Here is a 56,800-nt window from a genome sequence, read left to right on the forward strand (position 1 = left end):
GGCTTCTCGGCCGTCTTCTCGACAGGTTTGGGTTCGAGACGCACTTCAGGCGTTGCTGCCGGCTTTTCCGTCGGCGTGAACCAACGGCTGGGATTGGGCACCACACCGAACAGCTTGCTGTCTTGCTCGGGCTCGGCGCTGGCTACCGTCGCAGTCGCCTGGACAACGCCTGTAGCAGGCGGGGCAGGTTCGGTGCCACGCGCGGCAAATACCGCTACCCCGGCCAATGCCGCCACACTGGCGCCTACCACCCATAAGGGAAAGCCACGCCGCCGATGCTGGCCCAACTGCAAGGGCGCCTCACTCAGCCCGGCACCCAGCGGTGCCAGCAGGCCAAGCACCTCAAGCCGCTCGATATCGCGCGCCACCCGGTCGGTATCGATCGTATGGCCGGCAGCCAGTCGTTCGGCCAGGGCCATCACCGGCAAGTCGCCGTCGGCCCATTGCAGCAATTTGCGCTGGTTGAGGCTCAGGCCGTGTTGAGCGGCCTTGAGTTCTTCGTCGCCGGCCGCGGTACGGGCGTATACGGCAAGCAGATTTGGCGTTCCCATCGATATCCCCCTATCAAGACGTCTAGGCAAGGTGAGAATACCTGTATAAGCAACTGCTGTCATCCCGAATTGCGCAAGAAAAAAATGCGCCGTTTCTCTGATACAACAATGGCTTAGCGATCACCGTCTGCTATCGCCAGGAGCAGCCACCAGGGCCAATCCGAGCAGGCTTTGCAGCAGGTAGATCAGGCTGGAAATCGTATGCCAGCTCTGGAAACCGCCACCGAAGACCCCTTCCGCCGCTGCGTGCATCTGCGGTTTCAGGGCGGCAATCACCGGGAACACCGCGAAATGGTTGACCAGGGTGAGCGTCAACATGGCCATCAACAGCCAGAATGTCCGGCTGCGGAACGCCGCCAGGCCCGCCTGCCATAACAGGTCGAGTACCAGATAGCCACCGGCGACGATCCCGATCCAGGCCATGGCCCGGAACAGGGCACCAGCCACCCGGCCGGCCTGGGCGTGGTCAAGCTGCTGGAACAGGATCGGGGCCACCACGACGCCGATCACCCACAGGCCGCCTACCCACAGTACCGTCAGAATCGCACGCAGCGCCTGCGGAAAGGGTTGCACAGCCGGGGCCTCAGATATATTTGACGTCGAGCACTTCGTATTCGCGGATGCCGCCCGGTGCCAGCACCTCGGCCACTTCGCCGCTCGACTTGCCGATCAGGGCGCGGGCGATCGGGCTCGAGACCGAAATCTTGCCCTGCTTGATATCCGCCTCGTCGTCGCCAACGATCTGATAGGTAACCTGATCGCCCGATTCCAGGTCTTCCAGATCGACCGTGGCACCGAACACGATGCGGCCATCGGACTCAATGGCAGCCGGGTCGATGATCTGGGCATTGGACAGCTTGGCTTCCAGTTCGAGAATGCGTCCTTCCACAAACCCCTGACGCTCTTTGGCGGCATCGTATTCGGCGTTCTCCGACAGATCGCCGTGCGAACGTGCTTCGGCAATGGCCGCGATCACGTTGGGCCGCTCGACGCTTTTGAGGCGTTGCAGTTCGTTCCTCAGCAGTTCGGCGCCGACAACGGTAAGGGGCACTTTGAACATCTTCTCTCTCTCCAATCGCACCGCCTGGGCGGTGGGCTAAAACAACAACCCCCGCAGCGAAATCTCTACGGGGGAAAGACAGCGCCGCCACACAAGGCGGCGGCGGAACGGGAATACGGCCGATCAGTCGGCCAGACGGCGGTGCAGGCCCTGCACCGGATAAACCTGCCATTCGGCGCGGTGGGCCATACCAATGGCTGCGGCCCGGGCGCCGGCCAGCGTGGTGTAGATCGGAACCCGGCCTTTGAGCGCCTCGTGGCGGATCGAGTACGAATCCTGAATCGACGCGCGGCGCTCGTCAACGGTATTGACCACCAGCGCCACATCGCCGTTCTTGATCATATCGACGATATGCGGCCGGCCTTCCTTGACCTTGTTGATCGCCGTGACCGCCACGCCGGCAGCCTGCAAGGCGGCTGCCGTGCCACGGCTGGCCACCAGATCGAAGCCCAGCTCGACCAGCATACGGCCCACTTCGACCGCACCGGGCTTATCGCTGTTCTTGACCGACAGGAAGACCCGTCCCGAAGTCGGCAAGCGCTCGCCCGCGGCCAACTGGCTCTTGACGAAGGCTTCGGCGAAAGTTTCGCCCACCCCCATCACTTCGCCGGTCGACTTCATTTCAGGACCGAGAATGGTATCGACGCCCGGGAACTTGATAAACGGGAATACTGCTTCCTTGACCGAGTAGTAAGGCGGCGTCACTTCGCCAGCCACGCCCTGATCAGCCAGGCTGCGACCCACCATGGCGCGGGCCGCGATCTTGGCCAGCGGCCGGCCGGTGGCCTTCGAGACGTAGGGCACGGTACGCGAAGCACGCGGGTTGACTTCAAGCACATACACCGTCTCGCCCTGGATGGCGAACTGCACGTTCATCAGGCCGACCACCTGCAGTGCGCGCGCCATCGCCACGGTCTGGCGCCGCAGTTCGTCTTGCAGCGCCTCGCTCAGGCTGTACGGCGGCAGAGAACAGGCCGAGTCGCCCGAATGGACGCCGGCTTGCTCGATATGCTCCATAATGCCGCCGATAATCACTTCCTCGCCATCAGACAGGGCATCGACATCGACTTCGATCGCATCGTTGAGGAAGCGGTCGAGCAGCACGGGCGAGTCGTTCGAGACCTTGACCGCCTCGCGCATATAGCGGCTCAGATCGTCTTCGCTGTGCACGATCTGCATCGCCCGGCCGCCGAGCACATAAGACGGGCGCACCACCAGCGGATAGCCGATCTCGGCCGCCAGCACCAGCGCATCGCGCTCGTTGCGGGCCGTGGCATTGGGCGGCTGCTTGAGGCCCAGATCGTGCAGCAGCTTCTGGAAGCGCTCACGGTCTTCGGCGGCGTCGATCATATCGGGACTGGTACCGACGATGGGCACGCCATTGGCCTCGAGCGCACGCGCCAGCTTAAGCGGAGTCTGGCCGCCATACTGGACGATCACGCCGATGGGCTTTTCCACATTGACGATTTCCAGCACGTCTTCCAGCGTCAGCGGTTCGAAATACAGCCGGTCCGAGGTGTCATAGTCGGTCGAGACGGTCTCGGGGTTGCAGTTGACCATAATGGTCTCGTAACCGTCTTCGCGCAGCGCCAGCGCGGCGTGGACGCAGCAGTAGTCGAATTCGATGCCCTGGCCGATCCGGTTCGGGCCACCGCCCAGCACCATCACCTTCTTGCGGTCGGTCGGCTGCGCCTCGCACTCTTCCTCGTAGGTGGAATACAGATAGGCGGTATCGGTGGCAAATTCGGCCGCGCAGGTATCGACCCGCTTATAGACCGGCTTGACGCCGAACTGATGGCGGCGGGCGCGCACGGCAGCCGCTTCGCTGCCCAGCAGCACGCCAAGCCGGCGGTCGGAGAAGCCCTTACGCTTGAGCCGGCGCAGCTCGGCGCCATCGAGTGCTTCAAGGCTGCGGCCGCGCAGCAATTGTTCCTCGCGCACCAGATCCTCGATCTGGGCCAGGAACCAAGGATCGATGCTGGTATGTTCGTGGACGGAGGCCAGGTCCATACCGATGCGGAAAGCATCGGCCACATACAGGATGCGCTCAGGTCCCGGCGCACCGAGCTCGGCGTCGAGTCGGTCGGGGTCGGTGGTACGCTCATCGAAACCGGCGAGGCCGGTTTCAAGGCCGCGCAGGGCTTTCTGCATCGATTCCTGCAAGGTGCGGCCGATGGCCATCACCTCGCCCACCGACTTCATCTGGGTAGTCAGACGGTCATCGGCCTGCGGAAATTTCTCGAAGGCAAAACGCGGAATCTTGGTGACCACGTAGTCGATGGCCGGCTCAAACGAAGCCGGAGTCTTGCCACCGGTGATCTCGTTCTTGAGTTCGTCGAGCGTATAGCCCACGGCCAGCTTGGCCGCCACCTTGGCGATCGGAAAACCCGTGGCCTTGGAAGCGAGCGCCGACGAGCGGCTGACGCGCGGGTTCATCTCGATCACGATCAGACGGCCGTCCTTCGGATTGACCGAGAACTGCACATTGGAGCCACCCGTATCGACGCCGATCTCACGCAGCACCGCCAGGCTGGCGTTGCGCATGATCTGGTATTCCTTGTCGGTCAGGGTCTGGGCCGGTGCCACGGTGATCGAGTCACCCGTATGCACGCCCATCGGGTCGAAGTTCTCGATGCTACAGACGATGATGCAGTTGTCGTGGCGGTCGCGCACCACCTCCATCTCGTACTCTTTCCAACCGAGCAGCGACTCTTCGATCAGCAACTCGCGGGTCGGCGACAGATCGAGGCCACGGGTGCAGATCTCGACGAACTCTTCGATGTTGTAGGCAATGCCGCCGCCCGTGCCGCCCAGGGTAAAGGACGGCCGGATCACTGCCGGGAAGCCGACCCGCTGCTGTACCGCCAGCGCGTCTTCAAGGCTGTGGGCGATGCCCGAGCGGGCGCTTTCCAGGCCGATCTTTTCCATGGCCAGCTTGAACTTCTGCCGGTCCTCGGCCTTGTCGATGGCCTCGGGCTTGGCGCCGATCATCTCCACGCCGAAGCGGTCGAGCACACCATGGCGCCACAGATCGAGCGCGCAGTTGAGCGCGGTCTGACCGCCCATGGTCGGCAGCAGCGCCTGCGGCCGCTCCTTCTCGATGATCTTGGCCACCACCTCCCAGGTGATCGGCTCGATATAGGTGACGTCGGCCGTTTCCGGGTCGGTCATGATGGTGGCCGGATTGGAATTGACCAGCACCACCTTATAGCCTTCCTCACGCAGCGCCTTGCAGGCCTGGGCACCGGAATAGTCGAATTCGCAGGCCTGGCCGATGATGATCGGGCCGGCGCCGATGATAAGGATGGTCTGGATGTCTGTACGCTTTGGCATCGCTTTACCCTGTGAAACGTGAAAGGTGACGGACGGAACGGACGCCCCGCTCGGGGCGACACGACTCAGCCCTCACGCTTCGCGGCCTCCATCGACTTGATGAAGCGGTCGAACAAATAGCCCACATCATGCGGGCCGGGACTGGCTTCCGGATGACCCTGGAAGCTGAAGGCCGGACGGTCGGTCAGGGCGATGCCCTGCACCGTGCCGTCGAACAGCGAACGGTGGGTGATGCGGACGTTGGCAGGCAAGCTGGTCTCGTCCACCTGGAAACCGTGGTTCTGGCTGGTGATCAGCACGCGCCGGTCGTCCAGGTCCTGCACCGGATGGTTGGCGCCATGGTGGCCGAACTTCATCTTGCTGGTGCGGCCGCCTACAGCGAGCCCGAGCAGCTGATGGCCCAGGCAGATACCGAACAGCGGCAGGCTGCGCTCCAGATAGGTACGAATGGCTGCCACGGCGTAGTCACACGGCTCCGGGTCGCCCGGGCCGTTGGACAGGAAGACGCCATCGGGCTTCATCGCCAGCACTTCCTCGGCCGGGGTCTCGGCCGGCACCACGGTCAGATGGCAGCCGCGCTCGGCCAGCATCCGCAGAATATTGCGCTTGACCCCGAAATCGTAGGCGACCACGTTGAAGCGGGTCTGGGTCTGGGTACTGCTGCCCAGGCCCAGGCGCCATTCGCGGGTGCGCCATAGATAGGGTTCCTGGCAGCTGACCACCCGGGCCAGATCCTGGCCGGCCATGCTGCCAAACGAGCGAGCCAGTTCGATCGCGCGCTCGGCATCGATCTCGCCGGCCATGATGCAGCCGGGCTGGGCGCCTTTTTCGCGCAACAGTCGGGTCAGGCGGCGGGTATCGATATCGGCGATGGCGACCGTGCCGTTACGGACCAGATAGGCATCGAGGCTTTCCTCGGCGCGGAAATTGGATACCCGCAGCGGCAGATCGCGGATGATCAGGCCGGCGGCAAACACGCCGCGCGATTCCATATCGTCCTTGTTGACGCCGACATTGCCGATATGCGGATAAGTCAGCGTGACAAGCTGTTTACAGTAGGAGGGATCAGTCAGGATTTCCTGATAACCGGTCATGGCGGTGTTGAACACCACCTCGCCGACCGTATGGCCGTCGGCGCCGATGGAGCTGCCATGGAACAGCGTACCGTCGGCGAGCGCGAGCAGGGCTTGGGAACGATTTGACACCAGCGGCTCCTTGGGTGGCGACCCCCGCAGCAGGCGCTAAGGCCCACAACGGGTCGTCTAGACGTAAGAAAACGGGATAGGTGGCGTACCTATCCCGTTTCCCTCGGTAATTGCATGTTTTCCAGGCGGATTTTAGCGCTTTTGCCCTCATGCGGCAATCGGCGCGGCCGGCGGTGCCTGCTCCGACCCAGTGTCCCTCTCGGCCATCCGCGACACGGGAAAACCCGCACAAAGAAAATAAAGCGCCAAATCTCTGCAATACCCATAGCCGCATTTAAGAAAAAATAATCTTTTCAGAAAAAAACACTAACGGCTACCCGGATAAGTCTGGAAACGATTACGGCCGCCTTGCTTGGCTAAATACATGGCGATATCGGCATTCGAGACCAGGGTTTCGGCATCGCGGCCATGGCTGGGGTAGACGCATAAGCCAATACTCGCCTCGACCCGCACTTCGCCGCTGACCAGCGTGACCGGGTCCGCCAGCGCGGTTTGCAGCTTCTGCGCGATCGGCTCGACATCGTCGGGCTGGGCGACTTCGGGCAGCAGAATCACGAATTCGTCGCCGCCCAGACGCGAGACGGTGTCCTGACGCCGCACGGTTTCCTGCAAGCGGGCCGCCACCACCCGCAGCAACTGGTCGCCGGCTTCGTGGCCAAAGCGATCGTTGACTTCCTTGAAGTGGTCGAGGTCGACAAACAGCACCGCCAGATGCCCGCCCGAGCGCTCGGCCGCCAGAATGGCCTGTTGCAGCCGCTCATACAGCAGCACCCGGTTGGGCAGGCCGGTCAGCGGGTCGTGCAGGCTGGCGAATTCGGCCAGCTCCTTCGCCAGCGTCAGTTCGCGCGTGCGGGCCGCGACCTCGTTTTCCAGCCGGGTGGCGTATTCGGCGAGCTTGGCTTCGGACGACTCGACCGAGTCGGCCAGGCGGTTGAATGCCCGCCCCAGCTCCGCCAGCTCGGCATCGATATGCCGACGCAGCCGCACCCGGGCACTGCGGTCGCCCCCGGCCCAGCGCCGCGCCGTGGCCGAGATCTCGGCCAGAGGCCGCGCCACCTGGCGCTTCAGTGCCACATAAAGCAGCAGCATCTCGAAAGCCAGCGACAGCAGCCCCAATAACAGCACCGTGCGGGCGGCCCGGTAGGCCGGGGCCTCCAGCATCGCCTTGGGATAGACGGTGACGAAATACCAGCCAGGGCCATCGATACGGCCGATGCCCAGGTATTCGTTCCATTCGCCGTTCTCGACCACCGTCTGGCCGCCGGCACGGGTAACGGCATGGTAGATGGCGCGCAGATGGGCGTCGTCGCTCTGTTCGATGTTATAGCGGCCGTTGCTGAGCCGGATGCGATCGGCCAGGCCCGGGTGGGCAATCAACTGGCCATCGGCGCGGAAGATCAGGTTATAGGTGCCGGTGAGCCGGGTCTCGAGCGTGCGGCGCAGGATGCTGTCCAGCGTGATCGAGGTGGCGACGTAGTAGACGAAACGGCCGTCGAGATCGATGGGACTGACGCAGGTGGTGAACCAACCGCCCGCCACCGTATCGTTCCAGATACCGGTCCAGACGGTTTTGCGTTGCGGATTGTTCTCGGGCAGCAGGATCGTGACCCAGGGCAGTGTGGTCAGTTGCAGATCGGCCGGGGTGTCGTGGGTCCAGTCGACGCCGGGCCAGTAAGTGGCGAAATAGCCGTCGACCGAGGCCAGATAGGTGGCGCTGAACTGGCGCTGCCAGGCGCGGCCGTATTCGCCGGCCAGCCGGTGCATCGAGAGCAGATCGCGCCGCAGCGCCGGATTGTGCTCGACATAGCGGGCAATAAAGCCGCCTGCTTCGATATGGCTGTTGAAAGTGCCCGGCCGGCGCCGGTAGGCCCCATCGGGCCAGCGGGTGAACAGGCGGTCGAATTCGGATTGCGGGTCGAAATCGCGCCCAGTGCGGGTCAGGGCGTCGAGGAACGCCTGCTTCAGGATATCGAGATTGCTTTCGGCCAGCAGGAAGGTCTGGCTCTCGCGCTCGGCCCGCTCGGTCACATAGCGCGCCAGCGTATCGCGCGCCGTGGACGTCAGGCTCTTTGCCACATGCCAGTAGCCCAACAAGGTGGTAACGACCAGCACCACCGCCACACGCGCCCCCAGCCGCCACAGGGTGCGCCGGGCCAGGGTCGCGCTGGCGCGATGGAACAGGCGGCGCGGCATGACACGCCTTTACAGCAGCGCCTCGATCTGGTTCGTCAGTTCTTCGGGCTTGGTGGTCGGGGCAAAACGATCGACCACCCGGCCGTCGCGATCGATCAGGAACTTGGTGAAGTTCCATTTAATGAATTCGGTGCCCAGCGCACCCGGCGCGGCCGACTTGAGGAAACGGAACAGCGGGTGGGCATCGTCGCCGTTGACCTCGACCTTGGCGAACATCGGGAATTCGACCCCGTAGTTCTTCTGGCAGAAGTCGGCGATCTGGGCCGAATCGCCCGGTTCCTGGCTGCCGAACTGATTGCACGGAAAACCGAGCACCGCCAGGCCACGCTCGGCATAACGGGTATGAAGCGACTGCAAACCCTGGTATTGCGGCGTAAAGCCGCATTCGCTGGCGGTATTGACGATCAGCAACACTTTGCCACGGTAGTCGCCCAGATTTTCGACACTGCCATCGAGGCGGGTGACATTGAATTCGTAGATCGACTCGGCCATCGGTTTCTCCTCGGGATGCTGTTCTGGAAAGACGCGCCGCACTAGGCGGCAAAGCTCATCGAGTATAGCCGCAAACCGGCCAGCGACCGCCCGCTGATCGAAACAGCAGGGGCCTCTCGCTGTCGCAAAAAAGAAACGGCACGCGCAGGGCGTGCCGTTGTCTGGCTTCCACTTGTCTAGCGTGGCCGCTTATTTGGAGGCATTCACGATATAGGTGACGGCTGCACGGAATTCCTCGTCGGAGCCGCTGTAGCCACCCTTGGGCGGCATCGCGCCCTTGCCCTTGGCAGCGCTCTCGACCAGGGCATCGAGGCCACCCTTGGTACGCGGCGCCCAGGCAGCCTTATCGCCGAGCTTCGGTGCACCGGCAGTGCCACTGGCATGGCAGGCCATGCAGACCGAGTCGTAGACTTCCTTGCCCTTGACTGCCGGATCGACGGCGGCGGTGCTGGCGCCAGCGCCTTGCACGGCCGGTTCGGTGAACTTGGCACCAGCGGCATTACCCATATAGGCCACGGCACGGGCGACTTCATCATCGGTCAGGTCAGCCGCACCGCCCTTGGCCGGCATGGCATTGAAACCTTTGACGGCATGTTCGACCAGGGTGGCAAAGCCCTTGCTGATACGCGGTCCCCAGGCGGCAGCATCGCCCTGCTTGGGCGCGCCGGCCAGGCCAGTGCCGTGGCAGGACATACAGACGCTTTCAAAGACCGCCTTGCCGTTGCGGCTGCCGGGCGGGCCGGATTCGTCGAGTTTGGCGTAGCCGATCGGCTGGATCCGCGACACGACGGCTTCGTTGGTCATGGTCGGGCTGCCCGGGTTGACCGGCAGTCCGCTGGTGAACAGCTTGACCAGCAGGAAGATCAATACGGGAATACCCACGATCGCGGCGAGGACCACCCCGATCAACTGTTTGGCCGTCATCGGGTTGTCGGCGTTCGCTTCGCTCATGCTACCCATCCTTTGCGCTTCGGTTAGTCGGTTTGCGGTCGGAAATAAACCCCGCGATTATAGCGGGATTGCGTCCCGGCACAAAACACGCCGCGCGCAGGTGTAGACACAGTGGGAAATCTTGGCTATTCTTGCGCCCTCTTTGCCGCAGCGCCCGTAGCTCAGTTGGATAGAGTGTCAGTTTCCGAAGCTGAAGGTCGCTGGTTCGATTCCAGCCGGGCGCGCCACCTTCCCAGTCGTTATGCAGTTCTCTCCCCCTTGATTTCGACGACATCGCCCTGTTGCGATCGATTATCACGTCGTATCCATTCTTTTTCTGCCGATCGCTCCCGAGCAATATCCCGGCTGCTGCGCTATAAGCACTTCTTGCCCTGTTGATCGGAATATTCCAGTCGGCCAGAGCATAAGAGGGTTTGCGGAAGCCATCCCTTCAAAATATATAAATGGCTGAGTATACGATCGAGTGCAGGGCGAAGCTGATCCGCGCGCTCCATGGCAAACCACTGGATGCAGAACTGTTGAGGCCGATCCGACTCGGTCTGCACCGGACAGACAGCGGCTAGCCGCCTTCTGGCCAAAAACCCTCAGCCCGTCCGATACATCTGCTTACACCTTGCCCATGGAACCGTAAGCGGGGCAGCCCTATCATAGCGGGATGACACGCACCCTCTCCCTCCTTGCGCTAGCCTTGTTGCTGGTACAGTCGCCCGGCGCGGTCGAATTGCCTGATCTGGGCGACTCGTCGCAAGCTGGGCTGCCTCCCCACGAAGAACGCAAGATCGCCGAAATGACGGCGCGCGAGCTGCGTCGCTCAGGCGAGGTGATCGACGATATCGAGGTCACCGATTTTCTGTCCCGGCTTGGCTATAAGCTCGTGTCCCACAGCCAGGACAGTCGGGTGCCGTTCCGCTTCTATCCGCTGCTCTCTCCCGAAATCAATGCCTGGGCCGTGCCAGGCGGTGTGATCGGCATCAATAGCGGCCTGGTCCTGCTGACCCAGCACGAATCCGAACTCGCTGCAGTGCTGAGCCATGAAATCGCCCACGTCACCCAGCACCACTATGCCCGGCTGCTCGAATCGCAAAAAGGCAACAGTTTCATGACGCTGGGTGCGCTGGCGGTGGCGATCCTGGCTTCGCGCAGCAATAGCGAGGCGCTGCCGGCTTCGTTGATCGCCTCGCAAAATGCCATGATCCAGCGCTATCTCGATTTCTCGCGCGACTTCGAGCGCGAGGCCGACCGGGTCGGTATCGATACGCTACAGCGGGCCGGCTACGACAGCCGCGCCATGCCCACCTTCTTTGACCGGATGCAGCGCCATTACCGCAATGTCGATAATGGCGCTTTCGCTTTTCTGCGCACCCACCCGGTGACGGCCGAGCGGCTGTCCGACAGCCAGGCCCGCGCCGAAAAACAGCCCTACCGCCTGCTGCCCGACAGTCCCGACTATCTGTTTACCCGGGAAAAGCTGCGCGGCCTGCAGATGGGCGGCCCCGCTGCACTCAACTACTACAGCGGCACCACGGCCGAGCGCAAATACGCCGATGCGGCGGCCCAGTCCTATGGCTATGCCCACGCGCTGTTTCTGATCGGTCGCTATGACGAAGCCTGGAACCGCCTGGCCGAGGCACGTCGTCGCCATGGTCGCGATCATCCGATGCTGGCCGGGCTTGCCGCGCGGATCCGGCTTGAGCAGGGCCGCTTTGCCGATGCGCGGACCCTGCTTGGCGAGAGCCGCAACCGCTTTCCCTCGGCGCCCGGGCTGCTGCATGGCGAGATCGACCTGTTGCTGCGCCAGGGCGAGACCGCCGAAGCAGTGGCCCTGATCGAACGCACCCAGCAGGAACGGCGTGGCGACGCCTTGCTGTACAAGCGGCTGGCCGAAGCCCATACCCAACGCAGTCAACCCTTGCAGGCCCACAAAGCGATGGCCGAGTACTACGCCGCCATCGACGAGACCGGGGCCGCCATCGAACAGTTGCGGATTGCCCTACGCAGCAGCAGCGATTTCTACCAGACGGCGGCGCTTGAAGCCCGCATCAAAGAATTACGTGCTCAGCAGGACCCGGAGCAGCGCAAAAAAACGCAAGCTGGCCAATAATCAAAGCTCACTGGATCGTCCCGTCAGGAGCCCGCCATGAATCGAGTCCGCATCGCCCTGGCCCTTGCCGCCGCCGGCCTCGCTCAGGCGGCGGGCCTGCCGCCTACCGACCCCGGCCGGGTCGAACTGCCGGAGAGCCGTTTACCGATCAGCTTCGATTACCAGGCCGCCGACTGGAACTTCGACGCCTATCTGGCCCGCCAACGCGAACGCAGCGCGCTCGACGGGCAGGGAGCGGGGCCGGGCTATCTGCTGCTGCGCGGCCGACCGATCCGTCTGCCCGGGCCGCCTCCCGGCAATAAGGTCCGCAACTCGGCTGCCGGCTGGGACAGCCTCCATCTCGGCCTGACCCGCAGTTGGCTATTGGGCGAGGGCGACGATGCGCCGATGCTCGATCTGCGCAGCGGCCTGCGGCTCAGTCCTGCCGACGACGAACGCAGCCTGCTGCCCGGTCGGCCCGACTGGTCGCTATCGGCCACCTTGAGCCGTGGCTTTGGCTATTTCAATACCGGTATCACCGCCGGCCGCAGTTGGCTCGGTCGCCGTGGCAGCCTCGCCGGGCGCGATGTCTGGTTCGGTGATCTGTATCTGGGTTTCCAGGCCGGTGACAGCGCCAGCGTCGGCCTTGACTATGCCTATACCCAGGCAGGCCCGCTTGGCGGCGATACGGTGCGCAGTCTCAATCTCCTGGCCAATTTCCGGCTCGACCGAGACTGGCGCCTATCGCTCAATGCCAGCCGCGATCTGTCGAGCAACGACCCCGGCATCGATCTCAGCGCCAGCGTGCGCTATCAGTTCCGCTGAGTCTTAATATTTTATTTATTTAATAAACCCAGCACTGAGATTTGCAATCTTATTGCATAATATTTTCCATTCGGACACTTGGCTACGGATCGAATAACATGCTCCGGCCACGGCTCGGGCTGTTGGCCTGTGCTGTGCTCGATCCTATCCATTTTCCGAGGAGAAACCATGCGTTCCCTGTTCGCCGCCCTGCTGCTTGGCCTGGCACTGCCCGCCTTTGCTGCCGATGCTGCCGATCTGCGTGCCCCGCTGGAAAGCGGCAAACCCAGTCCGTTCAATGAAGAGGCCGATGCCAAGGCAGATATCCGCAATGCCCTGGTCGCCGCACAGAAGGAAGGCAAGAAGGTCATGCTGGTGTTCGGCGCCAACTGGTGCCCCTACTGCCGTGGCCTGGTGCGCGACTTCGATCAGGGTGAAACGGCCAAGGTGGTGGCCAGCCATTACCAGGTGGTCAAGGTCAATCTGGGCCGGCGCGACCGCAACCAGGATCTGGCCGAGGTCTACGGCAATCCGCAGGCCAAGGGGATTCCGGCCATGGTGATCCTCAATAGCGACGGCAGCGTGCAGACCAAACTCGACGGGATGGAACTGAGCAATATCCGCGTCAAGGGACTCGACGCGGTGACCTCGATGTTGAAGGAGCAAGCCGGCAAGAAGGCTTCGTAAGCGGCAGGACGTAAAAAAACCGGCGGTATCTACCGCCGGTTTTTTATTGCAGGGCCTGACTTCAGGCCGGCACGGTGCCAAGCAGACGCTCGCCCAGCGCCTCGCGCTCTCGTTCGAGCGCTTCGGGCAGACGGCTCTTCAGCTTGTCGAACAACTGGCCGTGTTCATGGAGTTCCTTCTCCCACACCGCCTGGTCAAGCGAGGTGAGCTGGGCATAAACCTCGGGCGTGACACGCTCGAGACCGCGCCAGTCGAGGTCGGCATAGGACGGCATATAGCCAAGCGGGCCTTCCACGGCACCGGCCTGGTTCTCGCAGCGGCGCACGATCCATTCAAGCACCCGCATGTTTTCGCCAAAGCCCGGCCAGATGAATTTGCCGTTTTCGTCAACGCGGAACCAGTTGACGCCGAAGATGCGCGGCCGCTGCGACTGGGCATGGCCGAGCTGGAGCCAATGGCGGAAGTAGTCGCCCATGTGGTAGCCGCAGAACGGCACCATGGCAAACGGGTCGCGCCGGGTTTCGCCGGTCTTGCCCATGGCGGCGGCAGTGGTTTCCGAGCCCATGGTGGCGGCCATATACACGCCGGCATTCCAGTCACGCGCTTCGAACACCAGCGGCACGGCATGGCTGCGGCGACCACCGAAGATAAAGGCCGAGATCGGCACGCCGGCCGGCTCGTTCCAGTCGCGGTCAAGCGAAGGGCACTGGGTGGCCGGGGCGGTGAAGCGGGCATTGGGATGCGCCGCCTTGCGGCCGCAATCGGGTGTCCAGTCCTGACCTTGCCAGTCGATCAGATGGGCCGGGGCTTCCTTGGTCATGCCTTCCCACCAGACATCGCCATCATCGGTGAGCGCGACATTGGTGAAAATGCAGTTTTCCTTGAGCGTGGCCATCGCATTGGGATTGGACTGCTCGGACGTGCCAGGCGCCACCCCGAAATAGCCGGCTTCGGGGTTGATCGCGTAGAGCCGGCCATCGGCGCCCGGTTTGATCCAGGCGATATCGTCGCCGATGGTGGTGACCTTCCAGCCCCGATGGCTGGTCGGCGGAATCAACATGGCGAAGTTGGTCTTGCCGCAGGCCGACGGGAAGGCTGCCGCGACATAGTGCTTGCGGCCTTCGGGCGACTCGACGCCCAGGATCAGCATATGTTCGGCCAGCCAGCCCTGGTCGCGGCCCATGGTCGAGGCGATCCGCAGCGCAAAGCACTTCTTGCCGAGCAGAGCGTTGCCGCCGTAGCCCGAGCCATAGGACCAGATTTCGCGCGTGGCGGGGAAATGGACGATGTATTTGGTATTGGGGTTGCACGGCCAGGCCACATCCTGCTGGCCTTCGGCGAGCGGCATGCCGACGGTGTGGACGCACGGCACGAAATCGCCGTCGCTGCCCAGCACATCGAATACGGCACGGCCCATCCGGGTCATGGTGCGCATCGATACGGCCACATAGGGCGAATCGCTCAATTCGATGCCGATATGGGCGATCGGGCTGCCGAGCGGCCCCATGCTGAACGGCACCACATACATGGTGCGGCCCTTCATGCAGCCCTGGAACAGGCCGTCGAGCGTCTGACGCATCTCGGCCGGGTCGGTCCAGTTATTGGTCGGGCCGGCGTCTTCGGGATCGTCGCTACAGATAAAGGTACGGTCTTCGACCCGGGCGACGTCGGAGGCGTCGGAGCGGGCCAGGAAGCTGTTGGGGCGTTTTGCGGGATTGAGGCGGAGCAGGGTGCCGCGCTCGACCATCTGGCGGCACAGTGCGTCGTATTCGGCCTCGGAGCCATCGCACCAGTAGATGGCGTCGGGCTGGCAGAGGGCAACCATGCGGCGCACCCAGGCTATCAGGCCCTCGTGCTTAACGTAGTCGGGGGCGGTGAATTCGGCAGGGGGTGCCGAGACGGCCGTCAGCATAGCGAATCTCCAACTGGAACATAGGCGGTTGTCCCAGGGCTGACGAACGACAGCACTCGGAGAACCGGCCATGCCTCCACAGAAACCGGCACGCCGCCAGCAATGGCGGGCGGCGTGCGATGTAGTCGAATGGCGCAATATTACACGGCCTCGACTGCTTATGCCGCTGAAATTTTCCTACAGGATCTACATATCCCTGCATTTATCCACGCATATTCAGATACTTGCCCCACCGAGCCCAGACAATCGCCCGGCAAAGTCACTATGGCTCGGCCGGCTTTTTCGTAGTACCTCCGCCACGACTAGATTCTCCCGCTCGGTACAGGCCTTGCTTGGGCTTGGCCGATTATGGAGCCTGCCTTCTCCCTTCCCCTGCCCAGCAGCCCTGACGCCGCACCCAGCGATGGTTTCGAAGCCATGCTGGCGCTGGCCTTGAGTGAGGCTGCCGAGGGCGATCCGGCCCTGGAGCCGGGTCCGGCCGATTTCGGTCTATGGGGCACCCTGCCCGATGGCCAGGGCCGGCTCGATCTCGATGAAGTCGCCGCCCAGCTCCAGGCCAGTCTGCCGCCGCTTTGCCGCAATCTCGGCAACGCTTGCCGCCTGGGCGGCGTGGCGCTCGATCCTCCTCTGCGGCTGAGTGCCCCGGCCGGCCGGATAGATTGTGGCCAGGATGCACGCGGCCCCCTAGTCCAGACTCTGCTGACACGACGCACTGCACTACAGCGCCAGATCGTCCGTCTGCTTGCTGGCTACGCGCTGGTACGCGGCGCCGCCACCCTGACCGCCCATCAACGCGCGCTGGCCCGACTGGGGCCGGCACGGCTGGCCCAGGCAGTGGCCAGCCATCCTGAATTCCACCTGACTCCACCCCTGGCGCTGTCGTGCCGGCAGGACCATATCGCCATCGAAGAGGCACGCGGCTTGAGCTGGCGCCAGCTTTGTCTGGCCGATGCGCTGGCGCAGGAATTGATCGGCCTGGGCCTCGAGCGTCCCGCTGCCGTACCGGTGGCGGGGCTGCCGGTCAGTGAAGCCTTCGACCCGCTACGCTCCCGCCTCGACCAGGCACGTCGCAGTCAACGCTAGCCCATATAAAAATTTCCAAATGAAAATTTCCAAAACACCTAAAAGCAAAAGCCCGTCTTGAACGGGCTTTTCCTATTTTTTTCTGATAGGCGGAGATCGGTTCAACCGCCGCGATGGCCGCGCTCCACGGTGACGCCAACCCGGCCGACCTCGTGCAGAATGCCGAGCTTGGTCACCGATACCTTGATCCACGGTGCGCCAAAAGCACCCATGATGTCCTGGGCCAGATGCTCGGCCAGCGCTTCGAGCAGCAGGAAATGCTGTTCGGCCAGTTCGGCGCGCAGCCGATCGACGACCTTGGCGTAATCGATGGTATCGACCAGTTGGTCGGAGTGGCAGGCGCGCGGGCTGGGGATGCCGATCTCCAGGTCCACCTCGACCACCTGAGGCGCGACCCGCTCCCAGTCGTAAACCCCGATCAAGGTCTTGGCCTTGACGCCGTGCAGATAAATGATGTCCATAGCTGTCGCATACGCCGGCTGACGTAGGCCGGGGTCTGCCTTAGAATCCGAAGCCTGCGATTGTAACAAGAGCGTGTGCCGCCGGCACCCGCCAAGGAGAAGCAATGCTGCCCCCCTTGCTCGTATTGGCCGCCTACCTGCTAGGTTCGTTGAGTTTTGCCGTGATCGTCAGCCGCACCATGGGTCTGGCTGATCCGCGCGACTATGGTTCGGGCAATCCCGGCGCGACCAATGTGCTGCGCTCGGGACGCAAGCTCGCGGCCCTGCTGACCCTGGTGGGCGACGCCCTCAAAGGCGTGGTGGCGGTGGCGGTCGCCCGTCTGCTGAATCTTGAGGAACCGTGGCTGGCCGCCGTCGCCATCGCCGTCACGGTCGGTCATATGTGGCCGGTGTTCTTTTCCTTTGTCGGCGGCAAGGGCGTGGCCACTGCCGCTGGGGTGCTGCTGACGCTCGATTGGCGGGTCGGCCTGATTGCGCTGGGAGTGTGGCTGCTGATGGCGGCGCTGTTCCGTATCTCCTCGCTGGCCGCCCTGACTGCCGCAGTCGCCGCGCCAATCGCCTGCTGGTGGCTGTTGCCGGGTCATCCGGCCCTGTTCGGTGCCGTGCTGGCGATCGCCGCCCTGCTGTTGCAGCGGCATAAACAGAATCTGCTCAATCTGATCGCCGGCCGCGAAAGCAAGATCGGCGAGAAAGCCAAGACGGCTGGCGAAGAAGGGTAAAACGTCGGCCGATCCGAAAACCCTGGCTGGGCGGTTTTCCGGACCGTCCGGGCTGGACGCCAGGAAAACGCCTGTAAAGCATTTCCGAAAAACTCGGCGTCAGCGGGTCCGGACACCCCGCATCAGGTTCAGACCGATCAAGCGAACGCCGATTCAAGGGGAAATGCCCTGATCAGTTAATCAATAAGGGAGAGTCACGCTCTCCCTTATTGATTTCCGTTGTCCGCCGCGACCGCCTCGACCACGGCTGGCAAGGCTTCTTCGCTCATTCCATAGAAAAACCGTCCGCCGACCAGTCGCAGATTGGGCCCCAGCTCGCAGCGGCCAAGACAGGTCGAGCGCATCACCTGTGCCGCGACGCCGCGTTCGGCCAGCAGGCGCTCCAGCGCCTCGGCCAGCCCTTCGCCGCAGACGCCGCAACTACGGTGGCTTTTGCCCCGTCGTTTGACGCATACCATCACGGTTTTCATTGGAACGATTCTACGCCGTCACCATGATGGGAAAAGGCGCTACGGAGAATTCTGTAGCGCCTTGGCAATATCAATTATATTTCTATATATACCCAGATATATCTAGCAGATTATTTGCAGATAATTTTACTATTTGCCCTTCTTCTCTACCGTGCCGCCCAGCAAGCCAAGCTGGGCCAGACAGGCGCGCGCCACCGCCAGTCGCTTGGGTAGATCCTCCGTCTTGCTGATGTCGGCATTGAGGGCAAAGCCATAGACACGGCCGTTTTGCTCGACCCAGCCGGCCCACCAGCCGACTTCGCCCGACCAGCCGGTCTTGGCGAACAGGCCGTAGTTCGGCTCGCGGTCAATCTGGATGATCTCGCGCACGGCCTTGACCGTGCCGGTCGAAAACGGCAGTTCGAAGCGGCCGAGTCGCGTGGTGAAATTCGCCTGTTCGAGTGCCGAGATCTTCAGCGGGCCGTCGAGCCAGAAACGGTCGATCTGCTGGCCGATATCGGCGTTGCCGTAAGCGATCCGAGTCACCCATTGCTGCATCCGTGCCTGCCCAATGCGGCGGGCCACGTTCTGATAGATAGGCACATTGGACATTTTCATCGCCTCGCGCAGATTCATATCGCGCTCCCATTCGGGCAGCTTGAACGTGACGTTGGCGCCGGCATAGGGCAGCACTTCATCCACACTTTTCACCGCCCCGGTTTCCAGTGCGATCAGGCTGTTGGGAATCTTGTAGGTGGAAGCCGGCACAAAGCGCTCCTTGGCGCGTACCGGGTCGGACACGGTATAGCGGTCGCTCTCTGCTTCGTAGAGCACAAACACGCCCTCGATGCCGGCGGCGCGGAAATGTCGGTTCAGCGAAGTCTCGACGCGGGTTTCGGCAGCCTGGCAAGCACCGATCAGCAGAACGCCCAGCAAGGCACGCAGCAATGACATGGCAAAAACTCCAGTGGTTGAAGACGGCGCCAATGCTAGGGCGGGTCCACGGTCCCGGACAGCCGGGCAGCTGCCTCGCCGGTCGCGGCTGTAACCCCTGTCACGCTATTTCTGCCAGGCGTCATTGGCAGGCACAATCGCGGTCGCATGAATGATTCCCTGCACACTCCACTGACGGTCGAACTGGCCGCTCCGCAAAGCGTGGCCGGACGGCGCGCTCCCTATCAATCGCTCTGGCTGCTGGTGCGGCTGGTCTATGCCCAGCGCTACGACAGTGCCCCGGGCTGGGTCCGGCTGGCCGAGTTGCGCCAGCAGTTCACCGATGCCCAGAGCCTGCGCATGTGCATCAGCCGCGCCTTCCGTGATTTCGCCCGCTGGGGCGTGCGGGTCGGCTGGGGCGAGGAGACAGGGCGCGATCCGCGCTTTCTCAATCTCGACCGCCGCAGCCAGGGGCCGTTCTGGCTGGCGCCCGGTCAGGCGATCGACTGCCGGGTGGAAGGTCAGCCGGCCAGTCGAAACGAACTGGCCGAATTCCTGGGTCTTGGCGGGGTCAGCGCACCGGCAGCCGACCAGCCGCCGCTCAACGATTTCGACTATTGGCTGGCGCTTGCCAGCGCCCATCAGGATTTGCGGCAAGACCGGCTGCTCGCCCCGCTCGATACCAGTCAGGGCAGCCGTGGAGCACTGGCTGCCTACAAGCGGGCCGGCGAACAGGCGGCCGATGGCTGGCAGCAGGCGCTGGCGGCGCTGGGCGAAGCGGCGGTATGGCGTCGGCTCGACGATCTGGGCAGTGCCCGGCAGGCGCTGGTGCAGTTGCGCCGGGCGGTACGGGTGGGTGCTTCGGCCGACCATGGCTATCTCGATGCGATGGAGCAGATCCTGACTGCCTGGTGCGCCTATAGCCAACGCGACCTCGACCTCGCCTCGGCCGTATTGGATGGCCTGACCCAGACCGAGCCGCGTGCCAGCGTGGTGCGCTATCACCCGAGGGTCCGCTTCGAGTGGGCCAATCTCGATGCCCTGATCGAGCGCAGCCGCGCATTGTCAGGTCAAGGTCCCGATCTGGCGCTGCGGCGGCGCCGTGCCCATCATGCGCTGGCGCAATTCTCCGCCGCGCTCGCTGCGGCCTTTGAACTCGGCTCGCTCGATGCGGCGCAGCAGGTGGCCGCCAATATCGGCATGGCGCGCTGGCTGTTTGGCGGCGCCGGCCTGCTGGAGATGGCACCGGCCCAGCTCGAAGCCGAAGCCTTGCGCTGGCTGGTGCTGAGCGAATGGCTGTGCCGCGCGGCCGGGGTGCGGCAGCAATCGGCCTGGAACGCCATCTATCTGCTGCGCATTGCCCGCCGTGCCGGGGCACCGACGGGTCTCGACCGGGCTGCGCTCAGTCCCGCCGATGTTGCCCGCCGCTGCGGCAACTGGCCGGGCATCGATGCAGCGACCCTGCTGCCCGAGTCGTGGACCTTGCTCACCACCGGCCTGCTGGCCGACCTCGACGCCGGCCGCTGCCGCTTCAGTCTATTGCAGCGCTGCGGCCTGTATTTCGAACATGCCTGGTTCAGCCAGCACGAGCAGGCCCCTGTGGCGGCAGAAGCCGTGTTGCTGCGGCTGGAGCAGGAAATCAAAGGCTTGCCGGCCAGCGACCGGGTGTTCTTTCAGGATGCGATGGCCACCTTGCAGCAGCCTTCGAATGACCTCCGCTAGCGCATTGCCGGACCATTCAGCGTCAGCGTGTCCGGACTGCCAAGCCTCACCGATGGAGACGGACAGGCTGTCCTGCCAAGGGAAAAGGGGCCGGCTGAAGCGGCCCCGGATGGCGGCCTGACGGGCGTCAGACGCGGAATAGATGGGCAAAGGCGCGGCTTACCGGCAACTTTTCGTTACTGCCCTTGACCGTCACCTGCAAGCGCTCGGCATCGATGCGCTCGGCGGCGACAATCGCATCGACCCGCACCACCGTGCCGCGATGGATCTGCCAGAACCGGTCGGGATCAAGCCCGGCCAATAAATCCTTGAGCGGCACCCGGATCAGCGCTTCGAAGTCGCTCAGCACCACCCGGGTGTATTTGGTGTCGGACTGGAAGAACAGCACATCCTCGACATTGATCAATTTGATCTGCCGCCCCACAGTGGCCTTGATCCACTTGAGCCGCTCGACCTGCGGCTGCACCACGGCCTTGAGCTGGCTGAGCAGGCTGCCCAGATCGGCCGGCGGCTCGCTGAGCTTGTTCTTGAGCCGCGCCACGGTGCGTGCCAGCCGCTCGGCTTCGAGTGGCTTGAGCAGATAATCGGCGGCGCCCGCTTCAAAGGCTTCCAGCGCGTACTGATCGTAAGCCGTGACAAAGACGATATGGGCGCCGTCGCCGATCCGGGCCGCCACCTCAAGCCCGGTCAACCCGGGCATCCGGATATCCAGGAAAGCCACCGCCGGCTCATGCTCCAGAAAGGCATCCCAGGCATCGTTGCCGTTCTCGGCGGCGGCCACCACCTCGGCCTCGGGCCAGACGGCAGCGAGCTGGGACAGCAGGCGCTCCCGCATCGGCGCCTCGTCTTCAGCGATCAGGATACGCGGACGGGTCAGCATGGTTTTCTCTCCTTTTATCGTCTGGGCGCTATTGTCCACAGCTTGGCCGCACCGCACCAGTGCAGTGCACCGACCGTCGCAACGGCACGCGCCATGTCGGTCGATAATTGACTTTCCTGCCGTGATTCACTAAAGCCCCGCTGTATCGCCTCTGCGACAAACTCGGCCGCTTATACGATAACCGTACCAATTCAACCGGATTCCACGGCGCCGATATTTAATTTCCTATTCGGTTTTGCAGCGTTCCGCCAACAATTGCCGGCTCATCCGATAATCCGTCCTATTTTCCAGCCCAACCATCAACGGCTGTCGCAAATCGACCACGTACATCGTGATCGATGCAACTCATCCGGATAAAAATCCCACCTTATTGTTCAAACGCCCGGATAAAGGGCCAATGCACCAACATCGCGCTTGCCATGCGCTATTGCAGAGCTTGCCCGACTTCTGGCGCAAACGTGCAGACCATTGATACAAAACACTATTCACGATGAAAATTTTCTAAGACAACGTTTGCATTTTTACGCGAGTCTCTACTATGGTTAAAAAACCATCGTAAATAGGCACGGAGGAAGCCAGCTCAACCGAGATTGATGCCGTATCCGCCAATTCGACTTCCTGATCCGAAACCGCCTGTCTCTACCCACCCGTGGAATACCGAGGTGAAATGGTCGAGGTTCCGGCAAAACAATCAGCAGCGTCGAATTGCCGTATTTTTGCCTTAGCGAAATAAACATACGGTTCCGTTCACAGCCCAGGCTATATCGGCCCCGTATATCGCAGCACCCTTCGTTGCATCTGCAGTAAATCTATCAAAACACAAAACCCGGCCATTAAAACCGGCAATAAGCCAGGATGGCCCGATAAGAAATCATTGATCCGGATAACGGATTTTTGAGGAGAAATACATGCATTACCAGGGGAAACCATCTCCACAAGGGCGGGGTTATATCTCCGTCTCCACGATTCGCCTCCTGGGTCTGCGGCGTCATGCCGCGTCCTCCCCTAGCGGGAACGACCCGCCTTCATGGTTTTACTTCCTGCCCTGACCGGGCGATTTCCAGCGTCGGCCGCCGGCCTTTGCCATTTCTGACCTGACTGGTCGCATTGCGACGGCTTGCCGTCCGTCTGCACCTGTCTGGTCGATGGCGTGAGTCGCCGTTTCCAGCCCGAGCGAAGCCTTGGCTTCGATCGGTAGGGCCCGGCTTTGCCTGACGACCCGCCCTGTCGCTGCTTGCTCACCGACCGCGCTGTGCGGCCGGTGGCGAAAGATCCTGTCGTCGAACGGCGGCAGGACAGTAAGCCCGCACCCGACGTCGGGGCCAACCCGGTCCTGCGCCACGCGGCAACCATCGTGGGAACCCCCCACGTTCCGTGTCTAAAGAGGAGCCCCGCAACATGAAGCTGCGTTCCAAACAAATCGTCCGTCCGTTCGCGCTGACCGTACTGGTCGGTGCCGCTCTGTCTTCCTACGCCGCCGAACGGGTGGATATGGAGACCTACCGCCCGCTCAACACCCTGATGGCCGGCGACCTGCATACCAGCCTCGGCACCACGCCGAACGACCTGCGCCCGGTGCGCAGCCTGACCTTGCCCAACGGACGTACCGTTACCCGCTACCAGCAATATCACGAAGGGGTGCCGGTCTGGGGCGAATCGGTGGTCGAACAGCGCGACGGCGCCTCGGTCATGGCCAGCAAGCTGAGCGGCCGTCTGGTCACCAAGATCAGCGATGACCTGCCCTCGGTCAAACCGGTCTTCAGCCAGGCCAACGCGCTCAATCTGGCCAAGATGCTCAAGTTCGGCAGCGCCAGCCTGATGGCCAACAAGACCAGCAACGACAAGGCCACCCTGGTGGTGATGCTGGACGACAAGGAAACCGCCCGGCTGGTCTATCTGGTGTCGTTCTTCGTCCCGAGCGAAGACCCAAGCCGGCCGCATTTCATCATCGATGCCAAGACCGGCAGCGTGCTGAAGCAATGGGAAGGTCTGGCCCACCGCGATGCCACCGGCCCCGGCGGCAACAGCAAGATCGGCAACTATGAATACGGCACCGACTATGGCCATCTGTTCGTCACCGACGACTGCAAGATGGACAGCGGCAATGTGATCACCGTCGATCTGGCCAACACCACCAATACCTCGAAGACCACCCCGCACCAGTTCACCTGCCCGCGCAATACCGTGCGCTCGATCAACGGCGCCAGCTCGCCGCTCAACGATGCCCACTACTTCGGCAATGTGGTGTTCAACATGTACAAGGACTGGTTCGGCCTGAGCCCGCTGACCCACAAGCTGTATATGAAGGTCCACTACGGCAAGAACTACGAGAACGCCTTCTGGGATGGCGAGGCGATGAGCTTCGGTGACGGCGCCAGCCGCTTCTATCCGCTGGTGGCGCTCGATGTGGCTGCCCACGAGGTCAGCCACGGCTTTACCGAGCAGAACTCCGACCTGGTCTACAGCGGCCAGTCGGGCGGTATCAACGAAGCCTTCTCCGATATGGCCGGTGAAGCCGCCGAGTACTTCATGCGCGGCAAGAACGACTTCCTGGTCGGCTACGACATCTTCAAGGCCAGCGGCGCGCTGCGCTATATGGATGATCCGCCCAAGGACGGCAAGTCGATCGGCCACGCCAGCCAGTACTACAACGGCCTCGATGTGCACTACTCGAGCGGGGTGTTCAACAAGGCTTTCTATCTGCTGGCCAAGAAGTGGAATACCCGCAAGGCCTTTGAAGTCTTCGTTGACGCCAACCGGCTGCACTGGAATGCCAACAGCGACTTCAAAGACGGCGCCTGCGGCGTGATCAAGGCTGCCGAGGCGCGCAACTATTCCAAGGCCGATGTGGTCAGCGCCTTTGCCGATGTCGGAGTGAGCTGCGGGCCCGATGATCCGGATCCGGGTGCAGGGCTGAAGAACGGTGTGCCCGTCACCGGTCTGTCGGCCACCACCGGTCAGATGAAGAACTTCAGCATGGCCATTCCGGCCGGCGCCAAGAATCTGTCGTTCAAGATCTCGGGCGGCACCGGTGACGCCGATATTTATGTGAAGTTCGGTTCGGCACCGACCACTTCCTCCTACGACTACCGTCCGTACAAGTACGGCAACAACGAAACCGTCAGCATCCCCACGCCGAAGACGGGTACCTACTACATCATGATCCGTGCTTATCGCAGCTTCAGCGGGCTCACTCTGGTCGGGCAGCACCAGTAAGTGTCCGTGCGATTGCGCCGCTTCCGCGCCGGTTGATGCCGGCGCGGCCCGGGAAGCTGTTTTGCCCTGTTGTCGCACTGGAGGAGGGTGGCTTCCCGGGGCGGACATTGCAGCGCGCGCCGGCAGATCCGGCGCGTCCTGTCCGTTTCGCCCGCTGAGGCGGGATGTATATCTGTGCGGTCCGTCCCAACGGACCGGCCGAGGGAAAAACGGCGCACCAGCGCCGTATCGAGGAGAACACAGCAATGAAACACCCCTTCCGTATCGCCCTGATCGCCAGCGCCCTGCTGGCCGCCGGTTTCAGCCACGCCAACCCCAGCGGCAAGGTGTGGATCACCATCGGTCAGGAAGGCTATCAACTGCTGCAACAGGTCGATCAGCGCGCAGTCAGCCTGGAGAAGAAACGCATCCGCACCAGCGCCACCGCCCCGGCCAGCGATCCGGGCGAAATGGTCCATGTGGTCGAGGTCGATGAGGCCACGCTGTCGGCATTGTCGGGCGCCATCCACCAGAAACTGCGCCATTGCGGCGGCTATACCGCCCATACCACGCTGGCCGAAGCGCGTGCCGCGCTCAATCCGCAGCCCGCCATCGCCACCCGGCCGGTCTATAAGATCGACGACCAGGCCCAGGTGACGCCGATGCTGAACCAGATGCAGGACAGCAATATCGCCAGCACCATCGTCCATCTGTCGTCCTATACCAACCGCTACTACACCAGCAGCCACGGCCAGAATGCTTCCAACTGGATCGCCTCGCACTGGCGCCAGCTCGCCGGTTCGCGCAGCGATGTGACGGTGGAGCAGTTCACCCACAGCGGCTGGCCACAGAAGTCGATCATCATGACGATCAAGGGGACCGACAACCCCGATCAGATTCTGGTGCTGGGCGGCCATATGGACTCGATCAACCAGAGCGGCACCAGCGAAAACACCCGGGCACCGGGCGCCGATGACGATGCCTCGGGCGTGGCCAGCATGACCGAGGTCATCCGCACCATGATGGCCACCAACTACAAGCCGCGCCGTACCATCAAGTTCATGGCCTATGCCGCCGAAGAGGTCGGCCTGCGTGGGTCGGCCGCGATCGCCAAGCAGATGCGCAGCCAGAACGCCAATGTGGTCGGGGTGATCCAGCTCGACATGACCAACTACAAGGGCGCCGAGGCCGATATCTATCTGTTCACCGACTACACCGATGCCCAGCAGAACCAGTTCCTGGCCGACCTGGCCCGGACCTATCTGCCCTCGCTCAAGGTCGGCTACGACAAGTGCGGCTACAAGTGCTCCGACCATGCTTCCTGGTATGACCAGGGCTATGCGGCCTCCTTCCCGTTCGAAGCGACCTTCGACGGGTCCGATCCGCATATCCATACCGTCAACGATACCTACGCCAACACCGGCAACCAGGCACTCCATGCCCTGAAGTTCTCCAGGCTGGCGCTGGCTTATGCGGTCGAACTGGGTAACGACGGTCCGGACGATACGGGCGGCGATGACCGGGTCGAGAACTTCTCGGGTTCGGTGGCCCGCGGCGAGAACAAGTACTACGGTCCGTTCAAGGTGGCCGCAGGGACCACCTTCAAGGCCGACATGACCGGCACGGGCGACGCCGACCTCTATGTCCGCATCGGCTCCCAACCCACCACGGGTGCCTATAACTGCCGGCCCTACAAGTCCGGCAGCACCGAGAACTGCTCGGTCAACGTACCCAACAAGAGCGATGTCTATGTAATGGTGCGCGGCTACAGCGCTGCCACCTATAACCTCAAGGTGACTTACCGGCCACAGTAAGCCTCCACCCAGCGCCCCCGGCTTCGGCCGGGGGTTTTTTGTAGGGCGCACCACAGCGTTGGCAGCGCGGTTGATGGGGTAGCGCAGAGCCAGGGGGGAGCCGGAAATGATGGGGAATGCTTTAGCGCCTTTCCGGACGATCCGGCCTCAGGATGTCCGGACCCGCAGGACGGATGCGGCGTGCTCGACGGGTCCGAATGCCGACGCCGACCCACCTGGCAATCCGTCAGCGCGATTAGGTCAGAATGAATTTATTTATATTTATATAACGCTATATATCTTGAATATAATTTGCAGAATATTTTCCAATTATGCCTTCGCCGGCTCCCCCGCTCACGACTCCGTTCCCACCACCTGACTCGAGGCAGGCAAGGGACTCTCGGGCAGGGTAATCACGATATGTGCGATAAACCCTTCCGGCTCGTTCTCTTCCAGTTCAAGCGAGGCGCGCTTGCCATAGGTCAGCGCCAACCGCTCGCGGATATTCGATAAGCCCACCCCTGTGCCGCCGATATCGCTGAAGCCGCGTCCGGTATCGGCCACGGTCAGGCGCAACTGGCCGTGCTCGACCTGGGCCGAGATATCGATCCGGCCGCCGCTGGGCTTGGGTTCGAGACCGTGTTTGATGGCGTTTTCCACCAGGGTGATCAGCATGGTGGGCGGAATCAACTGCCAGCCCAGCGACTCGGGAAAGTCGATGTGATAGTCGAGCCGCGCGCCCATGCGGACCTTCATGATGTCCAGATAGGCCGAGATCAGCTTCTTCTCTTCGTTCAGATTGGTGATTTCGGCGCGCAGACTGGCCATTGAGCCGCGCAGGAAACGGATCAGACTCGAAGTCAGCGCCACCGCCTCGGGCGCCTTGCCTTCGGCCAGTTGCTGCACCGCGCCCAGGGTATTGAACAGGAAATGCGGTTCGATCTGCGCCTGGAGCAATTTCAACTGGGAGGTCGTGAGCTGATGCGCCAGCCGCTCGCGCTCGGCATCGGCCACCAGCTTGGCCAGATGGGCTTCATGCTCGCGGTTGCGCAACAGGGCGATCATGCCCATCACCATCAGAAACAGCAGGCAGCCGACCACGATATAGCCGTTGGTGATCAGCCGGTCGGCCCGCTCCAGCATATCGGCGCCCGAGCGGATGGCGCGGTATTGCTCGAGCAACTCCGGCAATTCGGCCAGCAACAGCACCCCGATGCACAGCAGGAACCAACGACCGAGCCGGCCCCGGTATTTGCGATAGCCGAACCAGGTATTGACCACGGTCAGCAGGATCATCGACAACACAATGGTGGCGATAAACCAATGCACGGTAAAGGTATGGAAACGCCCGGGCGTATTGGGCCAGGCAGCCGCCGCACAGGCCGCCAGCGCCAGCAGACTGGCACTCCACAGCGCCCCGCGCCAGCCGCCCAGCACCCGGTCGAGCAGCGCCAGATCGTGCGGCGACCATTGCGAGCGGCTGCTCAACAGCTTGGCTTCGAAACGGTCGAACACGATAAACAGCCGGGTCAGCCAGGCATGCCGGCCGGGCGTGCGCAGCTCGCGCGGCAGCAGGAACCACAGCAGCACCAGTTGCAGCAGATCGATCAGCACAAAGATCAGATGGGTGCGCAAGGTGGTGTCGGTGCGTTCGATCCAGCCGATGGTCACACCCAGCAACAGGCCGCTCAGAAACAGGAAGGCCACCAGCCGGGCAATCCCCAGCGACAGGCTGAACCATTTGAACAGACGGCCGCGCCAGCCTCCCTGGGCGGCCAGGGTGTCGAGGTCACGGTGTTTACGCCAATCGAACAGGTGGCCGCGCTTGCTGCTGGCTCCGGCGTGGTGCGACATCGTCGATCCTTCTGATAGAAATAAAAAATCGATACAAAAACGGCAGCGCCACGCTGCCCGATACCCCGGCCGTCCTGCTGGGCGCGGGAAAGCCGTTTTGCTGCACTGCAACTTGCGCTGGCGGATCGCTGTCACCCGACTACGCTTGAAAAGCCGAGTCCGCCGCCCCAACTAGCCAGCAAATCGAACCCGTCATGGAGTACCGCGATGCGCTACGACAAACTCACCACCAAATTCCAGCAAGCACTGGCCGACGCACAAAGTCTGGCACTGGCTGCTGATCACTCCTATATCGAGCCGCCGCATGTGCTGCTCGCCCTGCTCAATGACCAGGAATCGGGTGCAGGCTCGCTGCTGGCACGCGCCGGGGTCAATATCAACCCGCTGCGCAACGCGCTGGAGCAGAATCTGGGCCGCTTGCCGCAGACGTCGGGCAAGGGCGGCGAGATCACCGTCTCGAAGGAACTGGCCAATCTGCTCAATCTGACCGACAAGGCGGCGACCAAACGCGGCGATCAGTTTATCTCCAGCGATCTGTTTCTGCTGGTACTGACCGAGGATAAGGGCGAAGTCGGCCGCCTGCTCAAGGAATACGGCGCCAAGAAGGAAGCCGTCGAGGCGGCGGTCAACGCAGTCCGTGGCGGTGAGGCGGTCAACAGCCAGGATGCCGAGCAAAAGCGCGAAGCCTTGGCCAAATACTGCCTCGACCTGACCGACCGCGCCCGCCAGGGCAAGCTCGACCCGGTGATCGGCCGCGACGATGAAATCCGCCGTGCCATCCAGGTGCTGCAACGGCGGACCAAGAATAATCCGGTGCTGATCGGCGAACCCGGCGTGGGGAAAACCGCCATCGTCGAAGGTCTGGCCCAGCGCATCGTCAACGGCGAAGTGCCCGAAAGCCTCAAGAACAAGCGACTGTTGGTACTCGATCTGGCCGCCCTGCTCGCCGGTGCCAAATATCGCGGCGAGTTCGAAGAGCGGCTCAAGGCCGTGCTCAACGAGCTGGCCAAGGATCAGGGCAGCACCATCATGTTTATCGATGAGATCCACACCCTGGTCGGCGCCGGCAAGGCCGAAGGGGCCATCGATGCCGGCAATATGCTGAAGCCGGCACTGGCGCGTGGCGAGCTGCACTGCCTGGGCGCCACCACGCTCGACGAATACCGCAAATACATCGAGAAGGACGCCGCGCTCGAGCGCCGCTTCCAGAAGGTGATGGTGGACGAGCCGACCGTCGAGGCCACCATTGCCATCCTGCGCGGTTTGCAGGAGCGCTATGAAATCCACCACGGCGTCGAGATCACCGACCCGGCCATCGTGGCGGCGGCCGAATTGAGCCATCGCTATATCAGCGACCGTTTCCTGCCCGACAAGGCCATCGATCTGATCGATGAGGCAGCCGCCCGGATCAAGATGGAAATCGACTCCAAACCCGAGGTGATGGACCGGCTGGAGCGGCGGCTGATCCAGCTCAAGATCGAGCGCGAAGCAGTCAGAAAGGAAAAGGACGAAGCCTCGCAGAAACGGCTGTCGTTGCTCGAAGCCGATATCGCCCAGGTCGAGAAGGAATATTCCGACCTCGAAGAAATCTGGAAGAGCGAAAAAGCGGCAGTGTTCGGCTCGCAGGCGATCAAGGAAGAGATCGAGCAGACCCGGGTCGAGATGGACGAGGCACGCCGGCGCGGTGATTGGCAGCGGATGTCGGAACTCCAGTACGGCCGTCTGCCCGAACTCGAAGCCAAGCTCAAGACGGCCGAAGCGGCCGGCGATGACGGCCAGCGCCAGCACCGGCTGCTGCGCACCCAGGTCGGCGCCGAGGAGATCGCCGAAGTGGTCAGCCGCGCCACCGGCATTCCGGTTGCCCGGATGATGGAAGGCGAGCGCGAAAAGCTGTTGCAGATGGAAGCGCTGATGCACCAGCGGGTGGTCGGTCAGGATGAAGCGGTACGGCTGGTGTCCGATGCCATCCGCCGCTCGCGCTCGGGTCTGGCCGACCCGAACAAGCCCTACGGCTCCTTCCTGTTCCTCGGCCCCACCGGGGTTGGCAAGACCGAGCTTTGCAAGGCGCTGGCCGAATTCCTGTTCGATTCGGAAGAGCAGCTGGTCCGTATCGATATGAGCGAATTCATGGAGAAGCACTCGGTCGCCCGCCTGATCGGCGCCCCGCCCGGCTATGTCGGCTATGAGGAAGGCGGCTATCTGACCGAGACGGTGCGACGCAAGCCCTATAGCGTGATCCTGCTCGACGAGGTCGAGAAGGCCCATCCGGACGTCTTCAATGTGCTGTTGCAGGTGCTCGACGATGGTCGCCTCACCGATGGCCAGGGCCGCACGGTCGACTTCAAGAACACCGTGATCGTGATGACCTCGAATCTGGGTTCGCAGCAAATCCAGAACATGGCCGGCGATGACTATCAGGTGGTGAAGCTCGCGGTGCTGAGCGAAGTGAAAACCTACTTCCGACCCGAATTCATCAACCGGATCGACGAGGTGGTGGTATTCCACGCCCTCAGCGACAAGCATCTGCAGGGCATTACCCGCATCCAGCTGCAACGGCTGGAACAGCGGCTCGCTTCGCTGGACCTCAAGCTCAGCCTGACGGCGCCGGCGCTCAACCATATCGCCGAGGCGGGCTTCGATCCGGTCTACGGGGCGCGGCCGCTCAAGCGGGCGATCCAGAGCGAGATCGAGAATCCGCTGGCACGCGATATCCTGGCTGGCCGCTTTGTCGCAGGCGATACCATCGTGGTCGATTACCAGAATGGATTGGTGCGTTTCAGCAAGGAAGCCTGACCATTGAGCAGCGCGTCCGACTCCGCCGACCCGGCGGCGTCGCGACGCTCGCTCAAGGCTGTGGACGTCCCGAAGATCGTGTGGCTTCGGGGCGTGCCGGCTGGCTTCAGGACAGCCCGGACGCCCGGCCCTGCTGCCTCGTCTCAGTTAGGCAGCGGCGGAATATGGGTATTGAGTCGGCGTAACAGCGCGTCGTCGACCTGGCGGGCACAATAGAAATAGCGCAGTTCGCCATAGCGCATGTCTTCAAGTTGCCAGATCGACAATCCCTCACCGATCGAGCCGAGCGAGCGGCGTATGCTGTCGGCCTCGTCGGCCGTCACCATCATCAGATCGGCCATCTGGTGCAACACCATCCTTGCCATATCGGCGTGCGAGGCAGGAGAGCGCAACACGCGGGCCGCCGCTCGCGGCAGCAGGCCGTCGGCATAGGCACCGTAGCTGTAGTTTTCGCGCACCGCCACCACCAGCCGGTCATCGGCCAGAATCTTGTCGAAACGGCGTAAGCCATGCAGCCGTGGATTGCCATGCCGCACCAACACCACAAATGGCTGGTCGCGATAGATCGGTTCGGAAAATTTACCCAGCGCCTCGCGTTCGGCCGTCTTGAAGCGGCCGATCGCACAAGCGGGTTCGAGATTGCGGCCGATCAGCGCCATATGGCGGTTATACGGCGCTTCGCGCAGCACATAATCGATACCGGCCCGTTGCAGCGCCCCGATGGCCGGCGGCCCCAGCAGCCCTTCGAGCTTGCCGTCGCGCATATCGGTATAGGGAGGGCGGATCTCGTAATAGACGATCAAGGGCGGGGCGGCTTCGGCGGCAGTGGCAAGCCATAATACTGCGACCAGATGTTTCATAACGGCCTCCCGGCTGGGTCCGTTTCCCATCATAGCCGGCGCGTTGAGGCTACGCCGACGCAGGCTATAATCGGCGCACCCAAGCCAAAGAAGGGAAGTACCATGGGCTTTCTAGCCGATAAGAAAATCCTGATCACCGGCCTGCTGTCCGATCGCTCGATCGCCTACGGCATCGCCAAGGCCTGTCAGCGCGAAGGCGCCACGCTGGCTTTCTCCTACGTCAACGACAAGCTCAAGGACCGGGTAGTGGCCTTGGCCGCCGAATGCGGCTCCGATCTGGTGCTGCGCTGCGACGTCAGCTCCGATGAGGAAATCGCCGCCCTGTTCGCTGATCTGGGCCAGCAATGGGGCCGGCTCGACGGCCTGGTCCACTCGATCGGCTTTGCCCCGCGCGAGGCGCTGTCGGGCGATTATCTCGATTCGGTCAGCCGCGAAGCCTTCCATATCGCCCACGACATCAGCTCCTACAGCTTCGCTGCCCTGGCCAAGGCCGCCCGGCCGATGCTGGCGGAAAATGCCTCGCTGCTTACCCTGACTTACCTCGGCGCCGAGCGCTCGGTCGCCAACTACAATGTGATGGGCCTCGCCAAAGCCAGTCTGGAAGCCAATGTGCGCTATATGGCCCAGGCACTCGGCCCGCAAGGTGTCCGCGTCAACGGCATCTCCGCCGGTCCGATCAAGACCCTGGCGGCGGCAGGCATCTCGGGTTTCTCCAAGATCCTGCACCATGTCGCCGCCAGCGCGCCGCTGCGCCGCAATGTCACCATCGATGAAGTCGGCAATGTGGCCGCCTTCCTGCTGTCCGATCTGGCGTCAGGCATGACCGGCGAAATCAGCTACGTCGATGCCGGCTACAACACTGTCGCCGCCGGGCTCGAAGGCTAAGTCGTCCGGCCCGGTTCATCCGGACCGGGCCGATAGACAGGATTTGAGAAAATTTCTTTATTTCCTGTTTCTATTCCGCACCCATCCTTGAAATCATTTCGCAGCTATTTTTCCAAATAGCTTTCCCCTCCTCCCGCCGCCCCTCTCCATCACGCCCAATACCGGCCATCAAGAAATCCAAGGCAGCGCAGCCTCATAGCCGCTCACTGTCCGGCAGGCGTCCACATCCCCCGCCACGGGTCCCTCTCGAGCGACCATTGCGACGCAGACCCTGACTTCAGGTCGTCCGACGGCTTGGCGATCTGGCGTCATCTTCAAGGGGAATCGGATGGGGAGGAGGTAGCGCTGGGGGGCTCGATGCGGCAGTTTCGCGCCATCGGGTTGTTGGAGGTGCGTCGCTGCGGGGCGTCATCTTGCAGACCCGGTTTTCCGCCAAAGTCTACGCCATCAGTAATTCAGACATATTCCTGTTCAAAACAGGGATGATGCGTACGTTGTCTAGCAAGACACTTACAGATATTTTTCTACAAAAGCACTAAGCGACCGCTCAGCGCATACCCCCTGCGTGCATCGACATCGATTGCAGCAGCATCATGCCCTGCTCGGATACATAGTGGCGGAAGTTGAACTGTTTCAACTGACGCAGCACCTGGCTGGGGTCGAATTTGCCCGAGGAAATCTGGTCGCGGATGCGTTTGAAACGGCCACATTCGAGCAACAGCGCCTGACGGCGCTTATTGACCAGTTGGGCGTGGTGCTTTTCGATGATCACCGACAGTTGCAGCCAGATCAGCAGACCGCCTGCCGCCCACCACCACTCCATAAACAGGGTGATGATGCAAAACAGCACCAGCATCAGATACCAGACCAGGTCGGCATGGGGAAAATCGGGAAACCAGGTGCCGAGCTTGGGCCAGTTGAGCTTGAGCTGGCTGATGATGCGTTCGCGGTCGTTGGCGTCGCGCTTGAGTCTGGCCCAGATCGCGTCGAATTCGAGCGCCACGAACCATTTGTCGTACAGCCGATTCTGTAGCCAATCGGCTTCGCGGTACATGGCCATCTTCTGGCTCAGCAACTGCTGGTAATCGTCGCTGGCAAGCGGCGGCAACAGTTCCCATTCGGGATGGGCAAGCTGGCGCCGCACGATCAGCGGAAAACCCAGAATATCGATCATCTGCGCCCGCCGCAGCGCGATGGCGTTGCGGTCGAGTCGCTGGTCCATCTTGTCCAGATGGGTGTATTCCTCGACCAGGGCATCGAGCTTGTCGAGCGGTGGCGCCACGCCCGGGTTCTTGGCCAGAAAGCGGCGCTGGTTCTCGACTTCCTCGAGAATCGACGGCACCAGAAACTGCGCCTCGGGCGGCCAGGGCATGCGCAGCAGGTTTTCGACCTTGAAGAAGATCTCGTCGAAATGGGCGGTGAACTGGCGTTTGTACTCTTCGAGCGCCTGGGCGTCCTGATTGCGCTCGCCGGTGGTGAGCGGCGCCGCCGGTGGGCGGCGCTGCAAATCGAGTCGCAGATTGTTGGCCATCATGGCCAGCTCCTGCGACAGACCAATGCGGGCGAACAGGCCCCCCAGCTCCTTGTGGCGCTGGCGCAGGTCGTCCAGTTCCTTCCAGACATCCCACTCTTTGGCCATGGCAGAACGCTCAGGCGATGCGGCAGGCCTCCTCGAAGCTCAGGCGCTCATTGCGCGGATAGAGCTTCGCCGGGTCGCCGTAACCCAGGTTGATCAGGAAATTCGATTTGATACGGGTGCCGGCAAAGAACGCCTCATCGACCTTGGCGTTGTCGAAACCCGACATCGGACCGCAGTCGAGCCCGAGCGCCCGCGCGGCCAGAATCAGATAGGCGCCCTGCAGCGTGCCGTTGCGAAACGCGGTGGTCTGAATCAATGTCTCATTGCCGGCAAACCAGCTACGCGCATCGGTATGGGGGAACAGCCGGGGCAGCTCATCATAGAAAGCCAGATCGTGGGCCACGATCACCGTTACCGGGGCTTTCATGGTTTTGTCCAGATTGCCTTCCGACAGTGCCGGCTTGAGCTTTTGCTTGGCTTCGTCAGAGCGCACGAAGACGAAACGGGCCGGACTGGAGTTGGCGCTGGTTGGCCCCCACTTCATCAGGTCATACAGCTGGTGCAGGGTGGCATCGTCAAGCGGACGATCCTGGAATTCGTTGTAGGTGCGGGCGTTGCGGAACAACTGGTCAAAGGCGGCGTTGTCGAGTGGTTCAGACATTGAAGCGGTCCTCACGGGAAAAGGTGGAACGGCGGCAAGCATAGCAAGCCGCGTGGAAAGCAGCGACCGACCGGTCTCAGTATAAGGCGCGGTGCCGGACTCAGCCGCGATAGAAGCAGCGGGCGCACACCGACAGATAGCGCTCGTTGCCGCCGATCTCCACCTGGGCGCCCTCACGCACCCGCACGCCATGCTGATCGACCCGGGTATTCATGCTGGCCTTGCGGCCGCATAGACAGATGGTCTTCATCTCTTCAAGGTCGTCGCTGAGCGCCAATAGATAGATCGAACCGGGAAACGGTTCACCCCGGAAATCGGTGCGGATGCCGTAGCAGATCACCGGCACACGGCGGGTCTGGGCATAGCGGTGCAACTGCCGCACCTGCTCAGGCAACAGAAACTGCGCCTCATCGATCAGCACGCAAGCCAGCCCCTCACCGGTTCCGAGCGCAGCCTCGAAATCGAAGCCGTTATCGAAGGTCTCGGCTTCACGGCTGATGCCAAGCCGCGAGGAGATGCGGCCATGGCCGAAACGATCGTCGATCGCGGCGGTAAACAGGCGCACGCGCTGACCTTGTTCCTCGTAGTTATGGGCGACCTGGAGCAGAGCGGTCGATTTGCCGGCGTTCATCGCCGCGTAGCGGAAATACAGCTTGGCCATGGTTCGACTCGGAATACGGGGCGGCGATTGTACCCTGGATGCCGCAGAACCGGCCGGCCAGGCCGCTCACGCCGCCCCCAGCCTCGTGGCGTCCACGCCGTCCCCTCCTCCCGCTCACGGCAAAGGCCAGGCTCTGCGATTGGACGCCCCAAAAAAACCGGATGTTACACAAAACAGTTATTTATCGATCTATATTGCTAAATATCTGGCAAGAAATAGGCATAATATTTTTCTAAAAACTAGAGGCGCGTCTCTATGGCCTCACATAAGGTCTGAAGTACCTTGATGCGGGCGAAATATTTATTGTTGGCCTCGACCAGGGTCCAGGGTGCGGCACTGGTGCTGGTGCGCTCGACCATATCGTGGACGGCTGCACTGTAGTCATCCCATTTCTCGCGGTTGCGCCAGTCTTCGGCGGTGATCTTGAAGCGTTTGAAGCGGGTCTGTTCGCGAGCCTGGAAGCGGCGCAGCTGCTCGTCGCGGTCGATGGCCAGCCAGAATTTGCAGAGCACGAGGCCGTGGCGGGTGAGTTGACGTTCGAAATCGTTGATCTCGCCGTAGGCGCGGCACCAGGCGGGCTCGGGGCACAGACCCTCGACCCGTTCGACCAGTACCCGGCCGTACCAGGAGCGGTCGAAGATCACAAAGCGGCCACGGCGTGACAGATGGCGCCAGAAGCGCCATAGATAGGGCTGGGCCCGTTCCTCGTCGGCCGGGGCCGCCACCGGGATCACCTGATATTGACGGGCATCGAGCGCACCGACCACCCGGCGGATCGCCCCGCCTTTGCCGGCAGCATCGTTGCCTTCGAACACCATCACCACACCGTGACGGGCAAAGCGTGGATCGCGGCTCAGCAGATTGAGCCGGCCCTGCCAGGTTTCGAGCAGTTCGGTGTAGTCGGACTTGCCAAGTGGCCGCTCAAGCTCAAGCCGGTCGAGCACTCGCACCTGATCGAGAGGCGGCAACAAGGGCGGCGGTGCGGCGAACACCTGTGGCGCGCGGCCGGCGTCGAGGCGGCGGCGCAGCGATTCGAGCAACAGGCGGCCGGCGGTCAGACTGCGGTAATAGGGGTCTTCGCCGTCGATGGCAACCCAGGGCGCCTCGGCGGTACTGGTACGCAGCAGCACATCTTCGGCCACTTCGCGGTGGCGGTCGTAGTGGCGAAATAGCGCCCAGTCCTGCTCGCCGACCCGCCAGCGGGTACGCGGATCGCGTTCGAGCGCCTTCAAGCGGGCCTTTTGCTGACGCTTGCCCAAGTGGAACCAGAACTTGAGCAACAAGACGCCTTCTTCGGCCAGCATGGTCTCGAAGCGGACGATATCGTCGATGGTGGCGCGCAGCTCGCTTTCGCGGCAGCGGCCGGCCACCCGATCGAGCAGCGGTTGGGTGTACCAGGAGCCGAACAGGATGCCGATCCGCCCCTTGGGAGGCAGGGCGCGCCAGAAGCGCCACATCGGCGGCCGTTCGGCCTCTTCATCAGAAGGTGGACCGAAGGCATGGCTATCGATCAGCCGGGGGTCCATCCATTCATGGAGCAGATTGACGGTTTCGCCTTTGCCGGCGCCGTCGATCCCATTGATCAGGATCAGGACCGCGAAATCGGGCTTTTCATGGAGTTCGTACTGGGCATCGAGCAGGGCCTCGCGTAGCGCAGGCAGGGCTGCCTGGTAGCTGGCTTTGTCGATCCGATGCCCCAATTCGACGGCTTCGAACATGGCTGGGCTCCGGCAGAAGGATGTGCCCACCTTAGCAGCGCCGCCCAGCAAAGCAAAACGGGACGCCTGGGCGTCCCGTTGCGTGGGGAAATACCGATCAGACCGAGAACGAGGAACCGCAACCGCAGGTCGAGGAGGCGTTCGGATTCTTGATGGTGAACTGCGAGCCTTCAATGCTTTCGGTGTAATCGATTTCGGCACCGACCAGATATTGGTAACTCATCGGATCGACCAGCAAGGTCACGCCATTCTTCTCGAAGGGGGTATCGTCTTCGTTGACGATCTCATCGAAGGTAAAGCCGTATTGGAAGCCCGAACAACCGCCGCCGGTGACGAATACGCGCAGCTTGAGATCGGGATTGCCCTCTTCAGCGATCAGCTCGGCCACCTTGGCAGCAGCGGCGTCGGTGAAGATAAAGGGTGTGGTCGGCATGTCGGTGACTGCGTTCATAACGGAGGCTCCATGAAATTCAATCGCTTAGACGGTGATTATGGTCCGCGATAAAAGGTCGGTCAATTCGCGGCCGGCTCGTCTGCCTGAGCGACCACCGCGTCGGGGGCGGCCAGATGGATCAACTGGCCATCGACCACGGCGCCCGGATGCATTTCCAGGGTGGTGTAGTAGACGTCCCCTATGACCTTGCATTTGGATTGGAGTTCGAGATAGTGACTGGCGCGGATCGGCCCTTTGACCGTCCCGTTGAGCACCAGATGGCCTACCCGGATTTCTCCCTCGATCCGGGCTTTTTCGCTGATCACCAGGGTGCTGGGCTTATCATCGACCGCGCTCACATTGCCCACCACTTCGCCATCGACCCGCAGGCCGCCGCTGAAACGCATGCTGCCTTCGATCCGGGTATCGACGCCGATCAGGCTGTCTATGCTCTTGCTGGCTTTCTGCTTCTTATTGCCGAACATACTCCTATCCTTTCAAATCGTAAGACCGACTGAGCTTGGGTCGCTCGTCGCCGGCCGCGTAGACCCGCACTTCCACATGCTTCAGGCGCACGTCGGCGGCAAGTTCCGTCTCGCGTTCGAGTTTGGTGAAGCGCAGCACCGACAAGGGAAAGCGTGGTGCCGGCCAGGTCAGGGTTTCGCGCCGGCCGCCCCGCTCGACGGTCAGGCGGAAATCGACCTCGCCCCGGAACGGTCCTGCCACCGACTGCCCCTGCACCAGCACCAGCCGCAGCCGATAACGCCCCGGCGCCACCGGTTCGGCCCGGAACGACTCGATCGCCAGGGCCGGCGCGCGGTCGGTCTTGGTCAACAGGGTTTCATAGAAGGCCACCTGCTCGCGCAGCGCGGCATTGTCGCTTTGGAATTGCTGCACCTGACGCGACAGGGTGTCGCGGGTCGATTGCTCCACCCGGCCCTGCTGGTCGATCTCCCCCAGACGTTGGCGCGCCTCGGCCAGTTCACGACGCAGGCGCTCGGTTTCATCGCTGGCCGATTCCAGCCGGCGTGCCGCTTCGAACTCACGCCGGGCGGTCTGCATACCGTAGTCGTACAGGGCGTAACCGCCGGCACCGAGTGCGGCAAGACTGGCCAGACTGATCAATAGCAGCCATGGCCAGGCCAGATGGCGGCGCACCGCCAGCCGCGCGGTGGCAAGGTGGTTGCCGCGTCGTTTCCAGCGCCCGATCATGGTGGACTTAGGGCAGCAGCGGGACGCCGTCCAGGCCCTGGGTTTCCGGCAGACCGAACAGCAGGTTCATATTCTGCACCGCCTGGCCGGCTGCGCCCTTGACCAGATTGTCGATCACCGACAGCACCACCACCGTGTCGCCACCTTGCGGCCGATGGACGGCAATCCGGCAGACATTGGCCCCGCGCACGGCACGGGTTTCCGGATGACTGCCGGCGGGCAGCACATCGACGAAATGCTCGCTGGCATAACGGCGTTCGAACAATTCCTGTAGATCGATATCCCGCTCAAGCCGGGCGTACAGGGTGGCATGGATGCCGCGGATCAGCGGCGTCAGATGGGGAACGAAGGTCAGGCCGACCGGTCGGCCGGCAACCCGGCCCAGGCCCTGGCGGATTTCCGGCAGATGGCGATGGCCGGGTACGCCATAGGCTTTGAAGTTGTCGGCCGCTTCAGGAAACAGGGTATGGACTTCGGCTTTCCGGCCGGCGCCCGAGACACCGGATTTGCAGTCGGCGATCAGGCTGGTCGGGTCAACCACCCCGGCTTCGAGCAAAGGCAACAGGCCCAGTTGCACGGCGGTGGGATAGCAACCCGGGTTGGCGATCAGGCGAGCATTGCGGATACGTTCACGGTTGACTTCGGGCAGGCCATAGACGGCTTCGGCGACCAGTCGTGGGCTGGCGTGGCTCATGCCATACCATTTTTCCCATTCGGCCACCTCTTCGAGCCGGAAGTCGGCTGCCAGATCGATGACCTTGACCCCGGCCGCCAGCAGGCTTTCCGCTTCTTGCATGGCAATGCCGTTAGGGGTGGCAAAGAACACAACATCGCAGCGATCGAGTCCGGCATCGGCCGGATCGCGGAATTGCAGATCGACATGACCACGCAGACTGGGAAACAGGTCGGCCACGGCCATACCGGCTTCCTTACGCGAGGTGATGGCACTCAACTGGGCTGCACCGTGCCGCGCCAGCAGACGCATCAGTTCCACCCCGGTATAACCAGTACCGCCGACAATACCTACCTTGATCATGCCATCCGCTCCTGTTAGCTGCGTGGACAAAGCCCGGATGATACAACGATTCTGCGGCGCAACAGTGTCTGCGTCCGGCCCGCTGAAACGAAAAAAGCCGCCAGCTTGATGCTGGCGGCTCTTCCGTCCGGCGCGAGCCGAAATCTCGAACGAATGCGCAGAAACGCTTAGCGCTTCGAGAATTGCTTGCGACGACGGGCCTTGTGCAGACCGACCTTCTTACGCTCAACTTCACGAGCGTCACGAGTCACCAGGCCAGCAGCCGACAGAGCGGGCTTCAGGGCGGTGTCGAAGTCGATCAGGGCACGGGTGATGCCATGGCGCACGGCGCCGGCTTGGCCGGTTTCGCCGCCACCGGTGACGTTCACCAGGATGTCGAAGGTTTCGAGGTTCTCGGTCAGCGCGAGCGGCTGACGGACAACCATGCGGCCGGTTTCACGCGAGAAGAACTCGTCGAGGGGCTTGCCGTTGACGACGATCTTACCGCTGCCCTTGGCCAGGAAAACGCGGGCCACGGCGCTCTTGCGACGACCCGTACCGTAGTAATACTTGCCTACCATTGCTGTCAGTCCTTAAACAAGTTTGCGATTAGAACTCGAGGACTTTCGGCTGTTGCGCAACGTGCGGATGCTCGGCGCTGGCGTAGACCTTGAGTTTCTTGAGCATAGCGTAGCCGAGCGGGCCTTTGGGCAGCATGCCCTTGACGGCCTTCTCGAGCACACGCTCGGGGAAGCGTTGGTTCATTTCGGTGAACGAACGCTCATAGATACCACCCGGGTAGCCCGAGTGACGGAAATACTTTTTGGCCTGGGCCTTATCGCCGGTAACGCGGAGCTTGCCAACGTTAACGACCACGATAAAGTCGCCGGTGTCAACGTGCGGGGTGTACTCGGCTTTATGCTTACCACGCAGGCGACGGGCGATTTCAGCGGCGAGGCGACCGAGCACCTTGTCAGTGGCATCGACCACGTACCAGTCGCGCTTGACCTCGTGCGGCTTGGCGGAGAAGGTTTTCATGACAGCTCTTCCAGATTCGTTCGATTTACGGAAAGTCGGGCATTGTATTTGCAAAAACAAAGCCCTGTCAAATGCCGGACTGACCGTGACAGATTTGACTCAACACTGCGCCGCGCCTGGACATCGCCTGGCCGGGCAAAAAAAAGCGCAACCCGATGGGGTTGCGCGCTAATTCCACCAAAGAAGGAGGATGGAGGAGACAACATCAAAGCACACACATTGCGTGCAATGCCCTAATGCAGTTCGTATATTAATGGACTTCTGTCAGCTTCGCAAGCCAGTTTTTGTGCGTTGCGCAAAAACTTACTAACTCGAAGTAAAGTTACAAGCTCAAAAGCCGGTATTCGGCGGTTTTGAGCGCAAGGACTACATGACATAGCCATAAACCACTAAAACAATGCTTTAAGCATGTCGCGGCGCGACATAGAACCTAGACAATCTGACTGAAAGGTAAGGAACGCGATGCAAGCACGGGTAAAGTGGATAGAAGAGGCCAGTTTTCTTGCCGTCAGCGGCTCGGGCCATGCCGTATTGATGGATGGCCCGCCCGATGCCGGTGGCCGCAACCTCGGCCCACGGCCGATGGAGATGCTGTTGATGGGCACAGCTGGCTGCACGGCCTTCGATGTGGTGCATATCCTGAAAAAGAGCCGGCAGGAAGTGACCAACTGCGAAGTGAGCATCGAAGCCGAACGGGCCGAGGCAGAACCCAAGGTCTTCACCCGCTTGCACTTTCACTTTATCGTCAGCGGCCGCCAACTCAAGCCCGAGCAGGTCGCGCGCGCGATCAATCTGTCGGCCGAAAAATACTGCTCGGCCTCGATCATGCTCGGCAAGACTGCCACCATCAGCCACGACTTCGAAATCGTCGAACTGTCCTGATCCGACAGCTCCGACAATGCTGTGGACTGCCGCAATCCAAGGAGCGGCAGTCCACATTTATTTCTAAATATATATAGCTACTCATCTAGCACCCATTTTGCAGCAAATATTTATGCTGTGACGGTGTTCAAGCCCGGTGCCGCTGGTTCAAGCTCTTCGACCTTTTTTGGCAGGCTGTGCAGATGACGCACCGGGGAGCGGCATACCACCATGGCCGCCAGCACCATGCCTCCCAGCCCGATAGCCAGCAAGGCCGGGCGCAGCCCCAGGGTAGAGCCCAAGCCGCCACCGATCAGTGCGCCCAGCGGTGCCGGCGTGACCGTCAGAAAACGCATCGAGGCGATCATCCGGCCCAGCAGTGCATCAGGCGTCAGCGCCGCCCGGGCTGCCAGATAGTGGATCGAGAACAGGGTGGCGCCAAAGGCCAGCAAACCCTCGACGGCACTAAACCAGAACATGGTCGGCCCGCTGCGTGGAATCAGCGAGAACAGCAGCCAGGCCAATGCCGTGAAAGCCATTCCCCAACCCATCATCGGTCCCACGCCGAAGCGCTCCCCCAGCCGCTCGGCCGTCAGGGCCGCCACCAGACTGCCCAGGCCGCCCAACATAAAGCACATCCCCATCTGTGCAGCGCTCAGGCCCAGTTCACGGGTAGCGAACAGCACCAGCAGCGCCATCAGCATATGGAACAGCAACTGCCACAGTGCCGCCTGTAGCGCGAGCACGCGCAATAAGGGGGTGCGGCGGATAAAGGACAAGCCGGCACGGATATCCTCCATCACCGAGCGCTGCCGATCAGGTTGCGGTTCGGGTTCTGCCGTGCGGATCCGGGTCAGGATCAGCGCCGAGACCAGAAAGCTCAGTGCATCGAACAGCAAGGCAATGGGTGCCGTCAGTATCTGCACCAGCAGACCGGCCAGACCAGGTGCCGTCACCTGAGCGGTCGAGGCGGTGGTCATCAGCTTGCTGTGGGCTTCGACCAGCCGCTCGCGCCCGACCAGGGTGGCGACATAGCTTTGATGGGCCGAGCCGCCGAATACTTCGGTAGTGACATGGAGAAAACCCACCAGAAACAGCACCTCCATGCTGAGCCAGCCACCCCATACGGCAAGCGGGACCAGCAGCAGGATCAGCGCAGCGGCGATGTCCCGGCCCAGCATCAGGGGCATGCGGCGCTGCCGGTCGATCAGTACGCCTGCATGCAGGCTAAACAGTGCAAACGGCAGCATCTCCACCGCACCCAGAATCCCCATCTGCATCGGCGTGGCGTTGAGCATCACAGCGGCGGTGAGCGGCAGGGCCAGTTGGGTGATATGCGAACCGAAATCCGAAATTCCCTGGGCCAGCCATAACTTCAGAAAATCTGGATGTCGCCACAATCCAGTCAATCGAAACCGAAACATTATCTAACCCTTATAAAAGAACAGGTCGCCGCGCCGGCAGCAAACGGCCAGACGCAGTGCGACGAACGGCGAGGCATGCCTTCGACAGGCAGCGACGCCAACCAGGATAAAAAGTGTTAAGAAAGCGGCCAGGGCCGCGGGATTACGTTTGGCTTAAAAACGGTATGCCGCCAACGTCATGACTTTGGAGACCTGACGCATCAGCATGGGCACTGGTGCCGGCAACTCGGCGGCGCCCAGCTCGACCGCACGGTCGGCATGGGACAGCTCGTCAGCGTGCATCTGCTCGACAATGGCCCGGCTTTTGGCATCTTGCACCGGCAGGGTGCGCAGATGACCGGCGAGATGGCTGCCTACCTGGCGTTCGGTCTCGGCGAGGAAGCCGAGATTCCAGCGGTCGCCGACCACACCGGCGGCGACGCCCATGGCCAGCGAACCGGCATACCACAGCGGATTGAGGACGCTTTTATGGCTGCCGAGTTCCGCCAGCCGGCGCTCGGTCCAGGCCAGATGCTCGGTTTCTTCCTGGGCGGCCTGCTCCAGGGCACGCCGTGCCTCGGGATCGCGGGCGGTCAACGCCTGTCCCTGGTACAGCGCCTGGGCACAGACTTCGCCACAATGGTTGACCCGCATCAACGCGGCAGCATGTCGCTTTTCTTCGGGGGAGAGGTCGGCTTCGTCGAGGTGAGCATCGGGGTGCGGACGCACGCTGGTAGCCGGAGCGAAAACCGTACGCAGAGCCTTGTCGAATTCGATGATGAACTTGTCCATGGCGCGCCCCTTTGCAAACCAAACGAAACCGTTGGAAACCCAGCCAGACCGGCCAGGCGAACCGGCATTCTAGCAGGGAAGCCTACGACGCTGTGCTATGATCGGCGCCTGTGCGTTCAAAAAATTCAAAGCCATGCGCCATCTGCTCCTTGCTGCCGTAATCGGCCTCGCTGCCCTGCCCGCTCAAGCTGCCAATCCCCATGTGCTGCTCAGGACCAGCAGCGGTGAGATCGAGGTGGAGGTGTTTCTCGACAAGGCGCCGACTTCGGCCCTTAACTTCCTTAAGTACGTTCAGTCGGGTCAGTACACTGGCACGATTTTCCACCGCATCATTCCGGGCTTTGTGGTCCAGGGTGGTGGGATGTTGCCCGATATGAGCGAAAAGCCGGTCCGTGCCAGCATCGTCAATGAAGCGAAGAACGGCCTCTCCAACACGCGTGGCACGCTGTCGATGGCCCGTACCATGGCGCCGCACAGCGCCAGTGCCCAGTTCTATATCAATCTGGCCGACAACGTCCGGCTCGACTACCGTGACGAAAGCCCGCGTGGCTGGGGTTACGCCGTATTCGGCCGCGTAGTGCGCGGTATGGAGGTGGTGGACAAGATGGCTCAGGTGCCGACGGGCAATGTCGGCGAACACCAGAACGTCCCGCAGACCCCCATCGTATTGGAACAGGCCGGCGTGCTCCCTGCCCGGTAAATCGCAAAGGAATTCCCCATGACCCGCGTCAATCTGCATACCAACCACGGCCTGATCGTCCTCGAACTCGACGAAGCCAAAGCTCCCAAGACCGTGGCCAATTTTCTCGAATACGTCCAGAGCGGCCATTACAACGGCACGCTGTTCCATCGGGTGATCGGCGACTTCATGATCCAGGGCGGTGGTTTCGAACCTGGCATGCAGCAGAAGCCCACCCAGGCACCGATCCCCAATGAAGCCGCCAACGGCCTGCGCAACGATAAGTACACGATTGCCATGGCCCGCACCCCGGAACCGAACTCGGCCACCAGCCAGTTCTTCATCAATGTGGAAGACAACACCTTCCTCAACTACACCGCCCCAACCCCGCAAGGCTTCGGCTATTGCGTGTTCGGCCGGGTAGTCGAGGGCATCGATGTGGTGGACAAGATCAAACAGGTCGAAACCACCATTCACGGTCCGCACAAGAACGTCCCGGTCAAGGACGTGATCATCACCAGCGCCGAACTCGCCTGATCTCCTTCCCGCCCGGCGCCAGCCGGGCGTTTGCCCTATGTCTGCCCGTCCCCTGCTGTTTGCTTCCGACTTGCATCTCTGTGATGCCGACCCGGACACGGTCGAGTCCTTTCTAGCGTTTCTGGCCGGACCGGCCCGTCACGCCGCCGCGCTCTATCTGCTTGGCGACGTGTTCGAGTATTGGGCAGGCGACGATGACGACGATCCGCTACCGCAGCGTATTGCCGCAGCGCTGGCTGAACTGAGGGCGCAGGGCGTGCCGGTTTATCTGCAACACGGCAACCGCGACTTCCTGCTCGGCCAGACCTTTGCCGAACAAGCGGGTCTGACCCTGCTGCCCGATCCCTACCCGATCGAGGCCCACGGCCGCTTATTGCTGTTGAGCCACGGCGATCTGCTGTGCACCGACGACACGGCTTATCAGTCCTTTCGCCGCACAGTGCGCGAACCAGCCTGGCAAGCGGCGTTTCTGGCCCGGCCGCTGAGTGAGCGCCGTGCCGAGATTGCCCGTATCCGCCAGGCCAGCGAAGCGGCCAAGCGCGATAAACCGGTCGAGATCATGGATGTGAACCGTGAAGCGGTCAGCCGTCTGCTGGCGGCCTATCCGGGTCATCATCTGGTCCATGGTCATACCCATCGGCCGGCCCGGCATAGTCATGAAGTCCAGCATGCATTAAGGCAACGCTGGGTGTTGCCGGATTGGCACAGAGGTGCAGGTGGATATCTGGTGGCAGAGCCCGATGGGCTATATCTGGTTGCAGTCAGGCAGGATGCGGCTTGGGCAAAATTCACGGTTGACAACGAAGACCGGTAATTGTTCCCCACCCCGTTGACTTCGCCATCGGTTGGCCTAGACTAGGCCGCATTGTGCACTGCACCGGTGCGCTCACAGAGAAATTCCAGGTAGTCATGCAAGCTCCTTATGCGCTTTGGCCCGATCTGGGTCTCGATTTGTTCAATAATGGTGCGGATCTGGCCATGCGCAATGCCGAGCGCTGGTGGACCGCCCAAATTGATGGTTGTCGCGAATGGCTCGAATGCATCAGCGAAACCGATTGCCAACCTACCCGCAAGGTCGAACGCCAGATGGATCACGCCGTGCATTTCGGCTGTGAACTGCTGGTCGCTCAGGTTGCCGCGCTCAACGACAGTCTTCATCTGGTCGAGCGTGCCGTAGCCGAAAGCCAGAAGACCCTGCTTCAGCGCCTCGACCTACCCGGCGCTGTCAAACCCGCCCTGGCGCCGGTCCGTTCTGCGGTATGTGTCAGTGGCTGTGCTTACGACTCGATGTCCAAGGCGACCCGGCAGGTCGCCAGCTTCGCCAGCAGCCGGTTCTCGGCTGCGGCAGTCAATGCCTTGCACCAGGCACGCGACAAAATCACCGAAACCAATAGCTGACCCACCCCGCTCATTTGCCGCCATCGCCGCCGCCTCTTTTTTGCGGCGGCTGTCCTATCTGCAGCGCAGTTAAAAAATAGCGCCCAGGCTCCGCAAGACATCATGCTCCTTACAAGAGAAATGGAATAACCTCTCCATTTCCATCAGCACATTCCAATAAGGTATCTTACTGGACTTACCAAAAACGGTGTTTTCTAAACGCCGTTTTACATTTCATGCGTTGCGCATGAATACCACTTGCTATTTTCTGCTTACACCCACCTTAACGATTGCACCAAGGTACTGATTTGGTGGCAATTTAATGCCATTCTCATTTTTAAACTGTTCAGATACCACATCATGACCATTGAAAAGCACAAATGCATATGCCATGGTATCAAAGTTGTCTTATTACACTGATAACCATCCCCAGGAGATACCCATGCGTTCCCTTTTCTCTCCGTCTCCGCTCTGGCTCGCCTGTGTCATGGCCTGTAGCGCGATAACGGTCCAAGCTGCTCCCAATGATGTGACACTGCCACGCGCCACCTGCGCCCTGTGGACAGAAGGGGCGAGTTATCAGGCAGGTCATCGGGTCAGCTACCAAGGCCGCTTCTACGAAGCCCTGGTCGCCCATACCGCCTGGGCCGGTGCCAATTGGAACCCTGCCGCCTCGACCACCTTATGGAAACCGGTAGATAGCTGTGACGGCACCGCGCCGACTCCGACTCCGACTCCGACTCCGACTCCGACTCCGACTCCGACTCCGACTCCGACTCCGACTCCAACGCCTACCCCAACCCCAACCCCCACACCAACCCCTTCCTGTGGCAACGAGCTGTGGAATCGGGCAGCGGCTTATGCAGGTGGGCGGCGAGTGGTGTTCGGTGGACGCGAATGGGAAGCCAAATGGTGGACCCAAGGTGATGAGCCGGGCAAGGACCAATGGGGACCCTGGAAACTGGTCGGTGACTGTGGGACCACTCCAACACCCACTCCAACGCCTACGCCCACTCCAACACCTACGCCCACACCAACTCCGACGCCACTAGCCTGCAAGCCTGACGGGCTGCATGCCACGCCCGGTATCAATGTCCCCTACTGTCTGAGCTACGACGTCGAGGGGCGTGAAAAGATGGGGGCGGCCAAGCGTCGGGTGATCGGTTATTTCACCTCGTGGCGAACGGGCAAGCAGGGCAGTCCGGCCTATCTGGTCAAAGACATTCCATGGGACAAGATCACCCATATCAACTTTGCCTTTGCCCATGTCGATGGTCAGAACCGCATCTCGATCGGCAACGCGGCCGACCCCAACAATGCAGCGACCGGCATGAACTGGCCCGGTGTGGTCGGTGCCGAGATGGACCCGGCCTTTCCCTACCAAGGCCACTTCAATCTGCTGAACAAGTTCAAGAAGCGCTATCCGCACGTGAAAACCTTGATCTCGGTAGGTGGCTGGGCCGAGACAGGCGGCTATTTCGGGACCGATGGGAAACGGGTGAATTCAGGTGGCTTCTACACCATGACCACCAATGCCGACGGCTCGGTCAATCAGGCAGGGATCGATGCCTTTGCTGACTCGGTGGTGGCTTTCCTGCGCCAGTATGGTTTTGATGGGGTGGATATCGATTATGAATATCCGACCTCGATGAACGACGCCGGCAACCCGCTCGATGCTGCGGTGGCCAATGCCCGCCGTGGGGGTCTGAACCGCAGCTACAACGTGCTGATGAAGACGCTGCGGGAAAAACTCGACCGTGCTGCCGCACAGGACGGCAAATATTATCTGGTGACCATTGCCGCGCCGGCTTCGGGTTATCTGCTGCGCGGGATGGAGAACTTCCAGGCCCTGCGCTATCTGGACTTCGTCAACGTGATGTCCTACGACCTGCACGGCGCCTGGAACGAGTTTGTCGGACCGAACGCAGCGCTGTTCGACGACGGCCGCGATGGCGAGTTGGCACGCTGGAATGTCTACAACACGGCCGAATTCGGCGGTATCGGTTATCTCAATACCGATTGGGCCTACCACTACTATCGTGGGGCGGTGCAGGCTGGTCGGATCAATATCGGTGTGCCTTACTACACCCGTGGCTGGCGCAACGTCCAAGGCGGCAACAACGGTCTATGGGGCACCTCGCTTGGCAGCAACTGCCCGACCGGCACGGTTCGCTGCGGCGACGGTGCGCGCGGCATCGACAATCTGTGGCACGACCTCGACGAACAGGGCCGCGAGATGGGTGCCGGCTCGAATCCGATGTGGCACGCCAAGAATCTGGAACAGGGCATCGCTGGCAGCTATCTTGCCAGTTATGGGCTCGACCCGGCGGGTGATCCGGAAGATCGGCTCAGTGGCCGTTACGTCCGCCATTACGACGCTACCCTGGTAGCGCCCTGGTTATGGAATGCCGAGAAGAAGGTTTTCCTGTCGACCGAGGACGAGCAGTCGGTGGCACGCAAGGCGCAGTGGGTGATCGATCAAGGGGTGGGCGGGGTGATGTTCTGGGAGCTGGCAGGTGACTACCGCTGGGCGCCCGAGCGCAACAACGGCCAGGGCGAATACTTTATCGGCTCGACCCTCACCAACCGCTTCCATGAAGCCTTCTCCGGCGCCACCCCTTACGGCAACCGGCTCAGTACCGCACCGCTGCCGGCCATGAGTGTCGATCTGCGGCTTGAACTGCTGGGTTATAAGCTGGGCGATCAGAACTATCCGATCAACCCCACGCTGCGGCTTGCCAACCATACTGGCCATACCCTGCCGGGGGGCAGTGAAATCCTGTTCGATGTGCCGACGGCAGCGCCGGCCAACTTCAAGGATTGGTCGGGTGGCATGGTCAGCGTGGTCAGGGTCGGTCACAGCGGCAGCAACGTCGGCGGCCTCAAGGGCGATCATCACCGGCTGTCGGTCAAACTGCCAGCCTGGAAGTCCCTGGCCAACGGTGAAACCTTCGATATCAGCCTGGTGTACTACATGCCGATCAGCGGACCGTCCAATATCACGGTCAAGGTAGGCGGCACCGAGTTCGCGACGCGGATGGAGCATCCGGAACTTCCCAGCGCTCACTAAGGTGGTCACTTAAATGAAAAGGCGAGCCTACGGCTCGCCTTTTTCTTTATCCTTCTTTCCGCCAGCTTGTGAACAAGGTTTATCCGGATGAATGCCTGCGCCAGACTCTACACCACGTTATGTAGCTATACCCAAGACCCCCATGGTCCATAACGCGCTGTCCTGTACTGGGAGCCGAGCGCAATTTTGCATGCGTCGTTTGATTCAGGCTCACATTGACCACTGTCTGGCGCATATTATCGATGCGGTAAACGGTGAGGCACAAAAGACGCTCGACGAATTCAAGCAGATCGCCAAGTATCGCTAACTCACTGCCTCGGCCGTGCCGCAGGCACACTGGAGAATCCACAATATGTCTTCTGTATGGCCTGGGCATTGGGGTGTGCGCTGCCAGTACAGCAGGATGGCTTTATGGGTGCTGCTTCTACTGTGCCTGGGCGCCGAAGCGTTCGCTCATGGCGTAGCCGAGGACGATAAGGGCTTTATCGAGAACGCCACGGGAATGCAGTTGATCCCGTTTATTTATCTCGGTGCCAAGCATATGGTGACGGGCTACGATCATCTGCTGTTTCTGGTCGGGGTCATCTTCTTCCTCTACCGGCCCAAGGACATCGGCGTCTATGTCACGCTGTTCGCCGTCGGGCACAGCATCACCCTGCTCTACGGTGTATTGAGCGGCACTCACGTCAATGCCTATATCGTCGATGCCATCATCGGGCTGTCGGTGGTATACAAGGCATTCGACAATCTGGGCGGATTCCAGCGCCTCCTGGGCTTTCAGCCCAACACCAAAGCTGCGGTACTGATCTTTGGTTTCTTCCATGGCTTCGGTCTGGCCACCAAATTGCAGGAATTCACCCTGTCCAAGGATGGGCTGGTGCCGAATATCCTGGCCTTCAATATCGGCGTCGAAATCGGTCAACTGCTGGCGCTCAGCGCCATCCTGATCGTGATGAACTTCTGGCGCCGTACCTCAGCCTTCTCTCAGCAGGCAACTGCGGCCAATACGGCGCTGATGTCAGCAGGCTTTATCTTGATCGGCTACCAGTTGACCGGTTACGCCCTTCTCTCCGGGAGCTAAACCATGACCGATCCGACTGTTCTGCCGCAAGACCTTCTCCCCAGCTCCCGGAAACTGGCCAAGCTCACCGCGATTGCGCTGCTCGTCGCCGCTGTTCTACTCGTTACCGTGGTGCTCCCGGCTGAATATGGCGTTGATCCTACGGGTCTCGGTACACGACTAGGACTGACGGCCCTAAGTACGGGGACAGCCAGTACAGGCAACGCTGAGACACCGGCTACTCGCGTTGCAGAGAGTAGTCTGGAGCCATCAGCGGGCTCACCCCTGACAGCAGTGTGGAAATCGCCGACGCCTTATCGCAATGATGTACAGACCGTTACGCTGGCACCGAATCAGGGCATCGAGGTAAAAGCCCGCATGAAGGCCGGCGAGCGCTTTATGTTCAGTTGGAAAGCCGAAGGCGGCGCGGTAAGCGTCGATATGCACGGCGAGAAACTGCAGGCCGCCCAGGACGAATTCACCAGCTATTGGAAAGGTCGTGATCAAACCGAAGCTCATGGACAGTTCCAGGCACCCTTTGATGGAACCCATGGCTGGTACTGGCGTAACCGTGGTCAGACCCCGGTGACAATCACGGTGCAGACCAGTGGTTTCTATGAAAAGCTCTACCGTCTCTGATCCCTATTTGCTGACTTGTTGCCCTACCCTGTCCGTTAACCCGAAGGAGGTCGTATGAAGTCCTGGAAATGTCTGATCGCCAGCTCGGTATTGGCACTGACCACGGTCACCGCCAATGCCCACGGCTCACATGGCTCGCACGGCGATGAGGCGCCGTTGACCAAGGAAAGCGCGGCGACACACGGCAATCAGATCGTGCAGCAGCTTATCCAAGACAAGAAGCTGCCGGCCTCCTGGCAAAAGCTGACACCGTCCGAAGTCACCAATAAGCAACTGTTCAAAGGCCGCATGTGGGTCATCACTTATACCAATCCACAAGAGAAAAACGCGGCCAAGAAGACGCTGTACGTCTTTATTGATGAATTCGGCAACTACGTCGATGCCAACCATACCGGGGGGCTCTGAGACGCCAGCCCTCTGATAGAGCACTTCCGTTTAAGTCGGGGTCGCCAGCAATCCTTGCTAATCGGCTTGAACCTGACGCTTTGTGTCCGGACGATTTGCCTGACGCATCCGGTCAATATGGAGTCGGCTCGGCTTCACAGGGTTAGTAGCGAGTTGCCCGTGATGCCGGGTTAAACGGATGCGCACCTAGTAGAAAATATTCGGAAAAAACTTAGCAAGACATACAGCGTTTATTTTTACTTTTGGAAAAATAAACGCAAAAAGGCGAGCTGCCGACTCGCCTTTTCCATGGTGAATGCCTGCGGACGACACCGCCCTGACCTACTTACAGCGTTCTGGGCGGCGGCACCGGTTGACGTTGAGCCTGGGCGTGCAGACCGTTGGGCGCCCGCCAGTTCGCGGCGGCGGCGGGCACCGGCACGGGCGTATTGGTGTGGACAATGTTGGTACGCGGCACTTCGCGCAGCAGGTTGGCGACCGGCGTGCGGCGGACTTGGCGGATGGTTTGCGCGGTCATGCTGCTGACGACCTTGCCGTTGTAATTCACCGGCGCGCCGCTTTGCGACTGATGGTAGATGTACCAGCGGCCGCCGTCGTGCTTGAGGAAGGCGGCCGCGCGGGGCTGGTCGTTCAGGCCGTAGTCGGCGAAGGTCATCGCGCCGGCCAATCCCATGCCGTGGTCTTGCTGAGCGGCATATTCGTCCTGAAAGTAGTTGTCGCCACCTTGAACGTGATAGACCCGATATTCATTGGCATTCAACTGATCGACCAGAATGGAGCAGCCGCTGAAGTCGGGGGTGAACACAAACTGGCCATCATTGACCCCCGGATTGATTGGGATATCACAATAACCGCCCTGCGGCACCCAATATGCCGGCAAGGGGCGGCCACCTGCGCGCGCCACGCCATCGGCGCACCACTGGGACACCCGCACCACTCTTCTGCCGTCGTCGTTACTGCCCATCAACTTGCTGAACCACGACGACGACGTCGCCGCTGCAAGATCGCGCTCCATGCCCGAGGGATTCTCGACGAACCGTTCTTCGTGCAGATCGAACATGCGCAGGCCGGGCTCGATGGGATTGACGCCTTGAGCAGTCATACCGACCGTGCTGATCACCTGGGCCAGACACATCTCGTCGGTGCGCGCCGCAAAATTTTCGTTAATCTGGTTTGCCATAGGAATTTTCTATCGATGGTCGGGAACAGCGAAAGTACCATGATCTGACAAGATAGCGACATGTCATCAACAATGACCGCGCCAGCTGCAAGGCGGTCATGTTTTGGGGCAGGCCAAGCGCAACCGTGAACTACCTCACGGTTTTGTACTGGTAAGGAAAGTCTGGCCTATCCGTAAGACTCACTCACACGCTGAATCAGATCACGCCATGCGCCTGCTGATCAGCGTGGTAGCTCGATCGCACCAAAGCCCCCACCGCCGCATGCTTGAAGCCCATGGCGTAAGCCTGTTCCTCGAAGAATTTGAACTGGTCGGGGTGGACATAGCGCAGTACCGGCAGATGGCTGTTTGACGGTGCCAGATACTGACCGATGGTGATCATATCGATGTCGTGGGCGCGCATATCGCGCATCACTTCAAGGATTTCCTCATCGGTTTCGCCAAGGCCGACCATGATGCCGGACTTGGTGGCCACGGTCGGATTCTTGGCCTTGAAGTCCTTGAGCAGCTTGAGCGAATGCAGATAGTCCGAACCCGGACGGGCCTGCTTGTAGAGGCGCGGGACGGTTTCCAGATTGTGGTTCATCACGTCAGGCGGCGTGGCCGTCATGATATCGATGGCCACGTCGAGCCGGCCACGGAAGTCGGGCACCAGCACTTCGATCTGGGTAGCGGGCGACAGCGCGCGGGTTTCGCGGATGCAATCGGCGAAATGGCCGGCGCCACCGTCGCGCAGATCGTCGCGGTCGACCGAGGTGATCACCACGTATTTCAGTCTGAGGGCGGCGATGGTCTCGGCCAGATGGCGCGGCTCGTTGGCATCGAGCGGATTGGGGCGGCCATGGCCCACATCGCAGAACGGGCAGCGCCGGGTGCAAATGTCGCCCATGATCATGAAAGTTGCCGTGCCCTTGCCAAAGCATTCACCGATATTGGGGCAGGACGCCTCTTCGCAGACCGTATGCAGCTTCTGCTCGCGCAGGATCTCCTTGATCTCATAGAAGCGATTGCCGCTCGGCGCCCGCACCCGGATCCAATCGGGTTTCTGCAAGGGTTGGTCTAGCGGCACGATCTTGATCGGAATGCGGGCGGTCTTGGCCTCGCCTTTGAGCTTGACGCCTTGTTCGGCCTTGGCGGGTGGCGTGGTGACGACGGGACTGGTCATGGCAGGTGATTTTCCGGCTGAGGTTGGGCGCTCAAGGCGTAATCGGCCAGCGAAGCGCTGCCGTCGACCGCGAGCAAGGCATTGATTTTATCCGCCAATTTTGGCGCGAGCGAGTACGGCGTAGCCTCAATGCCGAAATCGGCAAGTTGGGTCATGGCCATGCCCTGATAACCGCAAGGATTGATCTGGCTAAACGGCCCCAGGTCCATCGCCACATTGAGCGCCAGCCCGTGGTAGCTGCGGCCGTGGCGGATACGCAGACCAAGGCTCGCGATCTTGGCCTCGCCCACATAGACCCCGGGCGCATCGACGCGGCCATGGGCCTTGATGGCAAAGTCCGCCAGCAGATCGATCAGGCTCTGCTCGAGCCGGCGCACCAGATCGCGTACCCCGAGCCGGCGGCGGCTCAGATCGAGCAGCGGATAGACCACCAATTGGCCCGGCCCATGGTAGGTAATCTGACCACCGCGGTCGGAGCGGACCAGAGGAATCCCGTCACGGCGCAGCAGATGTTCCGGTTTACCGGCCTGGCCCTGGGTAAAGACCGGCGGATGTTCGAGCAGCCACAGTTCGTCGCCGGTGCGCTCGGTGCGGCAGTCGGTGAAACGCTGCATGGTGCGCCAGCTCGACTCATAGTCGATCGTGCCGAGCCAGTGCGCCGCCAGCTCGGGCGAAGCCAGCATCGGCTCGCTGTTTTGCAGCAGCAGCAAGGGCAGGCGGCGGCCGGTCGGGGTCGAATCGACCTCGCCGACCGGGCGGGCGCCCAGCTTGTAATAGAAGGCGGCCGCATTGGGGTCGGAGACGATCAGCATCTGTTGCCGACCGTCGCTGCGACACTGGCGGAAAGCGGCTGCAACCAGGGCGCGGCCGATGCCGCGTCCCATCGCCAGCGGCTCGACCCAGCAATGCTCGAGTTCGGCATGGCCTTCCTGGTAAGCCACCGCGGCAAAACCGATCGGCCGACCGCCACTTTCGGCCACCACAAAACGGTCGCGGGCGATATCGGCCGGCTCAACCGTCAGATTGTCGCGCCAACCGGCGATCCAGGCTTCGGGGTAGCCCCAGTGGCGCTTGGCAGCAAAGGCAATCGCCGTCAGCGCTGCCGCCTCATCGGGCCGCGCAGCGCGCAGCAGGTAATCATCCGGCACGGTCTACAGCACCACCTTGACCATCGGATGGCCGGTCAGGGCCAGATAGAGCGAATCGAGCTGCTGCTTGGAGGTGGCATTGATCGTGACCGTCAGCGACAGATATTTGCCGCCGGAACTGGTCCGCATCTCCACATCGGCTGCCTGCACATCGGGTGCATGCAGCCGAACCACCTCGAAAATGATCTGGGAAAACTCATCGTGCCGCTCGCCCATGATCTTGAGCGGAAAACGGCAGGGAAATTCGAGCAATGTTTCTTGGCTATCGGTCATGATTGCAGTCCCTGGCGCATGATGCGCGCCTTGAAATCCTGATAAAGCGTATCGAGCTGTGCCGCGAGCGGGCCGGGCCGGCCAGCGCCGACTGCCTGGCCGTCCAGTTCGACAATCGGCAGGATCTCCTTGGTCGAACTGGTCATCCATAGCTCATCGGCCTCACGCACTTCGGGCTCGGCGATCGGGCGCACCGCATGGGCCACCCCGTGGGCGACACACAACTCAAGTACCAGATCATAAGTGATGCCGGGCAGCATCAGCTGCGATTTCGGCGGCGCCAGCACCACCCCATCCTTCACCACAAAGATATTGCTGGCCGCGCCTTCGCTGAGCCAGCCGTCACGAAACAACACCACCTCGGTGCAGCCGGCGCGGCGGGCATGTTCGCGCATCAGCACGGTCGGCAGCAGATTGAGCGACTTGATGTCGCAGCGCAGCCAACGGAAGTCCGCATGGCTCAGCGCCCGCACCCCGGCCGCTTTTTGCGCGGCGTCGGGTGTCACCAGCTCGGTCGAGAAAATCAGCACGGTCGGCTGGGTCGGTTGTGGAAACGGAAAATCCCGATAACCGGCTGCCCCGCGGGTGACGTGGAGATAGACCGACTGGTCATCGAAGGTCTGCTGCGCGATCACCGCTTCGATCAGCCTGATCCATTCGTCGGCCGGATGCGGATTATCAAGCCCGATCGCCGCCAGACTCGCCTCCAGCCGGGTCACATGCTCGGCCAGCCGGAACGGGCGGCGCGAATAGACCGGAATGACCTCATACACGCCATCACCGAACAGACAACCCCGGTCGAAGGCCGAGATTTTGGCGTCCTGGTAGGCGACGAATTCGCCGTTGAGATAGATCATGCGTCCTCCTTGCGACAGGCCACCCCAGCCGACCGGCAAGCGTCGTGGTCGATGCCACGCCCTTATAAGGCCTTGCGGAAGGTATACGAGGTCTTGCTCTGAAGATAGCCCTGACGCAGGTAAAAGCGATGGGCATCTTCGC

Annotated in this window: 52 protein-coding genes, 1 tRNA gene and 1 pseudogene (2 of these 54 running past the window's edge); 20 read left to right on the forward strand and 34 right to left on the reverse strand. The window is 61.7% G+C overall.

All coding sequences use genetic code 11. The features are described from left to right. The 8 genes from ACFOW7_RS09755 to ACFOW7_RS09790 form a co-directional block, all read right to left on the reverse strand. A protein-coding gene (locus ACFOW7_RS09755) for a TonB family protein (RefSeq protein ID WP_378163593.1) crosses the window boundary here: on the reverse strand, positions 1-551 show its 5' portion. The gene continues 484 nt to the left of window position 1, outside the view; the window shows 551 of its 1,035 coding nt (coding positions 1-551); it begins with the start codon at positions 549-551; its stop codon lies off the left edge, out of view. A gap of 120 nt (positions 552-671) precedes the next feature. Further along, on the reverse strand, positions 672-1,124 hold the full coding sequence (locus ACFOW7_RS09760; protein ID WP_378163595.1) for a DUF4149 domain-containing protein: 453 nt from the start codon (positions 1,122-1,124) through the stop codon (positions 672-674). A 10-nt stretch (positions 1,125-1,134) separates the two neighbouring features. Then, positions 1,135-1,611 (reverse strand): transcription elongation factor GreA, encoded by a 477-nt coding sequence (gene greA / locus ACFOW7_RS09765; protein ID WP_378163597.1) that lies wholly within the window; start codon positions 1,609-1,611, stop codon positions 1,135-1,137. Positions 1,612-1,734: 123 nt separating this feature from the next. Next, positions 1,735-4,944, reverse strand: a complete 3,210-nt coding sequence (gene carB / locus ACFOW7_RS09770; protein ID WP_378163609.1) for a carbamoyl-phosphate synthase large subunit — start codon at positions 4,942-4,944, stop codon at positions 1,735-1,737. Between the two features lie 65 nt (positions 4,945-5,009). Further along, on the reverse strand, positions 5,010-6,149 hold the full coding sequence (gene carA / locus ACFOW7_RS09775; protein ID WP_378163612.1) for a glutamine-hydrolyzing carbamoyl-phosphate synthase small subunit: 1,140 nt from the start codon (positions 6,147-6,149) through the stop codon (positions 5,010-5,012). A 306-nt stretch (positions 6,150-6,455) separates the two neighbouring features. Continuing rightward, positions 6,456-8,342 (reverse strand): diguanylate cyclase domain-containing protein, encoded by a 1,887-nt coding sequence (locus ACFOW7_RS09780; RefSeq protein WP_378163615.1) that lies wholly within the window; start codon positions 8,340-8,342, stop codon positions 6,456-6,458. 9 nt (positions 8,343-8,351) lie between these two features. After that, positions 8,352-8,834, reverse strand: a complete 483-nt coding sequence (locus ACFOW7_RS09785) for a glutathione peroxidase (RefSeq protein ID WP_378163617.1) — start codon at positions 8,832-8,834, stop codon at positions 8,352-8,354. A gap of 189 nt (positions 8,835-9,023) precedes the next feature. After that, positions 9,024-9,785: a c-type cytochrome gene (locus ACFOW7_RS09790; protein WP_378163619.1), complete on the reverse strand. Its 762-nt coding sequence runs from the start codon at positions 9,783-9,785 to the stop codon at positions 9,024-9,026. 150 nt (positions 9,786-9,935) lie between these two features. Here ACFOW7_RS09790 and ACFOW7_RS09795 point away from each other — a divergent pair. From ACFOW7_RS09795 to ACFOW7_RS09810, 4 genes are all read left to right on the forward strand, one after another. Continuing rightward, positions 9,936-10,012, forward strand: a tRNA-Arg gene (locus ACFOW7_RS09795). Between the two features lie 428 nt (positions 10,013-10,440). Beyond that, entirely contained in the window at positions 10,441-11,886 is a 1,446-nt protein-coding gene (locus ACFOW7_RS09800) for a M48 family metalloprotease (protein WP_378163621.1), read from the forward strand. A gap of 36 nt (positions 11,887-11,922) precedes the next feature. Then, positions 11,923-12,690, forward strand: a complete 768-nt coding sequence (locus ACFOW7_RS09805) for a hypothetical protein (RefSeq protein ID WP_378163623.1) — start codon at positions 11,923-11,925, stop codon at positions 12,688-12,690. A 168-nt stretch (positions 12,691-12,858) separates the two neighbouring features. Further along, a complete protein-coding gene (locus ACFOW7_RS09810; protein WP_378163625.1) occupies positions 12,859-13,356 on the forward strand; it encodes a thioredoxin family protein in 498 nt (165 codons plus the stop codon). A gap of 61 nt (positions 13,357-13,417) precedes the next feature. Here the strand turns inward: ACFOW7_RS09810 and ACFOW7_RS09815 are convergent, their stop codons facing one another. After that, the gene (locus tag ACFOW7_RS09815) at positions 13,418-15,268 is read right to left on the reverse strand and encodes a phosphoenolpyruvate carboxykinase (GTP) (protein WP_378163628.1); all 1,851 of its coding nucleotides are present in this window, start codon (positions 15,266-15,268) and stop codon (positions 13,418-13,420) included. A gap of 348 nt (positions 15,269-15,616) precedes the next feature. Between ACFOW7_RS09815 and ACFOW7_RS09820 the strand changes: the two genes are divergently transcribed. Continuing rightward, positions 15,617-16,351, forward strand: coding sequence for a hypothetical protein (locus ACFOW7_RS09820; RefSeq protein WP_378163630.1), 735 nt, complete (start codon positions 15,617-15,619; stop codon positions 16,349-16,351). Between the two features lie 101 nt (positions 16,352-16,452). Here the strand turns inward: ACFOW7_RS09820 and ACFOW7_RS09825 are convergent, their stop codons facing one another. After that, on the reverse strand, positions 16,453-16,812 hold the full coding sequence (locus ACFOW7_RS09825) for a dihydroneopterin aldolase (RefSeq protein ID WP_378163632.1): 360 nt from the start codon (positions 16,810-16,812) through the stop codon (positions 16,453-16,455). Positions 16,813-16,916: 104 nt separating this feature from the next. Here ACFOW7_RS09825 and plsY point away from each other — a divergent pair, with 104 nt between their 5' ends. Continuing rightward, the gene (gene plsY / locus ACFOW7_RS09830; RefSeq protein WP_378163634.1) at positions 16,917-17,531 is read left to right on the forward strand and encodes a glycerol-3-phosphate 1-O-acyltransferase PlsY; all 615 of its coding nucleotides are present in this window, start codon (positions 16,917-16,919) and stop codon (positions 17,529-17,531) included. Positions 17,532-17,737: 206 nt separating this feature from the next. Here the strand turns inward: plsY and ACFOW7_RS09835 are convergent, their stop codons facing one another. Both ACFOW7_RS09835 and blaOXA read right to left on the reverse strand, forming a co-directional pair. Then, entirely contained in the window at positions 17,738-18,001 is a 264-nt protein-coding gene (locus ACFOW7_RS09835) for a (2Fe-2S) ferredoxin domain-containing protein (protein WP_378163636.1), read from the reverse strand. Between the two features lie 129 nt (positions 18,002-18,130). Next, positions 18,131-18,934, reverse strand: a complete 804-nt coding sequence (blaOXA, locus tag ACFOW7_RS09840; protein WP_378163638.1) for a class D beta-lactamase — start codon at positions 18,932-18,934, stop codon at positions 18,131-18,133. A 147-nt stretch (positions 18,935-19,081) separates the two neighbouring features. Between blaOXA and ACFOW7_RS09845 the strand changes: the two genes are divergently transcribed. After that, on the forward strand, positions 19,082-20,635 hold the full coding sequence (locus ACFOW7_RS09845) for a hypothetical protein (protein WP_378163640.1): 1,554 nt from the start codon (positions 19,082-19,084) through the stop codon (positions 20,633-20,635). A 127-nt stretch (positions 20,636-20,762) separates the two neighbouring features. Here the strand turns inward: ACFOW7_RS09845 and ACFOW7_RS09850 are convergent, their stop codons facing one another. Then, the gene (locus ACFOW7_RS09850; protein WP_378163642.1) at positions 20,763-21,515 is read right to left on the reverse strand and encodes a LytR/AlgR family response regulator transcription factor; all 753 of its coding nucleotides are present in this window, start codon (positions 21,513-21,515) and stop codon (positions 20,763-20,765) included. A gap of 1,398 nt (positions 21,516-22,913) precedes the next feature. On the opposite strand from ACFOW7_RS09850, the gene ACFOW7_RS09855 reads away from it, so the two are divergent. Together ACFOW7_RS09855 and ACFOW7_RS09860 are read left to right on the forward strand one after the other, a co-directional pair. Then, a complete protein-coding gene (locus ACFOW7_RS09855; RefSeq protein ID WP_378163644.1) occupies positions 22,914-24,731 on the forward strand; it encodes a M4 family metallopeptidase in 1,818 nt (605 codons plus the stop codon). Between the two features lie 245 nt (positions 24,732-24,976). Further along, entirely contained in the window at positions 24,977-26,524 is a 1,548-nt protein-coding gene (locus tag ACFOW7_RS09860; protein ID WP_378163647.1) for a M20/M25/M40 family metallo-hydrolase, read from the forward strand. A 333-nt stretch (positions 26,525-26,857) separates the two neighbouring features. Here the strand turns inward: ACFOW7_RS09860 and ACFOW7_RS09865 are convergent, their stop codons facing one another. After that, positions 26,858-28,357, reverse strand: a complete 1,500-nt coding sequence (locus tag ACFOW7_RS09865; protein ID WP_378163649.1) for a sensor histidine kinase — start codon at positions 28,355-28,357, stop codon at positions 26,858-26,860. A gap of 207 nt (positions 28,358-28,564) precedes the next feature. Between ACFOW7_RS09865 and clpB the strand changes: the two genes are divergently transcribed. Next, on the forward strand, positions 28,565-31,150 hold the full coding sequence (gene clpB, locus ACFOW7_RS09870; RefSeq protein WP_378163651.1) for an ATP-dependent chaperone ClpB: 2,586 nt from the start codon (positions 28,565-28,567) through the stop codon (positions 31,148-31,150). Between the two features lie 143 nt (positions 31,151-31,293). Here clpB and ACFOW7_RS09875 read toward each other — a convergent pair whose 3' ends face one another. Continuing rightward, complete coding sequence (locus ACFOW7_RS09875; protein WP_378163653.1) at positions 31,294-32,010, reverse strand: hypothetical protein; 717 nt, start codon at positions 32,008-32,010, stop codon at positions 31,294-31,296. A gap of 102 nt (positions 32,011-32,112) precedes the next feature. Between ACFOW7_RS09875 and fabI the strand changes: the two genes are divergently transcribed. Beyond that, positions 32,113-32,895, forward strand: coding sequence for an enoyl-ACP reductase FabI (gene fabI, locus ACFOW7_RS09880; protein WP_378163655.1), 783 nt, complete (start codon positions 32,113-32,115; stop codon positions 32,893-32,895). Between the two features lie 547 nt (positions 32,896-33,442). On the opposite strand, the gene ACFOW7_RS09885 is transcribed toward fabI, so the two are convergent. The 10 genes from ACFOW7_RS09885 to rplM form a co-directional block, all read right to left on the reverse strand. Next, positions 33,443-34,534 carry a hypothetical protein gene (locus ACFOW7_RS09885; RefSeq protein ID WP_378163657.1) on the reverse strand — a complete coding sequence of 364 codons (1,092 nt, stop codon included), beginning with the start codon at positions 34,532-34,534 and terminating at the stop codon, positions 33,443-33,445. A 10-nt stretch (positions 34,535-34,544) separates the two neighbouring features. Continuing rightward, positions 34,545-35,135: a malonic semialdehyde reductase gene (locus ACFOW7_RS09890; protein ID WP_378163659.1), complete on the reverse strand. Its 591-nt coding sequence runs from the start codon at positions 35,133-35,135 to the stop codon at positions 34,545-34,547. Positions 35,136-35,235: 100 nt separating this feature from the next. Further along, positions 35,236-35,796, reverse strand: coding sequence for a thymidine kinase (locus ACFOW7_RS09895; RefSeq protein ID WP_378163661.1), 561 nt, complete (start codon positions 35,794-35,796; stop codon positions 35,236-35,238). Between the two features lie 239 nt (positions 35,797-36,035). Then, on the reverse strand, positions 36,036-37,514 hold the full coding sequence (gene pap, locus ACFOW7_RS09900; RefSeq protein ID WP_378163663.1) for a polyphosphate:AMP phosphotransferase: 1,479 nt from the start codon (positions 37,512-37,514) through the stop codon (positions 36,036-36,038). 97 nt (positions 37,515-37,611) lie between these two features. Next, positions 37,612-37,965 (reverse strand): iron-sulfur cluster insertion protein ErpA, encoded by a 354-nt coding sequence (gene erpA / locus ACFOW7_RS09905; RefSeq protein WP_378163665.1) that lies wholly within the window; start codon positions 37,963-37,965, stop codon positions 37,612-37,614. Between the two features lie 62 nt (positions 37,966-38,027). Then, complete coding sequence (locus ACFOW7_RS09910; protein ID WP_378163667.1) at positions 38,028-38,432, reverse strand: bactofilin family protein; 405 nt, start codon at positions 38,430-38,432, stop codon at positions 38,028-38,030. Positions 38,433-38,436: 4 nt separating this feature from the next. Beyond that, positions 38,437-39,159 (reverse strand): DUF6776 family protein, encoded by a 723-nt coding sequence (locus tag ACFOW7_RS09915; RefSeq protein WP_378163669.1) that lies wholly within the window; start codon positions 39,157-39,159, stop codon positions 38,437-38,439. Between the two features lie 7 nt (positions 39,160-39,166). After that, on the reverse strand, positions 39,167-40,195 hold the full coding sequence (argC, locus tag ACFOW7_RS09920) for an N-acetyl-gamma-glutamyl-phosphate reductase (RefSeq protein ID WP_378163671.1): 1,029 nt from the start codon (positions 40,193-40,195) through the stop codon (positions 39,167-39,169). A gap of 167 nt (positions 40,196-40,362) precedes the next feature. Further along, a complete protein-coding gene (gene rpsI / locus ACFOW7_RS09925) occupies positions 40,363-40,755 on the reverse strand; it encodes a 30S ribosomal protein S9 (RefSeq protein WP_378163673.1) in 393 nt (130 codons plus the stop codon). Between the two features lie 28 nt (positions 40,756-40,783). After that, positions 40,784-41,212 carry a 50S ribosomal protein L13 gene (gene rplM / locus ACFOW7_RS09930; protein WP_378163675.1) on the reverse strand — a complete coding sequence of 143 codons (429 nt, stop codon included), beginning with the start codon at positions 41,210-41,212 and terminating at the stop codon, positions 40,784-40,786. 462 nt (positions 41,213-41,674) lie between these two features. Here rplM and ACFOW7_RS09935 point away from each other — a divergent pair, with 462 nt between their 5' ends. Further along, a complete protein-coding gene (locus tag ACFOW7_RS09935; RefSeq protein ID WP_378163677.1) occupies positions 41,675-42,094 on the forward strand; it encodes an OsmC family protein in 420 nt (139 codons plus the stop codon). A 110-nt stretch (positions 42,095-42,204) separates the two neighbouring features. Here ACFOW7_RS09935 and ACFOW7_RS09940 read toward each other — a convergent pair whose 3' ends face one another. Both ACFOW7_RS09940 and coq7 read right to left on the reverse strand, forming a co-directional pair. Beyond that, on the reverse strand, positions 42,205-43,473 hold the full coding sequence (locus tag ACFOW7_RS09940) for an MFS transporter (RefSeq protein ID WP_378163679.1): 1,269 nt from the start codon (positions 43,471-43,473) through the stop codon (positions 42,205-42,207). Between the two features lie 177 nt (positions 43,474-43,650). After that, on the reverse strand, positions 43,651-44,268 hold the full coding sequence (coq7, locus tag ACFOW7_RS09945; protein WP_378163681.1) for a 2-polyprenyl-3-methyl-6-methoxy-1,4-benzoquinone monooxygenase: 618 nt from the start codon (positions 44,266-44,268) through the stop codon (positions 43,651-43,653). 133 nt (positions 44,269-44,401) lie between these two features. On the opposite strand from coq7, the gene ACFOW7_RS09950 reads away from it, so the two are divergent. The 8 genes from ACFOW7_RS09950 to ACFOW7_RS09985 all read left to right on the forward strand — a co-directional run bounded on the left by ACFOW7_RS09950 (position 44,402) and on the right by ACFOW7_RS09985 (position 52,035). Further along, entirely contained in the window at positions 44,402-44,968 is a 567-nt protein-coding gene (locus tag ACFOW7_RS09950; protein ID WP_378163683.1) for a peptidylprolyl isomerase, read from the forward strand. Between the two features lie 18 nt (positions 44,969-44,986). Then, positions 44,987-45,484 (forward strand): peptidylprolyl isomerase, encoded by a 498-nt coding sequence (locus ACFOW7_RS09955; RefSeq protein ID WP_378163685.1) that lies wholly within the window; start codon positions 44,987-44,989, stop codon positions 45,482-45,484. Between the two features lie 37 nt (positions 45,485-45,521). Beyond that, the gene (locus tag ACFOW7_RS09960; RefSeq protein WP_378163687.1) at positions 45,522-46,298 is read left to right on the forward strand and encodes a UDP-2,3-diacylglucosamine diphosphatase; all 777 of its coding nucleotides are present in this window, start codon (positions 45,522-45,524) and stop codon (positions 46,296-46,298) included. Between the two features lie 95 nt (positions 46,299-46,393). Next, positions 46,394-46,882 (forward strand): hypothetical protein, encoded by a 489-nt coding sequence (locus tag ACFOW7_RS09965; RefSeq protein WP_378163689.1) that lies wholly within the window; start codon positions 46,394-46,396, stop codon positions 46,880-46,882. Positions 46,883-47,303: 421 nt separating this feature from the next. Then, entirely contained in the window at positions 47,304-49,931 is a 2,628-nt protein-coding gene (locus ACFOW7_RS09970) for a glycosyl hydrolase family 18 protein (protein WP_378163691.1), read from the forward strand. Between the two features lie 415 nt (positions 49,932-50,346). Then, positions 50,347-51,012, forward strand: coding sequence for a HupE/UreJ family protein (locus ACFOW7_RS09975; RefSeq protein ID WP_449252222.1), 666 nt, complete (start codon positions 50,347-50,349; stop codon positions 51,010-51,012). A gap of 3 nt (positions 51,013-51,015) precedes the next feature. Further along, the gene (locus ACFOW7_RS09980; protein ID WP_378163693.1) at positions 51,016-51,630 is read left to right on the forward strand and encodes a hypothetical protein; all 615 of its coding nucleotides are present in this window, start codon (positions 51,016-51,018) and stop codon (positions 51,628-51,630) included. 54 nt (positions 51,631-51,684) lie between these two features. Continuing rightward, positions 51,685-52,035 carry a DUF6488 family protein gene (locus ACFOW7_RS09985; protein ID WP_378163695.1) on the forward strand — a complete coding sequence of 117 codons (351 nt, stop codon included), beginning with the start codon at positions 51,685-51,687 and terminating at the stop codon, positions 52,033-52,035. A gap of 325 nt (positions 52,036-52,360) precedes the next feature. On the opposite strand, the gene ACFOW7_RS09990 is transcribed toward ACFOW7_RS09985, so the two are convergent. The 7 genes and pseudogenes from ACFOW7_RS09990 to ACFOW7_RS10020 all read right to left on the reverse strand — a co-directional run. Next, on the reverse strand, positions 52,361-53,215 hold the full coding sequence (locus ACFOW7_RS09990) for a hypothetical protein (protein WP_378163696.1): 855 nt from the start codon (positions 53,213-53,215) through the stop codon (positions 52,361-52,363). Between the two features lie 196 nt (positions 53,216-53,411). Beyond that, positions 53,412-54,380 (reverse strand): lipoyl synthase, encoded by a 969-nt coding sequence (gene lipA, locus ACFOW7_RS09995; RefSeq protein ID WP_378163698.1) that lies wholly within the window; start codon positions 54,378-54,380, stop codon positions 53,412-53,414. Then, positions 54,377-55,063 (reverse strand): lipoyl(octanoyl) transferase LipB, encoded by a 687-nt coding sequence (lipB, locus tag ACFOW7_RS10000; protein ID WP_378168003.1) that lies wholly within the window; start codon positions 55,061-55,063, stop codon positions 54,377-54,379. Before lipB ends, lipA begins: the two co-directional genes overlap by 4 nt. 72 nt (positions 55,064-55,135) lie before the next feature. Continuing rightward, positions 55,136-55,528, reverse strand: a pseudogene (locus ACFOW7_RS10005) (GNAT family N-acetyltransferase); the annotation flags it as partial. Positions 55,529-55,531: 3 nt separating this feature from the next. Beyond that, complete coding sequence (locus ACFOW7_RS10010; RefSeq protein WP_378163700.1) at positions 55,532-55,801, reverse strand: HP0495 family protein; 270 nt, start codon at positions 55,799-55,801, stop codon at positions 55,532-55,534. Next, positions 55,798-56,658: a D-amino acid aminotransferase gene (locus tag ACFOW7_RS10015; RefSeq protein ID WP_378163702.1), complete on the reverse strand. Its 861-nt coding sequence runs from the start codon at positions 56,656-56,658 to the stop codon at positions 55,798-55,800. Before ACFOW7_RS10015 ends, ACFOW7_RS10010 begins: the two co-directional genes overlap by 4 nt. A 62-nt stretch (positions 56,659-56,720) precedes the next feature. Continuing rightward, positions 56,721-56,800: the final stretch of a GNAT family N-acetyltransferase gene (locus ACFOW7_RS10020; protein ID WP_378163704.1), read on the reverse strand. 364 nt of this gene lie beyond the right edge of the window; 80 of the gene's 444 nt are visible here — the last part of the coding sequence; the start codon falls outside the window, past its right edge — the gene reads right to left on this strand; the stop codon is at positions 56,721-56,723.

This window comes from Chitinimonas lacunae, from assembly GCF_042650885.1.
Classification (GTDB): Bacteria; Pseudomonadota; Gammaproteobacteria; order Burkholderiales; family Chitinimonadaceae; genus Chitinimonas_A; species Chitinimonas_A lacunae.

What these genes read in the sequence shown, in the direction of transcription:
- ACFOW7_RS09855 (WP_378163644.1), top strand. Translation starts at nt 22,914, where the DNA reads ATGAAGCTGCGTTCCAAACAAATCGTCCGTCCGTTCGCGCTGACCGTA.
- ACFOW7_RS09980 (WP_378163693.1), top strand. Translation starts at nt 51,016, where the DNA reads ATGACCGATCCGACTGTTCTGCCGCAAGACCTTCTCCCCAGCTCCCGG.
- ACFOW7_RS10015 (WP_378163702.1), bottom strand. Translation starts at nt 56,658, where the DNA reads ATGATCTATCTCAACGGCGAATTCGTCGCCTACCAGGACGCCAAAATC.
- ACFOW7_RS09965 (WP_378163689.1), top strand. Translation starts at nt 46,394, where the DNA reads ATGCAAGCTCCTTATGCGCTTTGGCCCGATCTGGGTCTCGATTTGTTC.
- lipA (WP_378163698.1), bottom strand. Translation starts at nt 54,380, where the DNA reads ATGACCAGTCCCGTCGTCACCACGCCACCCGCCAAGGCCGAACAAGGC.
- erpA (WP_378163665.1), bottom strand. Translation starts at nt 37,965, where the DNA reads ATGAACGCAGTCACCGACATGCCGACCACACCCTTTATCTTCACCGAC.
- clpB (WP_378163651.1), top strand. Translation starts at nt 28,565, where the DNA reads ATGCGCTACGACAAACTCACCACCAAATTCCAGCAAGCACTGGCCGAC.
- ACFOW7_RS09850 (WP_378163642.1), bottom strand. Translation starts at nt 21,515, where the DNA reads ATGCTGACCCGTCCGCGTATCCTGATCGCTGAAGACGAGGCGCCGATG.
- ACFOW7_RS09960 (WP_378163687.1), top strand. Translation starts at nt 45,522, where the DNA reads ATGTCTGCCCGTCCCCTGCTGTTTGCTTCCGACTTGCATCTCTGTGAT.
- greA (WP_378163597.1), bottom strand. Translation starts at nt 1,611, where the DNA reads ATGTTCAAAGTGCCCCTTACCGTTGTCGGCGCCGAACTGCTGAGGAAC.
- ACFOW7_RS09820 (WP_378163630.1), top strand. Translation starts at nt 15,617, where the DNA reads ATGGAGCCTGCCTTCTCCCTTCCCCTGCCCAGCAGCCCTGACGCCGCA.
- coq7 (WP_378163681.1), bottom strand. Translation starts at nt 44,268, where the DNA reads ATGGACAAGTTCATCATCGAATTCGACAAGGCTCTGCGTACGGTTTTC.
- fabI (WP_378163655.1), top strand. Translation starts at nt 32,113, where the DNA reads ATGGGCTTTCTAGCCGATAAGAAAATCCTGATCACCGGCCTGCTGTCC.
- ACFOW7_RS09860 (WP_378163647.1), top strand. Translation starts at nt 24,977, where the DNA reads ATGAAACACCCCTTCCGTATCGCCCTGATCGCCAGCGCCCTGCTGGCC.
- pap (WP_378163663.1), bottom strand. Translation starts at nt 37,514, where the DNA reads ATGTTCGAAGCCGTCGAATTGGGGCATCGGATCGACAAAGCCAGCTAC.
- rplM (WP_378163675.1), bottom strand. Translation starts at nt 41,212, where the DNA reads ATGAAAACCTTCTCCGCCAAGCCGCACGAGGTCAAGCGCGACTGGTAC.
- plsY (WP_378163634.1), top strand. Translation starts at nt 16,917, where the DNA reads ATGCTGCCCCCCTTGCTCGTATTGGCCGCCTACCTGCTAGGTTCGTTG.
- ACFOW7_RS09825 (WP_378163632.1), bottom strand. Translation starts at nt 16,812, where the DNA reads ATGGACATCATTTATCTGCACGGCGTCAAGGCCAAGACCTTGATCGGG.
- ACFOW7_RS09950 (WP_378163683.1), top strand. Translation starts at nt 44,402, where the DNA reads ATGCGCCATCTGCTCCTTGCTGCCGTAATCGGCCTCGCTGCCCTGCCC.
- ACFOW7_RS09895 (WP_378163661.1), bottom strand. Translation starts at nt 35,796, where the DNA reads ATGGCCAAGCTGTATTTCCGCTACGCGGCGATGAACGCCGGCAAATCG.
- ACFOW7_RS09805 (WP_378163623.1), top strand. Translation starts at nt 11,923, where the DNA reads ATGAATCGAGTCCGCATCGCCCTGGCCCTTGCCGCCGCCGGCCTCGCT.
- ACFOW7_RS09990 (WP_378163696.1), bottom strand. Translation starts at nt 53,215, where the DNA reads ATGGCAAACCAGATTAACGAAAATTTTGCGGCGCGCACCGACGAGATG.
- ACFOW7_RS09800 (WP_378163621.1), top strand. Translation starts at nt 10,441, where the DNA reads ATGACACGCACCCTCTCCCTCCTTGCGCTAGCCTTGTTGCTGGTACAG.
- ACFOW7_RS09935 (WP_378163677.1), top strand. Translation starts at nt 41,675, where the DNA reads ATGCAAGCACGGGTAAAGTGGATAGAAGAGGCCAGTTTTCTTGCCGTC.
- ACFOW7_RS09970 (WP_378163691.1), top strand. Translation starts at nt 47,304, where the DNA reads ATGCGTTCCCTTTTCTCTCCGTCTCCGCTCTGGCTCGCCTGTGTCATG.
- argC (WP_378163671.1), bottom strand. Translation starts at nt 40,195, where the DNA reads ATGATCAAGGTAGGTATTGTCGGCGGTACTGGTTATACCGGGGTGGAA.
- ACFOW7_RS09875 (WP_378163653.1), bottom strand. Translation starts at nt 32,010, where the DNA reads ATGAAACATCTGGTCGCAGTATTATGGCTTGCCACTGCCGCCGAAGCC.
- ACFOW7_RS09985 (WP_378163695.1), top strand. Translation starts at nt 51,685, where the DNA reads ATGAAGTCCTGGAAATGTCTGATCGCCAGCTCGGTATTGGCACTGACC.
- ACFOW7_RS09845 (WP_378163640.1), top strand. Translation starts at nt 19,082, where the DNA reads ATGAATGATTCCCTGCACACTCCACTGACGGTCGAACTGGCCGCTCCG.
- ACFOW7_RS09785 (WP_378163617.1), bottom strand. Translation starts at nt 8,834, where the DNA reads ATGGCCGAGTCGATCTACGAATTCAATGTCACCCGCCTCGATGGCAGT.
- ACFOW7_RS09865 (WP_378163649.1), bottom strand. Translation starts at nt 28,357, where the DNA reads ATGTCGCACCACGCCGGAGCCAGCAGCAAGCGCGGCCACCTGTTCGAT.
- ACFOW7_RS09835 (WP_378163636.1), bottom strand. Translation starts at nt 18,001, where the DNA reads ATGAAAACCGTGATGGTATGCGTCAAACGACGGGGCAAAAGCCACCGT.
- ACFOW7_RS09915 (WP_378163669.1), bottom strand. Translation starts at nt 39,159, where the DNA reads ATGATCGGGCGCTGGAAACGACGCGGCAACCACCTTGCCACCGCGCGG.
- ACFOW7_RS09885 (WP_378163657.1), bottom strand. Translation starts at nt 34,534, where the DNA reads ATGGCCAAAGAGTGGGATGTCTGGAAGGAACTGGACGACCTGCGCCAG.
- ACFOW7_RS09790 (WP_378163619.1), bottom strand. Translation starts at nt 9,785, where the DNA reads ATGAGCGAAGCGAACGCCGACAACCCGATGACGGCCAAACAGTTGATC.
- ACFOW7_RS09780 (WP_378163615.1), bottom strand. Translation starts at nt 8,342, where the DNA reads ATGCCGCGCCGCCTGTTCCATCGCGCCAGCGCGACCCTGGCCCGGCGC.
- rpsI (WP_378163673.1), bottom strand. Translation starts at nt 40,755, where the DNA reads ATGGTAGGCAAGTATTACTACGGTACGGGTCGTCGCAAGAGCGCCGTG.
- ACFOW7_RS10010 (WP_378163700.1), bottom strand. Translation starts at nt 55,801, where the DNA reads ATGACCGATAGCCAAGAAACATTGCTCGAATTTCCCTGCCGTTTTCCG.
- ACFOW7_RS09815 (WP_378163628.1), bottom strand. Translation starts at nt 15,268, where the DNA reads ATGCTGACGGCCGTCTCGGCACCCCCTGCCGAATTCACCGCCCCCGAC.
- ACFOW7_RS09910 (WP_378163667.1), bottom strand. Translation starts at nt 38,432, where the DNA reads ATGTTCGGCAATAAGAAGCAGAAAGCCAGCAAGAGCATAGACAGCCTG.
- ACFOW7_RS09810 (WP_378163625.1), top strand. Translation starts at nt 12,859, where the DNA reads ATGCGTTCCCTGTTCGCCGCCCTGCTGCTTGGCCTGGCACTGCCCGCC.
- carB (WP_378163609.1), bottom strand. Translation starts at nt 4,944, where the DNA reads ATGCCAAAGCGTACAGACATCCAGACCATCCTTATCATCGGCGCCGGC.
- blaOXA (WP_378163638.1), bottom strand. Translation starts at nt 18,934, where the DNA reads ATGTCATTGCTGCGTGCCTTGCTGGGCGTTCTGCTGATCGGTGCTTGC.
- lipB (WP_378168003.1), bottom strand. Translation starts at nt 55,063, where the DNA reads ATGCTGGCTTCGCCCGAGCTGGCGGCGCACTGGCTCGGCACGATCGAC.
- ACFOW7_RS09955 (WP_378163685.1), top strand. Translation starts at nt 44,987, where the DNA reads ATGACCCGCGTCAATCTGCATACCAACCACGGCCTGATCGTCCTCGAA.
- ACFOW7_RS09890 (WP_378163659.1), bottom strand. Translation starts at nt 35,135, where the DNA reads ATGTCTGAACCACTCGACAACGCCGCCTTTGACCAGTTGTTCCGCAAC.